The sequence below is a fragment of the Streptomyces sp. TS71-3 genome, assembly GCF_018327685.1.
GTDB lineage: Bacteria > Actinomycetota > Actinomycetes > Streptomycetales > Streptomycetaceae > Streptomyces.
In genome coordinates this window covers 4,943,896-5,001,566 of sequence record NZ_BNEL01000001.1, presented here as the reverse complement: position 1 = coordinate 5,001,566, position 57,671 = coordinate 4,943,896, and the positions used below count along the sequence as shown (strand labels likewise).

General features: G+C 73.1%; 43 protein-coding genes and 4 pseudogenes (1 of these 47 running past the window's edge). 10 read left to right on the top strand and 37 right to left on the bottom strand.

The window, feature by feature from the left end; translation table 11 throughout:
• Window positions 1-216 precede the first annotated feature (216 nt).
• A complete protein-coding gene (locus tag Sm713_RS20290) occupies window positions 217-660 on the top strand; it encodes a cell division protein SepF (RefSeq protein ID WP_212910988.1) in 444 nt (147 codons plus the stop codon).
• A gap of 113 nt (window positions 661-773) precedes the next feature.
• Here the strand turns inward: Sm713_RS20290 and Sm713_RS20285 are convergent, their stop codons facing one another.
• On the bottom strand, window positions 774-1,964 hold the full coding sequence (locus tag Sm713_RS20285; protein WP_212910987.1) for an acyl-CoA dehydrogenase family protein: 1,191 nt from the start codon (window positions 1,962-1,964) through the stop codon (window positions 774-776).
• A 256-nt stretch (window positions 1,965-2,220) separates the two neighbouring features.
• Complete coding sequence (locus Sm713_RS20280) at window positions 2,221-3,978, bottom strand: MFS transporter (protein WP_212910986.1); 1,758 nt, start codon at window positions 3,976-3,978, stop codon at window positions 2,221-2,223.
• Window positions 3,979-4,458: 480 nt separating this feature from the next.
• On the opposite strand from Sm713_RS20280, the gene Sm713_RS20275 reads away from it, so the two are divergent.
• Both Sm713_RS20275 and Sm713_RS20270 read left to right on the top strand, forming a co-directional pair.
• Entirely contained in the window at window positions 4,459-5,601 is a 1,143-nt protein-coding gene (locus Sm713_RS20275) for a glycosyltransferase family 39 protein (protein WP_374196056.1), read from the top strand.
• A gap of 251 nt (window positions 5,602-5,852) precedes the next feature.
• Window positions 5,853-6,866, top strand: a complete 1,014-nt coding sequence (locus tag Sm713_RS20270) for a phosphatase PAP2 family protein (RefSeq protein WP_212910985.1) — start codon at window positions 5,853-5,855, stop codon at window positions 6,864-6,866.
• A gap of 95 nt (window positions 6,867-6,961) precedes the next feature.
• Here the strand turns inward: Sm713_RS20270 and Sm713_RS20265 are convergent, their stop codons facing one another.
• On the bottom strand, window positions 6,962-7,177 hold the full coding sequence (locus Sm713_RS20265; RefSeq protein ID WP_212910984.1) for an I78 family peptidase inhibitor: 216 nt from the start codon (window positions 7,175-7,177) through the stop codon (window positions 6,962-6,964).
• A 569-nt stretch (window positions 7,178-7,746) separates the two neighbouring features.
• Here Sm713_RS20265 and ctaD point away from each other — a divergent pair.
• Entirely contained in the window at window positions 7,747-9,450 is a 1,704-nt protein-coding gene (gene ctaD, locus Sm713_RS20260; protein ID WP_212910983.1) for a cytochrome c oxidase subunit I, read from the top strand.
• A gap of 73 nt (window positions 9,451-9,523) precedes the next feature.
• Here ctaD and Sm713_RS20255 read toward each other — a convergent pair whose 3' ends face one another.
• The gene (locus tag Sm713_RS20255) at window positions 9,524-10,480 is read right to left on the bottom strand and encodes a hypothetical protein (RefSeq protein WP_283249785.1); all 957 of its coding nucleotides are present in this window, start codon (window positions 10,478-10,480) and stop codon (window positions 9,524-9,526) included.
• The gene (locus Sm713_RS20250) at window positions 10,477-11,745 is read right to left on the bottom strand and encodes a glycosyltransferase family 4 protein (RefSeq protein WP_212910982.1); all 1,269 of its coding nucleotides are present in this window, start codon (window positions 11,743-11,745) and stop codon (window positions 10,477-10,479) included. The genes Sm713_RS20255 and Sm713_RS20250 overlap by 4 nt, the downstream gene beginning before the upstream one ends.
• Window positions 11,746-12,243: 498 nt before the next feature.
• Here Sm713_RS20250 and Sm713_RS20245 point away from each other — a divergent pair, with 498 nt between their 5' ends.
• On the top strand, window positions 12,244-13,197 hold the full coding sequence (locus Sm713_RS20245; RefSeq protein WP_212910981.1) for a hypothetical protein: 954 nt from the start codon (window positions 12,244-12,246) through the stop codon (window positions 13,195-13,197).
• A gap of 103 nt (window positions 13,198-13,300) precedes the next feature.
• The gene (locus tag Sm713_RS20240; RefSeq protein WP_212910980.1) at window positions 13,301-13,702 is read left to right on the top strand and encodes a hypothetical protein; all 402 of its coding nucleotides are present in this window, start codon (window positions 13,301-13,303) and stop codon (window positions 13,700-13,702) included.
• 153 nt (window positions 13,703-13,855) lie between these two features.
• Here Sm713_RS20240 and Sm713_RS20235 read toward each other — a convergent pair whose 3' ends face one another.
• The gene (locus Sm713_RS20235) at window positions 13,856-14,431 is read right to left on the bottom strand and encodes a helix-turn-helix domain-containing protein (protein WP_212910979.1); all 576 of its coding nucleotides are present in this window, start codon (window positions 14,429-14,431) and stop codon (window positions 13,856-13,858) included.
• A 47-nt stretch (window positions 14,432-14,478) separates the two neighbouring features.
• Between Sm713_RS20235 and Sm713_RS20230 the strand changes: the two genes are divergently transcribed.
• Window positions 14,479-15,432, top strand: a complete 954-nt coding sequence (locus Sm713_RS20230; RefSeq protein WP_212910978.1) for a class I SAM-dependent methyltransferase — start codon at window positions 14,479-14,481, stop codon at window positions 15,430-15,432.
• Between the two features lie 248 nt (window positions 15,433-15,680).
• Here the strand turns inward: Sm713_RS20230 and der are convergent, their stop codons facing one another.
• The 15 genes and pseudogenes from der to Sm713_RS20155 form a co-directional block, all read right to left on the bottom strand.
• Window positions 15,681-17,174 (bottom strand): ribosome biogenesis GTPase Der, encoded by a 1,494-nt coding sequence (gene der, locus Sm713_RS20225; protein WP_212910977.1) that lies wholly within the window; start codon window positions 17,172-17,174, stop codon window positions 15,681-15,683.
• 69 nt (window positions 17,175-17,243) lie between these two features.
• Window positions 17,244-17,873, bottom strand: a complete 630-nt coding sequence (locus Sm713_RS20220) for a 1-acyl-sn-glycerol-3-phosphate acyltransferase (protein WP_212912145.1) — start codon at window positions 17,871-17,873, stop codon at window positions 17,244-17,246.
• Window positions 17,874-18,229: 356 nt separating this feature from the next.
• Complete coding sequence (cmk, locus tag Sm713_RS20215) at window positions 18,230-18,892, bottom strand: (d)CMP kinase (RefSeq protein ID WP_212912144.1); 663 nt, start codon at window positions 18,890-18,892, stop codon at window positions 18,230-18,232.
• A 373-nt stretch (window positions 18,893-19,265) separates the two neighbouring features.
• Entirely contained in the window at window positions 19,266-20,360 is a 1,095-nt protein-coding gene (locus tag Sm713_RS20210) for a prephenate dehydrogenase (RefSeq protein WP_212910976.1), read from the bottom strand.
• A complete protein-coding gene (gene aroH / locus Sm713_RS20205; RefSeq protein WP_212910975.1) occupies window positions 20,357-20,719 on the bottom strand; it encodes a chorismate mutase in 363 nt (120 codons plus the stop codon). The genes Sm713_RS20210 and aroH overlap by 4 nt, the downstream gene beginning before the upstream one ends.
• A 242-nt stretch (window positions 20,720-20,961) precedes the next feature.
• Window positions 20,962-22,080, bottom strand: a complete 1,119-nt coding sequence (locus Sm713_RS20200) for an ADP-ribosylglycohydrolase family protein (protein WP_212910974.1) — start codon at window positions 22,078-22,080, stop codon at window positions 20,962-20,964.
• 113 nt (window positions 22,081-22,193) lie between these two features.
• Complete coding sequence (locus tag Sm713_RS20195; protein WP_212910973.1) at window positions 22,194-23,285, bottom strand: pseudouridine synthase; 1,092 nt, start codon at window positions 23,283-23,285, stop codon at window positions 22,194-22,196.
• 11 nt (window positions 23,286-23,296) lie between these two features.
• Entirely contained in the window at window positions 23,297-23,986 is a 690-nt protein-coding gene (scpB, locus tag Sm713_RS20190) for an SMC-Scp complex subunit ScpB (RefSeq protein WP_249416407.1), read from the bottom strand.
• Entirely contained in the window at window positions 23,983-25,425 is a 1,443-nt protein-coding gene (locus Sm713_RS20185) for a segregation/condensation protein A (RefSeq protein ID WP_212910972.1), read from the bottom strand. The genes scpB and Sm713_RS20185 overlap by 4 nt, the downstream gene beginning before the upstream one ends.
• Before the next feature lie 42 nt (window positions 25,426-25,467).
• Window positions 25,468-26,151 carry a hypothetical protein gene (locus tag Sm713_RS20180; RefSeq protein WP_212910971.1) on the bottom strand — a complete coding sequence of 228 codons (684 nt, stop codon included), beginning with the start codon at window positions 26,149-26,151 and terminating at the stop codon, window positions 25,468-25,470.
• Window positions 26,136-27,284, bottom strand: a complete 1,149-nt coding sequence (locus Sm713_RS20175) for a ParA family protein (RefSeq protein ID WP_212912142.1) — start codon at window positions 27,282-27,284, stop codon at window positions 26,136-26,138. Before Sm713_RS20175 ends, Sm713_RS20180 begins: the two co-directional genes overlap by 16 nt.
• Window positions 27,285-27,754: 470 nt before the next feature.
• Window positions 27,755-28,870 (bottom strand): alanine dehydrogenase, encoded by a 1,116-nt coding sequence (gene ald, locus Sm713_RS20170; protein WP_212910970.1) that lies wholly within the window; start codon window positions 28,868-28,870, stop codon window positions 27,755-27,757.
• Window positions 28,871-29,850: 980 nt separating this feature from the next.
• Window positions 29,851-31,878, bottom strand: a pseudogene (locus Sm713_RS20165) (tetratricopeptide repeat protein); the annotation flags it as partial.
• A 265-nt stretch (window positions 31,879-32,143) separates the two neighbouring features.
• On the bottom strand, window positions 32,144-32,770 hold the full coding sequence (locus tag Sm713_RS20160) for an NUDIX hydrolase (protein WP_212910968.1): 627 nt from the start codon (window positions 32,768-32,770) through the stop codon (window positions 32,144-32,146).
• Between the two features lie 406 nt (window positions 32,771-33,176).
• Window positions 33,177-34,823, bottom strand: coding sequence for a CTP synthase (locus Sm713_RS20155; protein ID WP_374196055.1), 1,647 nt, complete (start codon window positions 34,821-34,823; stop codon window positions 33,177-33,179).
• A 498-nt stretch (window positions 34,824-35,321) separates the two neighbouring features.
• Here Sm713_RS20155 and Sm713_RS20150 point away from each other — a divergent pair, with 498 nt between their 5' ends.
• Together Sm713_RS20150 and Sm713_RS20145 are read left to right on the top strand one after the other, a co-directional pair.
• On the top strand, window positions 35,322-37,130 hold the full coding sequence (locus Sm713_RS20150) for a glycoside hydrolase family 15 protein (RefSeq protein ID WP_212910966.1): 1,809 nt from the start codon (window positions 35,322-35,324) through the stop codon (window positions 37,128-37,130).
• A gap of 150 nt (window positions 37,131-37,280) precedes the next feature.
• Window positions 37,281-38,111 carry an arylamine N-acetyltransferase gene (locus tag Sm713_RS20145; RefSeq protein WP_374196012.1) on the top strand — a complete coding sequence of 277 codons (831 nt, stop codon included), beginning with the start codon at window positions 37,281-37,283 and terminating at the stop codon, window positions 38,109-38,111.
• A gap of 91 nt (window positions 38,112-38,202) precedes the next feature.
• Here Sm713_RS20145 and Sm713_RS20140 read toward each other — a convergent pair whose 3' ends face one another.
• The 12 genes and pseudogenes from Sm713_RS20140 to Sm713_RS40525 all read right to left on the bottom strand — a co-directional run bounded on the left by Sm713_RS20140 (window position 38,203) and on the right by Sm713_RS40525 (window position 52,547).
• A complete protein-coding gene (locus Sm713_RS20140; RefSeq protein ID WP_212910965.1) occupies window positions 38,203-38,841 on the bottom strand; it encodes a response regulator transcription factor in 639 nt (212 codons plus the stop codon).
• 238 nt (window positions 38,842-39,079) lie between these two features.
• Window positions 39,080-40,411: pseudogene (locus Sm713_RS41720) on the bottom strand (ATP-binding protein); the annotation flags it as partial.
• A gap of 161 nt (window positions 40,412-40,572) precedes the next feature.
• On the bottom strand, window positions 40,573-40,929 hold the full coding sequence (locus Sm713_RS41715; RefSeq protein ID WP_374196011.1) for a hypothetical protein: 357 nt from the start codon (window positions 40,927-40,929) through the stop codon (window positions 40,573-40,575).
• A gap of 140 nt (window positions 40,930-41,069) precedes the next feature.
• Window positions 41,070-42,101, bottom strand: a pseudogene (locus Sm713_RS20125) (hypothetical protein); the annotation flags it as partial.
• 10 nt (window positions 42,102-42,111) lie between these two features.
• Window positions 42,112-42,645 (bottom strand): potassium-transporting ATPase subunit C, encoded by a 534-nt coding sequence (locus Sm713_RS20120; RefSeq protein ID WP_212910963.1) that lies wholly within the window; start codon window positions 42,643-42,645, stop codon window positions 42,112-42,114.
• A gap of 173 nt (window positions 42,646-42,818) precedes the next feature.
• The gene (gene kdpB / locus Sm713_RS20115; RefSeq protein WP_212910962.1) at window positions 42,819-44,897 is read right to left on the bottom strand and encodes a potassium-transporting ATPase subunit KdpB; all 2,079 of its coding nucleotides are present in this window, start codon (window positions 44,895-44,897) and stop codon (window positions 42,819-42,821) included.
• A 79-nt stretch (window positions 44,898-44,976) separates the two neighbouring features.
• On the bottom strand, window positions 44,977-46,668 hold the full coding sequence (gene kdpA / locus Sm713_RS20110) for a potassium-transporting ATPase subunit KdpA (protein ID WP_212910961.1): 1,692 nt from the start codon (window positions 46,666-46,668) through the stop codon (window positions 44,977-44,979).
• A 296-nt stretch (window positions 46,669-46,964) separates the two neighbouring features.
• Entirely contained in the window at window positions 46,965-48,101 is a 1,137-nt protein-coding gene (locus tag Sm713_RS20105; RefSeq protein WP_212910960.1) for a glycosyltransferase family 4 protein, read from the bottom strand.
• Between the two features lie 435 nt (window positions 48,102-48,536).
• Window positions 48,537-50,264, bottom strand: coding sequence for a DNA repair protein RecN (gene recN / locus Sm713_RS20100; protein ID WP_212912140.1), 1,728 nt, complete (start codon window positions 50,262-50,264; stop codon window positions 48,537-48,539).
• A 203-nt stretch (window positions 50,265-50,467) separates the two neighbouring features.
• Entirely contained in the window at window positions 50,468-51,373 is a 906-nt protein-coding gene (locus Sm713_RS20095; protein ID WP_212910959.1) for an NAD kinase, read from the bottom strand.
• On the bottom strand, window positions 51,370-52,203 hold the full coding sequence (locus Sm713_RS20090) for a TlyA family RNA methyltransferase (protein ID WP_212910958.1): 834 nt from the start codon (window positions 52,201-52,203) through the stop codon (window positions 51,370-51,372). The genes Sm713_RS20095 and Sm713_RS20090 overlap by 4 nt, the downstream gene beginning before the upstream one ends.
• A gap of 14 nt (window positions 52,204-52,217) precedes the next feature.
• Window positions 52,218-52,547 carry a hypothetical protein gene (locus tag Sm713_RS40525; RefSeq protein WP_374196054.1) on the bottom strand — a complete coding sequence of 110 codons (330 nt, stop codon included), beginning with the start codon at window positions 52,545-52,547 and terminating at the stop codon, window positions 52,218-52,220.
• Between the two features lie 217 nt (window positions 52,548-52,764).
• On the opposite strand from Sm713_RS40525, the gene Sm713_RS20080 reads away from it, so the two are divergent.
• Entirely contained in the window at window positions 52,765-53,112 is a 348-nt protein-coding gene (locus tag Sm713_RS20080; protein ID WP_212910956.1) for a sterol-binding protein, read from the top strand.
• A 268-nt stretch (window positions 53,113-53,380) separates the two neighbouring features.
• Here Sm713_RS20080 and Sm713_RS20075 read toward each other — a convergent pair.
• The 4 genes and pseudogenes from Sm713_RS20075 to Sm713_RS20060 all read right to left on the bottom strand — a co-directional run.
• Window positions 53,381-54,166, bottom strand: a pseudogene (locus tag Sm713_RS20075) (ABC transporter ATP-binding protein); the annotation flags it as partial.
• Window positions 54,167-54,240: 74 nt separating this feature from the next.
• Entirely contained in the window at window positions 54,241-55,281 is a 1,041-nt protein-coding gene (locus Sm713_RS20070) for an iron chelate uptake ABC transporter family permease subunit (RefSeq protein ID WP_249416640.1), read from the bottom strand.
• 73 nt (window positions 55,282-55,354) lie between these two features.
• The gene (locus Sm713_RS20065; RefSeq protein WP_212910954.1) at window positions 55,355-56,410 is read right to left on the bottom strand and encodes an iron ABC transporter permease; all 1,056 of its coding nucleotides are present in this window, start codon (window positions 56,408-56,410) and stop codon (window positions 55,355-55,357) included.
• Between the two features lie 341 nt (window positions 56,411-56,751).
• A protein-coding gene (locus Sm713_RS20060) for an HAD hydrolase-like protein (protein ID WP_212910953.1) crosses the window boundary here: on the bottom strand, window positions 56,752-57,671 show its 3' portion. Its footprint extends 121 nt past the window's final position; only the last 920 of its 1,041 coding nucleotides appear in the window; its start codon lies off the right edge, out of view; its stop codon occupies window positions 56,752-56,754.

The window sequence follows — 57,671 nt, the reverse complement described above, 5'->3', positions numbered from 1 at the left end:
GTCACCCGGACGCCGCGAAGAATATTATTTCACTCACAGTCAGCAGCCGTGCACCGCACGAGCCTTGAGTATCAAGGCGTCAGGGGGGAATGTGTGTGCACCAGTACCGTCACGAATTCCCCGCGCGGCGACTATCCCCTTGGCGCAGCATCAGCATCATGGACAACCATAGGGATGAAGCGGATCGGAGAATGACCGCGGCGAGAGGAGGCGTCCATGGGATCGGTGCGCAAGGCGAGTGCCTGGCTTGGCCTCGTCGACGACAACGATGACGAGCGTTACTACGACGGCTACGAGGAAGACGGTCCCGAGCGGGGGACCGCCGACGCCTGGGTGACCGACCCGCGGGTGCGCGTCGCGAGCGACACGGCCGAGGACCAGGGCCAGCGGATCGGCACGGTCACCCCGGACAGCTTCCGCGACGCCCGCATCATCGGCGAGATGTTCCGGGAGGGTGTCCCGGTCATCATGAACCTCACGGCGATGGAGCCCGCCGACGCCAAGCGCGTCGTGGACTTCGCGGCGGGGCTGATCTTCGGGCTGCGCGGTTCGATCGACCGGGTGGCCAGCCGCGTCTTCCTGCTGACCCCGGCCCACACCGAGATCGTCAGCGGTGCGGCCGTCGCCCGTCCCTCGGACGGGTTCTTCAACCAGAGCTGAGGCAAGGCCGCTCGCCGGTGCACCGCCCCCGGTCGCACGGCCGCATCCCCGGCCCCCCCTCCGACCGCCCGATCGCCGTCGGCCGCTCCGGTCCCGCTCGCCGGGCCGGAGGCCTACCGGAAGGCGTCGAGCCCGGTGAGCGCCTTGCCCAGCACGAGCTGATGCATCTCCACGGTGCCCTCGTACGTCAGCACCGACTCCAGGTTCGTGGCGTGCCGCATCACGGGGTACTCCAGTGAGATCCCGTTGGCGCCCAGGATCGTCCTCGCGGTCCGGCAGATCTCCAGAGCCTCGCGGGTGTTGTTGAGCTTTCCGAAGCTGACCTGCTCCGGCCTGATGCGCCCGGCGTCCATGCGGCGCCCGAGGTGGTGGGCGAGCAGGATCCCCTTGTGCAGTTCGAGCGCCATGTCGGCGAGCTTGGCCTGGGTGAGCTGGAAGCCGCCGATCGGCCGGCCGAACTGCTCCCGGCTGCGGGCGTAGTCGACGGCCGTCTCGAAGCAGGTCCGTGCGGCCCCCATCGCGCCCCAGACGATGCCGTAGCGGGCGTGGCCGAGGCAGCTCAGCGGGCCGCGCAGCCCGGTCACCCCGGGCAGCACGGCGTCGGCGGGCAGCCGGACGTCGTCGAGGACGAGCTCGCTGGTGACCGAGGCCCGCAGGGACCACTTGTGCTTGATCTCGGGCGCGGAGAAGCCCGGGGCGTCCGCAGGGACGAGGAATCCGCGCACGCCGTCGTCGGTACCCGCCCACACGACGGCGACTCCGGCGACCGAGCCGTTGGTGATCCACATCTTGCGGCCGCTGAGCACCCAGTCCGTGCCGTCGCGGCGGGCGCGGGTGCGCATGCCGGCCGGGTCGGAGCCGTGGTCCGGCTCGGTGAGGCCGAAGCAGCCGATGACCTCGCCGGCCGCCATCCGCGGCAGCCAGTGCTGCTTCTGCTCCTCGGACCCGAAGCGGTGGATCGCGTACATGGCGAGGGAGCCCTGCACGGACACCAGGGAGCGGATTCCGGAGTCGGCGGCCTCCAACTCCAGGCACGCCAGGCCGTACTGGACGGCGCTGGCGCCGGCGCAGCCGTAGCCCTCCAGCGACATGCCCAGGGCTCCGAGCGCGCCCAGTTCGCGGGCGAGTTCCCTGACCTCGGGGAGCTCCCCGGTCTCGTACCAGTCGGCGACCCGCGGCAGGACGCGGTCCGCGGCCCAGCCGCGGACGGTCTTGCGGATGTCCAGGTCCTCGCTGCTCAGCAGGTCGTCGAGCCCGAGGGGGTCCTCCGGGTCGAACGCCGGCGGGTTCGCTGTAGGGGGCATGGCTGGCTCCGCAGAAACTAGTGCCTCGGCGGGCGACGTTTGCCCGGCAAGGAGCGGCGTTCGGTGCGTGCTCTCGGCGTGCCGGCCGGAAGTCCCCGTACTGGACGTACTTGGGCTTTCGGCCGGTGCGGCGAGAGTGCGTGCCGGGCGTCGCGACGGGGCGAACGTCGCCCGCCGAGGCACTAGCACCGTTAACCTGCTGGCTCCGACCGTACGGGCCGCGCGCCGTCTCGCGCAACGCGGCCGGTTGGCCGCATCAGCGTGACGTGTCGCCGAGGGACGGCGCCCGGCGGCCGCGGCGGGGCCTTGAACCGCCCACCGCGGACCGGTCGCGCTCGGGGCCCCGGGGCGTCGGCACGGCACCGGCAACCGCAGCGGCACCGGCCCCGCCGGGGGCCACCTCCACGTCCGGCTTCCCGTCCGCCTCCGTGTCGGGCCCGCAGTCCATCACCTTGGGCAGCCGCAGCGACGCCACCGCCCCGAGCAGCAGCAGCCCCGCGCTGACCAGCAGCGTCACATGGAGCCCGTGCAGGAACGAGGTCCGGGCGGCGAACCGCAGTGCGGCCCCGGCATGGCCACCGAGCCGGCCGGAGACCTCGTACGCCTCGCCGAGCGAGTGCCCGGCGTCCCTCCGGTCGGCCCCGGACACCCCGCGCACCGCGGAGAGGCCGGGGGCGTAGGCGGCGTTCATCACGCTGCCCAGCAGCGCGATCCCCATCCCGGCCCCGAGCTGGTACGAGGTCTCGCCGATCGCGGCCGCCCCGCCCGACTGCGCGGTGGGCGCCTCGTTGAGCATCGACTCGTAGGCGCCGAACAGCGTCGTCTCCAGGCCGAAGCCGAGCAGGACGAAGCCGCCGAGCATCAGCCGCGGGTCGTCGTGCCCGCCCATCAGGGCCAGGACGAGCACGGCGGCGGCGGTGAGGCAGAAGCCGAACGCCACCATCGCGCGTGGCCCGAACCGTTGCAGCATCTTCGATCCGGCCAGGCCCGCCGCCATCGCCGCGACGGTCAGGGGCAGCAGCCGCAGCCCGGTCTGGAGGGGGGAGAGCCCGAGTACCAGTTGCAGGTACTGCGCGGCGATCAGTTCGAGGCCGACCAGGGCGAGCATCGCGAGCACGATGCAGCCGACGGACGTGGTGAACGCCGGCTTCGCGAACATCCGCAGGTCGACCAGCGGCTGCGCACGCCCGCGCTGGCGCCGTACGAACGCGACGAGCAGCGCCGCCCCGACCAGCAGCGGCACCAGCGCCTGCGGGGCGAGCAGCGAGCTGCCGCTGCCGAGCCACTTCACGCCGAGCACCACGCCGAACAGCCCGGCCGCGGCCATCAGGGCCCCGAGGACGTCCCAGGGGCCGTCGCCGTCGCCCGTCGACTCGGGCAGCAGCCAGCGGCCCACCGGGAGGCTGACGATCATCAGCGGGATGTTGACGAGGAAGACCGAGCCCCACCAGAAGTGCTCCAGCAGGAAGCCGCCGAGCAGCGGCCCGACGGCCGCGCCCACGGCGGCCACCGCGCTCCAGATGCCGATGGCGAGCGCGCGCTCGCGCCGGTCGGGGAAGACCTGGCGGAGGATGGAGAGGGTCGCGGGCATGATCATCGCGCCGCCGACACCGAGCAGCGCGCGGGCGCCGATCAGCACCTGGGCGCTGCCGGCGAAGGCCGCCACCGCCGAGGCGATGCCGAAGAGCGCGTAGCCGAGCAGCAGGATCCTTCTGCGGCCGACGCGGTCGCCGAGCGTGCCGAACAGGATCAGCAGCGAGGCGCAGACGAGGGGGTAGGCGTCGACGATCCACAGGAGCTCCATGGCTCCGGGCCTGAGGTCCTCGCTGACCGCCGGAACCGCGACGTGCAGCACGGTGGCGTCCACCGCGACGAGCAGCAGGCTGACACAGAGCACGACGAGGACGAGCCACCGGTTGGCCTCACGGCTCCCGTCCAGGCGGCCGGGGCGCTGCCGGTGGCGATGCCGGGTGGCGCCCGCGGGGTGTTCCGCGGCCGTGGTCGTCCCGGACATGTACGTACCTCCCAGATGACCCCCGCCTCCGGTGGGGCCGCCAGGTGCTGCTGCGGCCTCGGTGCGGAAGATCGGCGTTACCGGCCGTCGCCGCCGGACTGCGCGGTGGCTCCCGCGGCGATAGGCAGGTGAGCGGCCAGCGTACGCGAGATCCGGAGGAAGTCATGTGGCGCATCCCCTTCCGATTCCCTCACACGGTGTGGTGTGCGCCACTCCTGTCACCCTGGTCCCGCGCCGTCACGCCCGTCCGTATCCCGATCTCCGGCGCATGCGCATACGGTCCGCAACCCGGCCTCCGGCGCCCCTCTACCACGGCGCACGCCCCGGTCTTCCATCCCTCCGGAAGCTACCCGCGGTGCCCCCGCGCACGCCCCGTCCGGTCGACACGGACGGTGAAACACGCCTGCCCGAGCCGGGCCACCAGCAATAATCGAGCACGTGACCGAGCTTGATCATCGTCCGCCGCGGCCCTGGACGGACGTGCTGCGGCAGGCGGGGCGGCTGCCCTCACGGACGGTGGGCGCGCTGCGGCACGCCGCGCCCGCCCTGCTCGGTTATGCCGCGGTGCGCGCGCTGGGCGTCGTGCTGCTGGTGCTGTGGAGCGCGCCGGCGGGCAAGAGCGCGCACCAGCTCCTCTCGGCGCGCTGGGACTCGCTCTGGTACATGCGGGTGGCCCGCTACGGCTACGACTGGCAGGTGCGGCTGCCGGACGGCACCGTCCACTCCGACCTGGCGTTCTTCCCGCTGCTTCCGTGGCTGGAACGGCTGGGCTCGGCCGTCGGCCCGCTGTCGTACGCGGACGCCGGCCTCCTGACGTCCTGGGCGGCCTCGCTCCTCGCCGCCTGGGGGGTCTTCGCGGTGGGCGACCGGCTGTACGGGAGGCGCGCGGGGGTCTGCGCGGCGCTGCTGTGGGCGGTGCTGCCGGTGGCGGTCGTGCAGTCCATGGCGTACAGCGAGTCGCTCTTCACGGCGCTCGCGGCCTGGTCGCTGTACGCGGTGCTCACCCGGCGCTGGATCGCTGCCGGAGCGCTCGCCGCGCTGGCCGGGCTCACCCGACCGGTGGGCATGGCCGCGGCCGCGGCCGTGTGGGTGGCGGCCTGGTGTGCGGTGCGGGAGCGGCGGTGGACCTGGCGGACCGTCCTCGGGGTGCTGCTGGCCCCTTTGGGAGCCGCGGGCTACGTGCTGTGGGTGGGGCACCGCACCGGCCGGGGCGTGGCCGGCTACCTGGACGTGCAGGGGCAGTGGGGCAACGGCTTCGACGGGGGCCTCGCCTTCGCGCGGTTCACGGCCGGGCTGCTGTCCGGCTTCCCCTCGGTGTTCGCCGGGCTCGCCCTGGTCGCGGGGGTGGCGCTGCTGCTGTGGCTGTACGTGCGGGGCGTGCGCGACCGCCAACCGCTGCCGCTGCTGGTGTACTCCGGCGTCGTCGTGGCGCTCGCCCTGGGCGCGCAGAGCTACTTCGGCTCCAAGCCCCGGCTGCTGCTGCCCGCCTTCCCGCTGCTGCTGCCGCTCGCGGTGGCCCTGGCCCGGGCGCGACCGCGCAGGTCGGCGCTGGTGCTCGCGCTCGCGGCGGTGGGTTCCGCGGTGTACGGGGCGTTCTGGCTGAACGGTTCGGGGCCGCCCTGACAGCGCCCCGGCGCCTCCGGCAGGGGTGAGCGGACGGGAAAATCTGAACGAGCAAGAGGTGAACAAGTTTTGTGGGGCTGGCTCATAAAGCACCCATAAGAGGGATCCTTGCAATGGAACGAGAAGCCGTTCCTGACATTGTGAATACGCTTTAAATAAACGCCCAGTTGAGAGCAATCCCACATCACATCGTCATCACAAAGCCGTGGTTTCGAGCTGCTCCTCAGCTCACTCCCTGTAACGTCGATTTTGTGCGTACCGAACGATGCCTCACCCGTCTGGATCGGGTCTTCGCCCGGCTGGACCGTGAGCCGGAGCGGCCGGCCGGCCTAGATGTGCCGGCCATGAGCCGGCACAGGGTCGTGCTCCTGGTCTCGACCCTGGCCTTCTACCTGGCCATGGTGTGGGCCGTGGTGACCACCTCATGGCTGGTCCGCCTGGACTGGCAGGTCATGTTCTTCCGCCCCTACCAGCAGTGGCCCCAGGTGCACGCCTTCCTGGACTACTACGTCGTCCTGGGCCAGCGCGGCCCGACCGCGACGATGGTGGCGGCCTGGCTGGGCTGGCGCTCCTGGCGGCAGCACACGCTCCGCCCGCTGCTGTCGCTGGGCGCGGCGCTGCTGCTGCTCAACGCCACGGTGGGCGCGGCCAAGATCGGCATGGGCCGCCTCGGTCCGCACTACGCCACCGTGATCGGGTCGAACGAGATGTGGCGCGGCGGGGATATATTTCCTTCCGGCCACACCGCCAACGCAGTGGTGACCTGGGGCATCCTGGCGTATCTGGCGTCCACCCCGCGGGCCCGCCGCTACCTGTCCGCCACCTCCGCGGTGGTGGCCCTGGGCGTCGGCCTCACCACCGTCTACCTGGGCACGCACTGGCTGAGCGACGTCCTGCTCGGCTGGGCCGCGGGCCTGCTGGTCCTGCTGGCGCTGCCGTGGTGCGAGCCGCTGATCGCCAGGGCCGAGGCCTGGATCCTGGACCGCCGCGCCGCCTTGCTGGCCCGCCGCCGGGGCACGGTGCCCGGGCGGCCCCCGGCGGCCCCACCGGCGCTCTTCCCGCCCCAGGTCCCCGAGGCCGAGGCGGCGCCGGAGCGCGAGCCGGTCGGCACGGCACGCCCGGGGCGTCCCGCGCCCCACCTGGCGCAGAGCCCGCACGCCGCGCGCTCCGAGCGCTCTCCGGTGACCCCGGCGGGCAGCCGCCGTCCGCCGCACACGGACCACCGGCCACCGCGCTCCACGACGCGCCCCCTGACCGGGGCCTGAGCGAACGGCCCCGCGGTGCGCCGCGGGGCCGGCCTGCCTCTTCACGCCGGGGCCCGGGAACCAGCCACTTGGCTGCGTCCCGGGCCCCGGCGTCGTCAGCCCTTCCAGCTGCGGTGCACGGCGCCGTCCTTGACCTCGAAGTTCAGCCGCCCGTGGAGGTACTCCATGGTGATGACCGTCCCGGGGGCCAGCGACCTGACGGTGGACCAGCCGCGCTCGCGTGCCCGCCGCTCTGCCTCCTCGACCGGCAGGCCCACATAGGCCTGAAGGTCGTCCTCTGGTTCCGCGGGGGGCGTGGGTATGGGTGCCATGCAGGCCACCGTATGCGCCACGGACGGACCGGGAAAGCCGATCAGGCCCCCCGGAGGAGCACCCGCGTCCGGCAGGCGCGCACCGGCGCCGAGAGCCGGTCCCCGGACCGGGCAGGCGCCCCGGGATCGGGGACCGGGGGCCGGAAGCGGAGACCGGGACCGGCACCACCCGCGCTCGCCACCGACCGGCCCCTGGGGCACCCCGTAGTCGGCAACCTTCCGTCACCGGTCCCGGGGCTGTCACACTTCCGTCACAGGATCACGACGCCGGCTCCCCCGAATGTCCGTCCGCCGTTCGGGTTATTCCGGCTTCCCCGTGAATTGCGGTACGGATGGCCGGGAATAAGAACCTACCGCGCTCCCGAGGGACCGCGAAACGCCGGGGTATTTGACGCCGCGCCACCCGGCCGGTGCGCTGATACGGTCGTTTTCGGCAGTGTTTCCGAAATGCCGTGGAACGGCGGCGGTCATATTGTCCGTTCAAGCCCGCGCAGGTTCCCCTCGGTACCGTCCGGGCGCACGTCAAGCGTCAGTTTCCGGCCGGCCCGGGTCGACGGCGAGGGGCAGAGATGGACACGCGGACCAGGCAGGCCACCGCAGAGGCCGAACGGCCGGCGCAGGTCAGGCGTCCCGGCGCCATCATCGTCGACTGGCTGACCACGACCGATCACAAGAAGATCGGCCACCTCTATCTCATCACGTCGTTCGGCTTCTTCCTGAGCGCCGGCTTCATGGCCCTGGTGATGCGCGCCGAGTTGGCCCGACCGGGACTTCAGATCGTCTCGAACGACCAGTACAACCAGCTGTTCACCATGCACGGCACGATCATGCTGCTGCTGTTCGCGACTCCGACGTTCGCGGGATTCGCCAACGAGATCATGCCGCTTCAGATCGGCGCCCCCGATGTGGCCTTTCCGCGGCTGAACATGTTTTCGTACTGGCTCTTCCTCTTCGGCGGCCTGATCGTGCTCGGGGCATTCCTGCTGCCGGACGGGGCCGCGAGCTTCGGATGGTTCGCCTATGCACCGCTGAACAGCAAACTGCGCTCGCCGGGCATCGGCGGAGATATGTGGATCATGGGCCTGGCGCTCTCGGGCTTCGGCACCATTCTCGGCGCGGTGAACTTCCTGACCACGGTGATCGGCATGCGCGCGCCGGGCATGACGATGTTCCGGATGCCCATCTTCACGTGGAACGTCCTGTTCACGTCGATCCTGGTGCTGCTGGCCTTCCCGGTGCTGGCGGGCATCCTGCTGGCCCTGGAGGCCGACCGGCTCTTCGGGGCCCACGTCTTCGACGCCGCGAACGGCGGCGGGCTGCTCTGGCAGCACCTCTTCTGGTTCTTCGGCCATCCCGAGGTGTACATCATCGCGCTGCCGTTCTTCGGCATCGTGACCGAGATCCTCCCGGTCTTCAGCCGCAAGCCGCTCTTCGGCTACGTGGGCATGATCGGCGCGACCATCTCCATCACCGCTCTCTCGATCATGGTGTGGGCGCACCACATGTTCGTCACCGGCGGGGTGCTGCTGCCGTACTTCTCGCTGCTGTCGTTCCTGATCGCGGTGCCGACCGGCGTGAAGTTCTTCAACTGGACCGGCACCATGCTGCACGGCTCGCTCTCCTTCGAGACACCGATGCTGTGGTCGGTGGGCTTCCTGGTGACGTTCCTCTTCGGCGGCCTGACCGGGGTGATCCTGGCGTCGCCGCCGCTCGACTTCGAGGTCTCCGACTCGTACTTCGTGGTGGCCCACTTCCACTACGTGGTGTTCGGCACCGTCGTCTTCGCCACCTTCGCCGGGTTCTACTTCTGGTGGCCGAAGTTCACCGGCAAGATGCTCGACGAACGGCTCGGGAAGATCCACTTCTGGACGCTCTTCGTGGGCTTCCACACGACGTTCCTCGTGCAGCACTGGCTGGGCGCGGAGGGCATGCCGCGGCGCTACGCGGACTACCTGGCCGCGGACGGTTTCACGGATCTCAACATGATCTCGTCGATCGGCTCCTTCGTGCTGGGCCTGTCCAACCTGCCGTTCTTCTACAACGTCTGGCACACCAAGCGGTACGGCAGGAAGGTCGACTCGGACGACCCGTGGGGCTTCGGCCGGTCCCTGGAGTGGGCGACCTCGTGCCCGCCGCCGCGGCACAACTTCGTCAAGCTGCCGCTGGTCCGCTCGGACTCCCCGGCGTTCGACATGCACCACCCGAGGTACGCGCCCGAGCCGGTGCGCCAGGCCGCGGCGGAGCACCGGCCGGGCAGCCCCACGGAGCCCTGAGCCCGTCGGCCGGACCCGCGGTCCCCGGCGGACGCCGGGGACCCGGGATCGTCCCGCCGACCTGCCCCTCCGGTCAGCCGGAGCCCGCGCCGTCCTCGTCCGCGACGGGCTCGACGCGCACCGCGAGGTCGTTGTCCAGGGTGTAGTAGGGCCCCGCCTCGACTCGGCCGCCCGCCACTCGGACCGCGGGGAACGCGAAGATGTGCTTCTTGTCGGCGATGTCGTCGAGCAGCCGCGCGATCCGCACCCGCGGCCCCTCCTGACCCGCCGGGCGCAACCACAGGTCCCAGACGCCCGGCGGCGCGGCGTCCGCCAGCACCCGGTACGCGACGGTGCAGCGGAACCCGTTGCCGTCGACGGCGATCGGGGCGCGCAGCACGGTGCCCGAGCCGCGGCGGAGCAGCTCGGCGTGAGCGTGCTCGGTGGGCGCGACGGCGTGGAGGACTCCGTGCACGGTCAGCGTGCCACCGGCGATGTGCAGTTCGCCGGCCTCCGCGTGCGGCAGGCGCCGCCAGCTCCGTACGGCGAGGTCGCCCTGCTTGGTGGTGTAGGGGATGCGTACGGCGACGGGGTCGCCGGCGGGGTCGGGGACCCGGTCGACGAGTGCGCGCAGATCGTGGACGCCCGGTGCCAGGCGGAGCGGCGGCCCGCCGGCGCCCGGGTCCTCCAGGTAGGCGTCCCAGCGGCCTTCGGCGAGCGGATGCGCCAGCGCGAGGACGGCGCCCGGCCGCCCGTCCGCCAGCGGTACGAGCGGCAGCCGGAGTTCCTCCGCGGGGTCCTTGCCCCGGCGGCGCAGCAGCACGTGCAGGGGTCCGCCATCCGGAGCGGCGGGCGGGTGGGTGACGTGGAAGGCCAGGTCACCGGTGGAGTCGGCGGTGCAGGCGGCGCGGGGCGCCGGATGCTGCGCGGTCCTGGCGGCGCCGGCGCGGGCGCGCTCGGTGCCGGGCGTGCCCTGGGCGGCGCGGTCGCTCTCCGCCGGGCGGTGGGGGCCGTCGCGGTCGGGCGCCGGTGCCGGAGTGGGCGTGGTCATGCGGGGCGCCCCCTTCTGAGCGCGCCGCGGGCCGCGGCACCCGCCGCGTGGGCGCCGCCTGCGAGGGCGCCGCCCGCGCGGTACAGGGGCGCGCGCCAGCCGCCGCCGCGCGGCCCGCCGCCCCGTGCGACCAGCGCGGCGAAGAGCGTGCTGTAGCGCTCCGCGATCCGGGCCGGGTCGAACCGCTCGGCGGCCGTGACCGCGGCCTCGCCCATGCGCAGGCGGCGTTCGTCGTCGTTGATCAGCTCCAGCAGGCCGCGGGCGACGGCGCCGGCGTCGCCGACCCGCACCAGCCGCCCGTCGACGCCGTCGGCGATGATCTCGCCCGGCCCGTGCGGGCAGTCCGTGGAGACCACGGGCAGGCCGCAGCGCATCGCCTCCACGATCGTCATCCCGAACGACTCCAGGCTGGAGGTCACCGCGCCGATCGAGCCCTTGACCCACTCGGACTCGATGGGGTGGGCGAGCCCCATCAGGAAGACGTGGTTGTACAGGCCGAGCTGGTCGATCAGGGCCCGCAGCCGCTGCTTCTGGTCGCCGCCGCCGTAGATCCGCAGCCGCCAGTCGGGGCGCTCGGCGCGGACCGTCTCGAAGGCCCTGATCAGCAGGTCGTACCGCTTGACTGCGGTGAGCCTGCCGGCCGCCACCACCCAGCGCCCCGAGCCGTCGGCGGGCCGGACGGCGGGCGTGGGCACGGGATTGGGGATGGCCTCCAGGTGCACGCCGGGCAGCCGCATCCGGGCCCGGTAGGCGCGGGCGTCGGCCTGCGTGGTGGTGGTGAGGGCGTCCAGCCGGGGGTAGACGGCGCGGAGTTGGGCGCGCAGGACGCGCGGGTGGCTGTCGAGCGTGAGGTGCTCCTGCCCGACCCGCACCGGCCCCGGCCTGGTCCCCCGGGCCAGGTGCACGTTGAGGCCGGGCCGGGTGGCGACCACGACGTCCGCCTCGATGCCGCCCAGGTGCTCGGCGATGCGCCGGTCGGTGAGCGCGCTGTACTGCACGTGGCGGCCGTCGGTGCGCGGGAACACCCGGCTGGGCCGCTGGTATGCCGGGTGGTCCAGGTCGGAGCCGGCCGCGTCCCCCCGGGTATCGACGAGGTACCGCAGCCGGATCCCGGGAGCCGGCGGCAGGAGCGGCCAATCGCGGTGGCGGAAGACGGAGACCACCTCGACGTCGTGCTGCTCGGCCAGCGCCGCCGCCAGGTTGTAGGTGGTCCGGATCGTGCCGCCGACCCCGTAGCCGTTGTGGATGAGGAAGGAAATGTGCATGCGTCCCCGCACTCTCGCGCGCCGCGGGCGATCGTCGCGCCCGCCTGACACCGGGTCCGACCTGCGGGCGGAGAGGGGGGTTGGACGCCATCACCGTGTTGTTTCACAAGAGTTGTGCCACTGATAACCAACAGGCCATCTCGGACAGGCGGACACCGCGCGGGTTCCGCCGTCACACGTGCCCCGCCGTACGGGCCCTGGCACACGGGCCCTGCCGTATGGACCCCGACCCACCGAACGTCACACAGAGAGCTTTATAGTTTTTTCGGACTGTAACACGGCACTTCACCCATCACAGGACAAACCTCTTTCGGTCATCCTCCCCATGTCGCGGCTCCGCTCGGCCGCTGCCGAGCCGGGACCACCGGCCCGCCCGGCGGTGCCATTCCGTGCTCCGCGGGGCGTGACTCCCTCACGCGTCGCCCGTTGTCCTGTGCATGGGCGGGACCCGGGCCCGTCCGGGTCCCGCCCGCACCGACCGACTGCCGAGGAGCCACCGTGCCGCGCATGCTCGACGTCAGCGACGACGTACGCGCCGAGATCGGCGACGAAGAAGCCGACCGGCTGCTCGCCGGGGAGAACGCCCCGGGCAGCTACGACTGCACCTCGTGCCGCACCCCCGGCGACCCCGGCCGCCAGCGCACCAGCACGGTCCTGTTCGTCGGCGACGAGACGGCCGTGCTCGCCTTCGCCCACGCCGCCTGCCTGCCCTCGCAGGTCGTGCAGGTCACCGAGGAGCAGTTGCGGGGCGCGGTGCGCTCCATCGCCGCGGAGGACGCGCCCGCGCCCGGGTCGGAGCCGATGGTGCCGGACTACGGCGTTCCGGCTCAGGAGGCGCCGGGGCTGTCCGTACCGGGGCACGGAGGCATGCCGGGATACGAGTCCCTGGGCGGGCCGGAGGGCCTGCCGGGCCAGGCGCCGCCCGCGCAGGCGGTGCCGGGCGAGGAGGCGCCCGAGTACGTGGCGCCGGGTCACGTGCCGCCCGGGCAGGCGGTGCTCGGGGTCACCAGCGGGCTGGTGCTCGTCGCGGGCGAGCTGCACCCGGCGCTGGTCGTGGAGCCGACCGGGCCCATCACCCGCGCCGGCTTCCCGGGCGGCGACGACTTCCTGCCCCTGCTCATCGAGCAGGGCTTCATGCCGGTCGGCAGCGTGGACCGGATCCCGCCCCTGCGGCCCGGCTGGTCGGTGCTGCTCTCCATGGGGCAACTGCACGCCGTCCTCCAGCCGGGCCACGACGGCGTACCGGTCGCCTGGTGGCAGGCGCACCAGCCGCTCCAGGTCACCGACGGCTGGCGGATCGCGGCCGCCGAGCGGCAGCAGGTCCTGGTCTTCGCCGCACCCGTGGGCTCGATCGGCCGCCAGCCGCGCGAGGACCTGCTCCGCGAGGCGCTGGACCGCGCCGCCGCACACGGCCTGCTGGTCGCCTCCGCGATGCCCCTCAGCGGTACCTGACCACTCCCCCGAACGGCCGAGACCCGCCGCTGCCATGCCCGGCCACCTGCGAAAGCGGCATTTCGACCGCATCCGTCGGGCCCCTCACGTCGTTGGCACATACGTGCAGACCTACGACCCCGCCCGCCGCCCCCCGTACCCGAACCCGATCCCCGCGATGCGCCTCGCCCCCGAGCGCTCCGGCGGCCGTTCGGCCACGCCGATCTACGACAGGCTCTACGCCGAGTACCGCATGGCGTTCAGGACCCTGCCGGGCGACCGGAGCGGCGAGGAGGATCTCGGGTTCAAGGGCTTTGCGGCCCTGCCGGGGCCCGGCACCGAGCTCAGCGGCCCCGGGCACGGGCACCCCGAGGCCCCGGGCGGCGCGCCCTCGCCCGGGACCTACCCCCTGGACCGCGGCGGGCTCTACCAGACCGGGATCTGGCGGCCCGTCGGCCGCTCGCACGGCCCCGAGGAACTGCTGCCCGCCGTGCTCCCCACCCGGCACCGCCGCACCGAGCACTGATCCCCCACACCCCCTCACCCCGCACCACAGCCGTACCCGCCGCCCCGCACTCCCTGCACATCCCGCGGGCCGGGCGCCGTCGGGAGAAACGGAGGGCAAACCTCCGCCACCGGCCGGCCCCCTCGTCCGGGCGCGGCCCCGCCCGGGCCGGCGTCAGGACAGCGCGCGCAGATGCGTGCGCCGCCCCTCGGGGTCGAGGATGCCCAGCAGCTCCGCGGGACCGTCCAGCGCCCCGAAGGCGTGCGGGGTCATCGTGGAGAACTCCGCCGCCTGGCCGGTCTCCACCCTGATCTCCCGCTCCGCCAGCATCAGCACCACCGTCCCCGACAGGACCGTGAACCAGTCACGGCCCGGGTGGACCTTGAGGGCGTCCGCACCGCGCCGCACCGGCCTGGTCAACCGCATCTTGGCGACGATGGGACCGCCCGGCCCCGTCTGCCTGCTCAGCAGCCACGTGGTCACCCCGCGCCCCGCGTCGCGTTCCGGCCGGATCACCACGTCCTCGTCGTGCACCGACTCCACCAGCTGGTCGAGCGTCGTGCCGAGGGACCGGGCGATCACGGTGAGCTGGTCGAGCCCGATCCTCCGGTGGCCCGTCTCGATGCGGCTCACGGTGGACGGGCTCAGGAAGCAGCGGGCCGCCAGGTCGTCCAGCGACCAGCCCCGCGCCAGACGCAGTCCCCTGATCCGCTTGCGTACCAGCGCGTCGATGTCGGCGTCTTGCGTCATAGGCAAGATGCTATGCCATCAAGGCAAGAAGCTCCTAGGGTCGTTACATGGCGAACCACTCACATCACGCACATGCATCTCATTCCGGGCACGCGCCCGCGGATCACACGCACGGAACCCCGCCGGGCGCCGGTCACGCGGGGCACGACGACACCGAGAACACCGAGAACACCCGGGACACCGACGACGCGGCCCTTGCCGAGCACCTGGACCTCTCCGCCGAGGTCCTGCGCGCCCACCGGGACGAGGTGGTCGGCTGGCTGGACGAGCTGGTCGGCGACCGGCGACCGCACCGCATCCTGGACGTCGGCAGCGGCACCGGCAGCGGCACCTTCACCCTGCTGCGGCAGTTCACGGGCGCCCATGTGACCGCCGTGGACAGCTCCCCGACGATGTTGCACATCCTGCGCGAACGGGCCCGGGCGCACGGCATGGCGGACCGCGTGCACACCGTGCAGGCCGACCTGGACGAGACGTGGCCGTCCGTGGGCACGCCCGACCTCGTCTGGGCGTCGGCGTCCCTGCACCACCTCGGGGACCCCGACCGCGCGCTGGCCGAGCTGTCGTCCGTGCTGCGGCCCGGCGGACTGCTCGTGGTGACCGAGGCGGACAGCTTCCTGCCGCGCTTCCTGCCGGACGACGCGGGCCCCGGCGCTCCCGGCCTCGAAGCGCGCTGTCACGCCGCCCTGGCGGAATTCCAGGCGCAGCACGTGCCGGAGATGGGTTCCGACTGGGGTGCCCGGCTGGCCGGTGCCGGTTTCGCCATACGGGCCGAGCGGCCCTTCGTCATCGACCTGGCGCCGCCGCTGCCCGAGGCGGCCGGCCGCTTCGCGCTGGCGACGCTGGGCCGGATCCGCTCCGCCCTCGACGAGCAGCTGAGCGTCGAGGACCTGACGGCCCTCGACGCGCTCACCGACGAGAACGGGCCCGACAGCGTCCTGAACCGCCCCGACCTCACCGTTCGCACCGCACGGACGGTATGGGTGGCCACGCTCCCCTGAGGATCCCCGGCGAGGACCCCGCGCGGCCGGGAGGGCGCGGGGTCGCGAGGGCGCGGAGTCGCGGGGTCGCGAGGGCGCGGCCGTGGCATCACGTGCAGCGCCACGCACCGCCGTGCGCACGGCCACGAACCGGCGCGACGACATCCGTGGCGCGGTCGCCCGTGTCACCGCGGGCCCCGTGTCACCGCGGGCCCCGTGTCACCGCGGTTGCCCGTGTCGCCGCGGCCCCGTGTCGCCGCAGCCTCGCGTTACTTGTTCCTGCCGCGCTTCTCCCGCACCCGTACGGAGATATGGATCGGCGTGCCCTCGAAGCCGAACTCCTCGCGCAGGCGCCGCTCGATGAACCTGCGGTAGCCGTGCTCGATGAAGCCGGACGCGAAGAGCACGAACCGCGGCGGCCTGGTGCCCGCCTGGGTGCCGAAGAGGATCCGGGGCTGCTTGCCGCCGCGCACCGGGTGCGGGTGCGAGGCGACGAGCTCGCCGAGGAAGGCGTTGAGACGGCCGGTCGGCACCCGGGTCTCCCAGCCGGCGAGGGCGGTCTCGATGGCCGGCACCAGCTTCTCCATGTGCCGCCCGGTGCGCGCGGAGACATTGACCCGGGGCGCCCACGCCACCTGCGCCAGCTCGCGCTCGATCTCGCGCTCCAGGTAGTAGCGGCGCTCCTCGTCGAGGGTGTCCCACTTGTTGTAGGCGAGGACGAGCGCACGGCCCGCGTCCACCGCCATGGTGATGATGCGCTGGTCCTGCACGCTGATGGAGTCGGCCGCGTCGATGAGGACGACGGCGACCTCGGCCTTCTCCACGGCGGCGGCGGTGCGCAGCGACGCGTAGTAGTCGGCGCCCTGCTGGAGGTGGACCCGCTTGCGGATGCCCGCCGTGTCGACAAAGCGCCAGACCTTGCCGCCGAGTTCGATGATCTCGTCGACCGGATCCCGGGTGGTGCCGGCGAGCTCGTCGACGACGACCCGCTCCTCCTTGGCCACCTTGTTCAGCAGGGACGACTTGCCGACATTGGGACGGCCGATGAGCGCGACCCGGCGCGGTCCGCCGCCCTGGACGGCGAAGGTCTGCCGGGGCGCTTCGGGCAGCGCCTCCAGGACCGCGTCCAGCATGTCGCCGGTGCCGCGGCCGTGCAGGGCGGAGACGGGGTGGGGCTCGCCGAGGCCGAGGGACCAGAGCATGGCGGCGTCGGCCTCGGCGTTCGGGCCGTCCACCTTGTTGGCGCACAGCACCACGGGCTTGCCGGCCTTGCGCAGCAGCCGGACCACGGCCTCGTCCGTGTCGGTCGCGCCGACGGTGGAGTCCACGACGAACACCACCGCGTCGGCGGCCTCGATGGCGTACTCGGCCTGGGCGGCGACGGACGCGTCGATGCCGAGGACGTCCTGCTCCCAGCCGCCGGTGTCGACGACCTTGAAACGGCGCCCGGACCACTCGGCCTCGTAGGTCACGCGGTCGCGCGTGACGCCGGGGGTGTCCTCCACGACGGCCTCGCGGCGGCCGATGAAGCGGTTCACCAATGTCGACTTGCCGACATTGGGGCGGCCGACGACGGCGAGCACCGGCAGCGGGCCGTGCCCGGCCTCCTCGATGGCGCCCTCGACGTCCTCGACGTCGAAGCCCTCCTCCTGTGCGAGCTCCATGAACCGGGCGAACTCGGCGTCGCCGAGCGCGCCGTGCTCGTCGCCGCCGAGTCCGGCGCCCTGGTTCTGAGGGCCGTCGGGCTGGATCTGGTCGTTCATGAAGTCCGTACCTCGTTCTTCGTGGGGCCGGCGGGTTCGGGCCGGCACGTGCCGGCCGGTCCCACCGGCTCAGAGTGTGGCGCCTCGCCCGGTGGCGCGCCTGGCGTTCTCCAGGTGGGCACTCAGGCGTTCCTGGATGCGCACGGTCGCCGCGTCGAGCGCCTTGCGGGTGCGGCGGCCGTCCCCGTCCGGCTGGGCGTGGAAGGGGTCGCCGAAGACCAGGTCGACCTTGGCGCGCAGCGGCGGCAGGGCCGGTACCAGTCTGCTATGCGCCGCGGTGCTGCCCAGCACGGCCACCGGCACGATCGGCGCACCGCTGCGCACCGCGAAGTAGGCGAGTCCGGCGCGCAGTGACGCGAAGTCGCCCTCCCCCCGGGTGCCCTCCGGGAAGATGCCGAGCACCCCGCCGCGCTGGAGGACGCCCAGCGCATGCGTGACGGCGGTGCGGTCGGCCGCCGCGCGGTCCACCTTGAGCTGGCCGATGGAGTGCAGGAACGGGGCGAGCGGCCCGACGAACGCCTCCTTCTTGATCAGGAAGTGCACGGGCCGCGGGGCGGTGCCCATCAGCATCGGGCCGTCGATGTTGTGCGAGTGGTTGACGGCCAGTATCACGGGCCCGCTGGCCGGCACCCGCCAGGCGCCGAGCACCCGGGGCCGCCACAGCCCGTACATCACGCCGATCCCGATCCGGCGGCCCATCCGTGCCCCCAGGAACGACGGCTCGCCGTCGGCGCCGGAGCGGTCCGCCCCGCGGGCGGGGCGCCGGGAGGCGGCGGGGGCGGTGGCCGGGCGCGCCGCACCGGCGGCCGCGGCAGCCCCGTCAGCGCCTTCCGTGCCGGTGGTGCCGGTGGTGCCGGCGGCGGGCTCCGCGCCGGTGGTGTCGGTGACACTTTCCGTGCCGGTGGTCGCGGGTTCCGTGCCGGTGGAGGCCGTGCCGGTGGTCGCGGGATCAGTGACCGTGGCCGCGGCGGCGGGTTCCGTGCCGACCTCGGCGGCATCGGAGCCCGGAGCCGTCCCGGCGGGCTCCGTGCCGGTGGTGTCGGATTCGGTGCCGGTCACTTCGTGGCCCGCTTCTCCTCGACCAGGGTGACCACGCACTCGATGACCTGGAGGAGGGTGAGATCGGTGGTGTCGACCTCGACGGCGTCGGCCGCCTTGGCGAGCGGGGCCGTCTTCCTGCTGGAGTCGGCGGCGTCCCGCTTGATCAGCGCCTCGCGGGTGGTGTGCACGTCGGAGCCCTTCAGCTCCCCGCTGCGGCGCGCGGCACGGGCCTCGGGCGACGCGGTGAGGAAGACCTTGAGGTCGGCGTCGGGCAGCACCGCCGTGCCGATGTCGCGGCCCTCGACCACGATGCCGCCCTCCGCGCCCGCCGCGATCGCCCGCTGCAACCGGGTGATCCTGGCCCGCACCTCGGGCACCGCGCTCACCGCGCTGACCTCGGCGGTCACCTCGGGCGTCCGGATGGGGCCCGAGACGTCGACGCCGTCCACGCTGATGGTGGGGGCCTCGGGGTCGGTACCGGAGACGATCTCGGGCTTGTCCACGACGGCGGCGATCGCGGCCGGGTCGGAGACGTCGACGCCGTTGTTCACCATCCACCACGTCATCGCGCGGTACTGCGCCCCGGTGTCGAGGTAGGTCAGTCCCAGCTGCTGCGCCACGGCCCGGGAGGTGCTCGACTTACCGGTGCCCGCCGGGCCGTCGATGGCGACGATCACGGCCGGGACGGTCCGGGCGGCGGTTTCTGCGGTGACTGCGTTTTCCACAGGAGACGGGCACCTTCCTGATACGGGCGTGTGCGTACGGCTACCGGATCGTACGCGTACGCACCCTGGGACGACGGGGGCAGTGCGGCTGGTGCGGGCACGAGAATGCCCACACAAGGTTACTGGCTCGTCGGCGCGCCTCTTACGGGGCCGAGCGCGTACCGGGCCGGGCGCGCGACGTTCCGGCGAGCACGGGACCGTTCCGGGAAGGCCCGTCACCTCACGTCCGCAGGAGCCCGTCCCCTCACCGGGGGCCCGGCCCGTCTCGGAGGAGCCCGTCGGGTGCTGCCCCGATCCGCCCCCGGGGCCGCCGGGGGCGTGCCCGCTACTGCCGGATCGACCAGCCGCGTTCCCGCAGCGCCGCGGTGAGCACCGGCGCCGACTGCGGGACGACCATGAGCTGCATCAGGCCGGCCTGCTGCCCGGTGGCGTGCTCGATGCGGACGTCCTCGATGTTCACGCCGGCGCGGCCCGCGTCCGCGAAGATCTTGGCGAGCTGGCCCGGCTGGTCGTCGATGAGGACGACCACGCTCTCGTACACCGCGGGCGCCGCGCCGTGCTTGCCGGGCACCCGGACCTGCCCCGCGTTGCCGCGCCGGAGCACGTCCCGCACGCCGCGCTCGCCGCCGACGCGCTTGTCGTCGTCGGCGGACTGGAGGGCGCGCAGGGCCCTGACGGTCTCGTCCAGGTCGGCTGCGACGTCCGTGAGCAGGTCGGCGACCGGGCCGGGGTTGGCCGAGAGGATGTCGATCCACATCTCGGGCTCGGAGGCGGCGATCCGGGTCACGTCGCGGATGCCCTGCCCGCAGAGCCGTACCGCGGTCTCCTCGGCGTGCTCAAGGCGGGCCGCGACCAGGTTGGAGACCAGGTGCGGCATGTGCGAGACCAGGGCGACGGCGCGGTCGTGCGCGTCGGCGTCCATCACGACCGGCACGGCACGGCAGAACGCGATCACCTCCAGGGCGAGGTTCAGCACCTCCGTGTCGGTGTCCCGGTCGGGGGTGAGCACCCAGGGGCGGCCCTCGAAGAGGTCGGCCGTGCCCGCCAGCGGCCCCGACTTCTCCCGCCCGGACATGGGGTGGGTGCCGATGTACGCGGCCAGGGTGGCGGCGTCCAGGCCCAGCGCCTGGAGCTCCCGGCGGGGGCCGCCCTTGACGCTGGCCACGTCGAGGTAGCCGCGGGCGGCGCCGCGGCGCATCAGGACGGCCAGGGTGGCGGCCACGTGGGCGGGCGGCACGGCGACCACGGCGAGGTCGACCGGGCCCTCGGGCTCGGCGTCCGTGCCCGCGCCGAGGGCGGCCGCCGTGCGGGCCTGCTCGGGGTCGTGGTCGGCGAGGTGCACCTGGACGCCGCGGGCGGTCAGGGCCAGCGCCGCGGAGGTGCCGATCAGTCCGGTGCCGATGACGAGCGCGGTTCTCATTGGGCGATGTCCTTGCGGAGTGCGGCCGCCGCGCCCAGGTAGACGTGGGCCACCTCGGAGCGGGACCGCTCGGTCTCGACATGGGTGAGGACGCGCACGACGCGCGGCATGGCACCCGCGATGTCGAGCTCCTGCGCGCAGATCAGCGGGACGTCCGACAGGCCCAGCTTGCGGGCCGCCACGGCGGGGAAGTCGCTGTGCAGGTCGGGGGTGGCGGTGAACCAGATGCTGATCAGGTCGTCCGCGTGCAGCTCGTTCCGCTCCAGGATGGCAGTGATCAGCTTGCCGACCTGCTCGTCCATGTGGGCCGCGTCATCCCTGTCGAGCTGGACGGCACCCCTGACCGCTCGTACCGCCACGTCACGCTCCTCACCTGCGGAATGTCTCCCTGCCCGGCACGACACGCCGGGTACTGCCGGCACGCGCCACTCCCGGACAGGGTAGCCAGCCCCCGGATCGGGAGCCGATCATGACCGACTGCCGAGACGGCACCGGGCGCGCGGCCGCTCCGTCCCGCGCCCGGCCACCGGCCGGAAGCCCCCGTGCCGGGTCGGATGCCACCGGACCGGCGGGGCGCACCGGGCCCGCATCGGGCTCTGGCTCACTCGTCCCAGAGCGCGCCCAGTGCCAGCAGCTCGGCGCGGTGCTCGATGCGGTCCGCCCAGGCCGCCGGCCACACCGCGGCGCCGTGGTGGGCGCCCGCGAAGGCACCGGCCAGGCAGGCGAGGGAGTCGGAGTCGCCGCGGGTGCAGGCAGCACGGCGCAGCGCGGTGACGGGCTCGTCGGGGAACTGGAGGAAGCACAGCAGGGCGGTGGCGAGCGCCTCCTCCGCGATCCAGCCGTCCCCGGTCGCCAGGCACGGGTCCTCCTCGGGCGATACGGCCGCCGGCCCGCGCAGGGCGCGCTCCAGCCGATCGAGCACCGCGACGCAGTCGTCCCAGCCGCGCGCGGCGAACGCCTCGGGGCCGGGGTCCTCGGCCCGCCGCCACAGGTCGCCGAGCCAGCGCTCGTGGTAGCGGTCGCGGCCTGCGTTCGCGTAGTCGCGCAGCAGGTCCACGAGGTCCGCGGGGTCGGCGCCCCGCGCCAGCAGCCGCACCGCGTACGCCGTCAGGTCGGAGGCCGCGAGCGCCGTGGGGTGGCCGTGGGTGAGGGCGGACTGCAACTGCGCGGCCCCGGCCCGCTGCTCGTCGTCCAGCCCGGGGACCAGCCCGAGCGGGGCGACGCGCATGTTGGCGCCGCAGCCCTTGGAGTGCACCTGGCCGGCCTCCTGCCAGGCCCTGCCGGGGTCCTCGAGGAGCGCGCAGGCGGCGAGGCAGGTGTTGCCGGGGGCGCGGTCGTTCTCCGGGGAGCGGTACCAGGCGATGAACTCCGCGCGCACCGGGCCCGCCATCCGCGCCGGTTCGAGCGGCCCCTGGGCCAGGGCGGTGCGCAGGCCCGCGCCCAGGGCGAGCGTCATCTGGGTGTCGTCCGTGATCAGGGCGGGCTCCGGCAGCTCCATGTCCCGCCAGGGGCCGTGCGCGGCGAGGATCGACGGCACGTCCCGGAACTCGGTCGGGTAGCCGAGCGCGTCCCCGAGGGCCAGGCCCAGCAGGGCTCCGGTCGCGGCGCGCTTGCCGGTCCCGGCGCCGGGCTCGCCCTCCGTCCCCCGCACCGGCCCGCCGGCCGGCGGGCGGCCGGTCCCGCTGCCGGGCCGGGGGGTACGTGCGGTGGCGTCGGTCATCGGGCGGACCCTCCCGGACGGTGCAGGCGGCTCGGACGGTTCTCGGGCGGGTCCCGGACGGGTCCGGGACCTGGGCGGGCGCGGGCGGACGGGGCCGGCACGCGCCCGTGCGGCTACAGCTCCACCTCGCGCATCAGCATCCCCACCTCGGTGTTCGACAACCGCCGCAGCCAGCCCGACTTCTGGTCGCCGAGGGTGATGGGGCCGAAGGCCGTCCGCACCAGCTTGTCCACGGGGAAGCCCGCCTCGGAGAGCATCCGGCGCACGATGTGCTTGCGCCCCTCGTGCAGGACCACCTCGACGAGGTAGTTCTTGCCGGTCTGCTCGACCACCCGGAAGTGGTCGGCGCGCGCGTACCCGTCGTCGAGCTGGACGCCGTCCTTGAGGCGCTTGCCGAGGTCCCGCGGAATGGGGCCCTGGATCGCTGCCAGGTAGGTCTTGCGCACGCCGTACCGCGGGTGGGTGAGGCGGTGGGCCAGCTCGCCGTGGTTGGTGAGCAGGATGACGCCCTCGGTCTCGGTGTCGAGCCGGCCGACGTGGAAGAGCCGGGTCTCGCGGTTGGTGACGTAGTCGCCGAGGCACTGCCGCCCCTCGGGGTCCTCCATGGTGGAGACCACGCCCGCGGGCTTGTTCAGCGAGAAGAACTGGTACGACTGCGTGGCGACGGTGAGCCCGTCGACCCTGATCTCGTCCTTCACCGGGTCGACGCGCAGGCCCTGCTCCACGACGATCCGGCCGTTGACCTCGACACGGGCTTGCTCGATCAGCTCCTCGCAGGCGCGCCGTGAGCCGTATCCGGCGCGGGCCAGCACCTTCTGGAGCCGCTCGCCCTCCTGGTCGCTCTGCGCGCCCTGGGCGGGGGCCCGCCTGGTGGCCGCCTTCTCGGCGTACCGGTCGCGGTTGCGCTGTTCGAGCTGGGCCTCGTACTCGCGGGAGCGGGCCGGCGTGCTGCCGCGCCCGCGGCCCTTGCCCGCACCGGGCTGGCCGGTACCGGGCTTGGACTTGCCCGCGCCTGACCTCTGCCCGCCCGTCCCGGCGCCGCCCGTCCCTCCTGTTCCGGGGCGGTCGTACCGGCGTTCCTCGGGGCGTGGGGTGCCCGAGCGCGGCTGCCTGCCGCGGCCTCCGGCCGCCCCGCGGTTGTCCTGCCGGCCGCCGTCACGGCCGCCGCTGCGGCCCCCGCCGCCGTTCCTGCCACTGCTTCGCATCACGGTTCCGTCTAGTCGTCTGCATCGTGTGTGTCGTCGGTGTCCGGAGCATCCGGATCGAACGACGGCACGCCTTCCTGGGTGTCGGCCTCGATGGCCTCCGCCTCCGGGAGGAAGGGTGCGAGCTCCGGGAGCTCGTCCAGGCCGCGCAGGCCCATGCGCTCCAGAAAGTAGTTCGTCGTCCTGTACAGGATCGCACCTGTTTCGGGTTCCGTGCCCGCCTCCTCGATGAGGCCCCTCTGGAGCAGCGTGCGCATGACGCCGTCGCAGTTCACCCCGCGCACCGCGGAGACCCGGGATCGGCTGACGGGCTGGCGGTAGGCGACCACGGCGAGGGTCTCCAGGGCGGCCTGGGTGAGCCGGGCCTGCTGGCCGTCCAGGACGAACCCCTCGACGGCGGCCGCGTACTCGGGCCGGGTGTAGAACCGCCAGCCACCGGCCACGAGCCGCAGCTCGAAGCCGCGGCCCTGCACCGTGTACTCGTCGGCGAGTTCCTGCAGCGCGTCCGCGATCCCCCGCCGCGGCCGCTGGAGGATCTTCGCCAGGTGCTCCTCGGTGGCGGGCTCGTCGACGACCATGAGGACGGCCTCCAGGGCCGGCTTGAGGTCGAGTTCCGCCACGGCGGCCAGGCCCGCGGGGGGCGCGTCGGCGTCCTCGCCGCTGGTGGCCCCGGCCCGTCCGGTGTCCGTACGCGTGCTCATGCGGTGTCCTCGCCGTTCTCGTCCGCGTTGCCGTCGTCGCCGCCGCCGTCATTGGCGTCGTCGCCGTTCCCGGCCGTCCCGCCCTTGCCCCCGCCCTTGCCCCCGGCCTTGTCCTCCGGGAGGTCGGGCGCCCTGTCGAACTCGTCGGTGACCTGCGGCCGGACGTCGCCTTCACCGCCCGTCCAGCGCACGATCAGCTCGCCCAGCGCCTCGTCCTGGTCGAGCCCCACGGCCTTCTCACGGTAGAGCTCCAGCAGCGCGAGGAAGCGGGCGACCACGGTGAGGGTGTCCGGGGCGTCCGCCACGAGGTCGCGGAAGCTCGCCTCGCCCTCCTTGCGCAGCCGCGCCACGACCACCTCGGCCTGCTCGACGACGCTCACCAGCGGGGCGTGGATGTGGTCGACGTAGACCTGCGGCACGGGCTTGGGCTGCATCGCCTTCACGGCGAGCTTGGCGAAGCCCTCGGGGCCGATGCTGATGACGACGTCGGGCAGCAGCTCGGCGTGGTGGGGTTCGAGGCCGACGGTGCGCGGGTGGCGGCTGGCCTCGGCGTCCATCCGGCCGGTGAAGATGTCCGCGATCTGCTTGTACGCGCGGTACTGCAGCAGCCTCGCGAACAGCAGGTCCCGCGCCTCCAGCAGCGCGAGGTCGGCCTCGTCCTCGACCTCGGCGGCGGGCAGCAGCCGGGCCGCCTTGAGGTCCAGCAGGGTGGCGGCGACCACCAGGAACTCGGTGGTCTCGTCGAGGTTCCAGTCCGGCCCCATGGCCCTGATGTGCGCCATGAACTCGTCGGTGACCTTCGACAGCGCCACCTCGGTGACGTCCATCTTGTGCTTGGAGATGAGCTGCAGCAGCAGGTCGAACGGGCCCTCGAAGTTCACCAGCCGGACCTTGAAGACGCCGTCGTCGGCAGCCTCCTGGGGGCTCTCGCCGGGGACGGGGACGGCCGTGGCGGCGGGCTCCGGAGCCGCAGGGGGCCCTTGCACGGCGTCGGGCTCGGGTACCGGAGCGGTGTCGGGACCGGGCTGCTCGGGCACGCTCGGGAGGCTGTCCCCGGGCTCCCGCAACGAGCCCTCCCCGGAATCCCTCAGCGGGCTGTCCCCGGCGTATCCCGGCGGGCCGTCCTCGATGGACCGCAACGGGCCGTCCCCGGAGTCCGGTTGCGGACCGGCGCCGGGCTCTGGGCCGAACCCGGGCCCGGGCGCGGCGACAGGCTCCTGCTCGGGCGCATCGGGCTCCTGCTCGCCCTCGGGCGCGCCGACCGGCTCCTGGGGCTCATCGGGCCCGTCGGGCTCGTGGTTGTCCAGCTCGTGGCCGTCCGGCGCGTGGGCGGGAGCGCGCGGCACCGGTGCGGCCCCGGGCCCCCTGCCCAGCATCCGCCTCGCCCTGCCGGGGCGTCCCGCGCCGGAAGGCGGCGACTCTGCATCGTCCGAGCTCATCAACGTTCCAGTAGGCGGAGGGCGGGCCCCACAGGGTACCGCCTACCGCCCCCGCAGCCGCCGCACGAGAATGCTCGCGTCCCCGCGCGACTCCAGGTCGGCGAGGACCACGGCGACGGCCTCCCGCACGATCCGCCCGCGGTCCACCGCGAGACCGTGCTCACCGCGCAGCACCAGTCGCGCGTGTTCGAGGTCCATCAGCTCCTCGGCCGACACGTAGACCGTGATCTTCTCGTCGTGCCGCTCGCGCCCGCTCGGCCTGCGTCCGGCCGTGCGGCCGCGCCCCCGGGCCTGCTCCTGTGCCGCCGGGTTCGCCGTACGCCCCTGCTGTCCGGCCCCCCGGGCGGCCCCGGGCGGGCCGTCCTGCGTCTCGCGGCGCGCACGCCGCCCCTCGGCCCCCTCGTCCTCTGCGGGCCGCTCCGCGAGGCGCCTGCGCGACTCCCCCGCGCCCTGGTCGGGCTCAGCCGTGCCGTGCTCGGCGTCCTCGGCGTCGTCGTTCCCCGCGTTCCCGCCCTCCGGGGCGGCCCCGTCCTGCTCGGTGTCCGTGTGCTGTGCCCCGTCGCGCGACCCGCCGTCCTTGGCCGCGGTCTCGTCGCTCTCGCCCGCGGGTGGCGGCACGCGTGGTTCGCCGTTGGCCTGACGCCTCGGGGATGACGCCTGGAGCGCCATTCCCCCGGTGGTACGGAACAGTTCGTCGGCCCCCGGCAGACTCACTCGGCGTGACACCGGGCGAGCACCTCCCTGGCGAGCTGGCGATACGCGGCGGCGCCGACGGAGTTGGAGGCGTAGGTGGTGATCGGCTCGCCGGCGACCGTGGTCTCGGGGAAGCGCACGGTACGGCCGATGACCGTGTGGTACACGTGGTCGTCGAAGGCCTCGACGACCCGCGCGAGCACCTCGCGGCTGTGCACCGTACGGGAGTCGTACATGGTGGCGAGGATGCCGTCGAGTTCGAGCTCCGGGTTCAGCCGCTCCTGGACCTTCTCGATGGTCTCGGTGAGCAGCGCCACACCGCGCAGCGCGAAGAACTCGCACTCCAGGGGCACGATCACCTTGTGGGCGGCCGTCAGAGCGTTCACGGTCAGCAGGCCGAGGGACGGCTGGCAGTCGATGACGATGAAGTCGTAGTCGGCCATCAGCGGCTTCAGGGCGCGCTGGAGGGTCGACTCGCGGGCCACCTCGGACACCAGCTGCACTTCCGCCGCCGACAGGTCGATGTTGCTCGGCAGCAGGTCCATGTTCGGCACGGCGGTCTTCAGGAGCACCTCGTCGGCGGCCATGCCGCGCTCCATGAGGAGGTTGTAGACCGTGAGGTCGAGCTCCATCGGATTGACGCCGAGGCCGACCGAGAGCGCGCCCTGCGGATCGAAGTCGACGAGCAGGACACGCCGTCCGTACTCGGCCAGCGCGGCACCCAGGTTGATGGTCGACGTGGTCTTGCCGACGCCGCCCTTCTGGTTGCACATCGCGATGATCTTGGCCGGGCCGTGGTCGGTCAGCGGGCCGGGGATCGGGAAGTACGGCAGCGGCCGACCCGTCGGGCCGACTCGTTCGCGACGCTGGCGGGCCGCGTCCGGCGCGAGCGTCGCCGCGTACTCCGGATCCGGCTCGTACTCGGCGTCGGGGTCGTAGAAGTGCCCTTCGGGCAGGTCATCGTAGTCGGCGAAGTGGCCGCGGTTGTCACCACTCCGGTCGCCGGCCATGGCGTTCACGTGATGGCCATCCATGCTCTGGTGTGCTGTCTGTGCCTGCGGCGGGGTCGCCTGAGGACTCTGGTGGGCTGCGAAGGTGCGTACCGCAACGGAGCTTACGGAGCCGACAGCATCAAATCCCGCGAGGCGCTGGGCCCCCACAGGCATTCCTGGTTGCCCACCCCCGGGAGAAAATGTCGACTCGTTCACAAGTCGTCTTACCTCCTTGGTGACCAGGAAATTTCTCTATAGGTCAGCGTGGCACCATGCCGACGGTTGGCGACTCTATGGCGTGTCACCGGTCCGCAGCAACACAATCCGCTGGACCGGCGCGGATGTGTCGGCAACCGAACACCCCTCTGTCAAGGGCGCACAGCAGGCGTTCACCGGCCTTCACGGGTGTGCGAATCGGTTAAAGGGTTACGTTCGAGGCGAGTTGAGCACGCCCAGAGCGAACATCATCGGAATGATCGCGCAGTGGCGCGCCACACATCCGAACGACCGCCGCCGGATCCCCGGGACGGGATCCGGCGGCGTGGGCGTGTTGACGCGGGACGTTGACGCCCGCGGCGTGGCGCGGCGGCGATCCGGGGCGGCCGAGGAGCGCGGCTGGGACCCGGAGCCGAGGAGCGCGTGCGTCAGGCGAGCAGCTCGGCGAGTTCGACGTGCGCCAGGCCGTGCGCCTCCGCGACCTCCTTGTGGACGACCTCGCCCTCGTGGGTGTTGAGCCCCCTGGCCAGGGCGGGGTTGCGGCGCAGCGCCTCGGCCCAGCCGTTGTTCGCGAGCTCCACCACGTACGGGAGCGTGGCGTTCGTCAGGGCGTAGGTCGAGGTGTTCGGAACGGCGCCGGGCATGTTCGCGACGCAGTACAGCAGCGACTCGTGCACCGGGAAGGTCGGGTCGGCGTGCGTGGTGGGCCGGGAGTCCTCGAAGCAGCCACCCTGGTCGATCGCGATGTCGACAAGGACACTTCCCGGCTTCATCCGCGAGACCAGCTCGTTGCTGACCAGTTTCGGCGCCTTGGCGCCCGGGATGAGCACGGCCCCGATGACGAGGTCGGCGGCGAGGCAGGCCTTCTCCAGTTCGAGGGCGTTGGAGACCACGGTCTGGATCCTGGTGCCGAAGATCCGGTCGGCCTCCTTGAGCTTGTGGATGTCCTTGTCCAGCAGCGTCACGTGGAAGCCCATGCCGACGGCGATCTGCGCGGCGTTCCACCCGGAGACGCCGCCGCCGATGACGACGGCCCGGCCGGCCAGGACACCCGGCACGCCGCCGGGGAGCACGCCGCGACCGCCGCCCGGGCGCATCAGGTGGTAGGCGCCGACCTGGGGCGCGAGCCGGCCGGCCACCTCGGACATCGGCGCGAGCAGCGGCAGCGACCGGTCCGGCAGCTCCACCGTCTCGTAGGCGATGGCGGTGGTGCCGGAGTCGAGCAGGGCGTCCGTGCACTCCTTGGACGCGGCCAGGTGCAGGTAGGTGAAGAGCGTCTGGTCCTTGCGGAGCCGGTGGTACTCCTCCGCGATCGGCTCCTTGACCTTGAGCAGCAGGTCGGCGGCGGCCCAGACCTCGTCGGCGGTGTCCACGATCCGGGCGCCCGCGGCGATGTACTCGTCGTCCGTGATCGAGGAGCCCGCACCGGCGTTCCGCTCGATGAGGACCTGGTGGCCGTTGCGGACCAGTTCATGAGCGCCGGCGGGGGTGAGGGCCACGCGGAACTCGTTGTTCTTGACCTCGCGGGGGATGCCGACCTTCATCGTCGATCACGGTCCTTGACTCGGGGGCTCTTGGAACGAATACAACACACCGGGGCATATCGGTGCATCACGGAAGACGCCGCTGTCACCACGGCAGAGCCAGTCTAATGAAGGATTTCCCCGTGTCTATCCTTTCAATACATCAACGCGCTCGCGATGTGCTCCTGATTTCTTAGGTTGAGCATGGCATGTCAGGGCCGACGCTGCTCCTCCGGGTCCCGCTCGCCCGTGGCAGGCCCGGGTACGTGCGGGGTGTCCGGGCGGACGGCGCGTCCGGCGGCGGAGGCGCGGTCGGATTGGGCCGGCGGGGCGACGGCACCGGGCACCCCGGGGGTCCCGGCGGCTTCCGCTTCCGCGTCGTCCGGGGTGGCGGAGGCGGCCGCGCCGGGGGCGCGGGGGGCTTCTGTGCCGGCGGGGGGTTCGGGGATTGCGTGGGTCCCGTGGGTCCCGTGGGTTCCACGGGCTCCGTCGCTCTCCGGGTCCGACATGTCGGGGGTGGCTGGTGACGGCTGCGTGTCGGGGGTGGCCCGCATCCCGGGGGTGGCCGGCACGTCCGGTGAGGGGGGTGCGTCGGGTGCGGCCGGGACGGAGGGCGCCGTCTCGGGGGTCCGGGGGTCGGAGGCTCGCGGCTCGGGAGCTTCCGGTTCGGACCGGTCGGAGGGCTCGGGAGCTTCCGGTTCGAACCTGTCGGAGCGTTCCGGAGTTCTCAGCTCGGACCTGTCGGAGGGTTCAGGAGCTTTCAGCTCTGACCCGTCGGAGGGCTCCGAAGCGCCCGGTCCCGACCCGCGGGAGGGCTCCGAAGCTTCCGGCCCGTCCGCACCGGGGGCGTACCCGGCGAGCGGTTCGGGATCCTCGTCGGGCGCCGCCGGGGCCTGCGTGGCACCCTGTCCTGCCTGCTCCGGCATGTCGCGGGGATCTGCCAGGTCCGGCGTGTCGTCCTGCGCGGTCCCGGGCGAGAGCTCCGCCGCGTCCAGGACGTCGGCGGCGCCGGAGAGCTCCCGGCCGAGCATGCGCTCGGCGGCCTGCCGGTGGAGGCCGGCCGCAGCCGGGTCGCCGAGGCGCGCGAAGGTGTCGGCCAGCCGGAGCTGGAGCGCCGCCTGCAACCGCTCGTCGCGCGCCTGGCGTGCCCACTCCACGGCCTCGCGGCAGGTGCGCAGTGACTCCTCGTACTGGCCCGCATGCTCCTGCACCCGCGCCAGCTCGCTCATCGCGCGTGCCTGCCCGGCCAGGTCGCCCGCGTTGCGGTGACCGGCCACGGCCGCGCGCCAGCTCCGCAACGCCTCCGGGTACCGTCCGCCGAGGCTCTGCGCGGCCGCCAGACGGCCGTAGAGCCGGGCCGCGTCTGAGCGCTCGTCGCGGGCCAGCCGCCGGGCCAGGGCGCGGGCGAACCAGTCGGCGGCCCGCTGCCAGTCCCCCAGCTCCTGGTGGGCGCCGCCGAGGGACTCCATGGCGCGCCCGGTGGCGTACGGGTCGTCGGCCAGGCGCCCGGCCTCCAGCGCGGCCCGGTAGCGGGCGAGCGCGGCCGGGGTCCGGCCGGTGCGGGCGTCCAGGTCGGCGATGTTCAGCAGCGCCGCGGCCTGCTCGCGGTGCAGGCCGCGGCGCTCGGCGACGCTCAGGACGAGCTCGTGGATGCCGTACAGCTCGCCGGCGGCCTCCTCCGTGCCGCGGTGCGCGACGAGTGCCCTCACCAGGGCCGCCATCAGCCGGCGCGCCAGGGTGTCGAGGCCGCCGTCGGCGACCGCGGCCTCGGCGGCGGCGAGCAGCGCGGGCTGCCGGATCTCCAGCCAGCGCCGGGCGGCGGTGGCACTGGGGAAGCGCAGGGCGGCGGGCAGTTCGGAAGCCTTCTTGCGGGCGGCGGAGCCCGCGGGCTCGGCGGCGGCGCGGCAGGACCCCAGGAGGCGTACGGTCCGCTCCAGCAGGCGGGCCCGGGCGAGCTGGAGTTCGGCGGGGCGGTCGTGGGCCTCGGCGAGGCGGTGGAGCAGGGGCAGCAGGCAGTCGGGGGCCACGTACTGCGGAAGCGGGGAGTCCAGCCGCCGCAGCAGGCCGCGGGCGGCCAGGTCGTCCAGGGCGGTGTGGGCGTCGGGGACCGAGCAGCCGGCGAGGGCGGACGCGGTGTGCGGGTCGGCGAGCCCGGCCGGGGTGACGCTGAGCAGCCGCAGCACGCGTGCCATGGGCCCCGGCAGGTCGGCGTGGACCAGGGAGAAGATCCGGCGGAGCGCGGAGCCGTCGGGGCCGGCGGGCTCGGCGGCCAGCCGGCGGGCGAGGTCGGCGACGGCGGCCCCGGGGCGGGCGGCGAGCCAGCCGCCGGCGAGGACGAGGGCCGCGGGCAGCCGGCCGCACTCCTCGACGAGCAGATCGGCGGCCTGCGGGTCGCAGGTGATGCGCACCGAGCCGGTGAAGCGGCTCAGCAGGCGCACGGCGGAGGGCGCCTCGAGGCCGCCGATCGTGCAGGGGCGTACGTCGGGGATGCCGGTCAGCGGGCCCTCGGAGACGGCGACGACCAGGCTGTCAGGGGCGTCGGGCAGCAGCAGGTCGACCTGCTCGGCGTCGGCGGCGCCGTCCAGCAGGAGCAGCACCCGGCGGGTGGCGAGGGCGTCGCGCAGCTCGCCGGTGAGGTCGTCCTCGTCGGCGCCGGGCGCGGCGGGCAGGTCGAGGGCGCCGAGCAGGTCGCGTGCGACGCCCGCGAGCGGCGCCGGGCGGCCGTCCGCTCCGGTCAGCCGGGCTCGCAGGATGCCGTCGGGGTAACGGTCCGCTACCTGGCGCACGAACTCCTCGGCGAGCGCGGTGCGGCCGGAGCCGGGCCGGCCCACGACGAGCAGGACACGGGCGCGCGGTGCCTTGCGGCCGGCCAGGGTGTTCAGGCCGGTGCCCTCGGCGTCGGCGCGGAGGTCTCTCAACTCCTGTACGCGGCCCAGGAACTGACGCCCCGTCCCCTCCCCCGGGGGCCCTGGGCGCTGGCCCTGCCCCGGCACCTCGATACCGCTGGTGTCCACCGTCTGATGTGACACGGGCCACGCTCCCGTCGAACTGCGCGCACTCGCCCGCCGGGACGCCCGCCGGGGCACGTCAGAGCCTAGTTCACTCTCTGCGACGAGTTGTGCGGCGCGCGGCGATCGCATCCCCTGTTCGGATCAGGGGATGGTCGCACCGGGGCACGGCGGAATCACCGGTGCACGGTGGGGGCACGGCCGCGACACGCGGACGGGCCCCGTCCGCCGGCCGGCCGTTCGCTGCGGCTCTCAGTCCTGCGCCGTGCTCGGTCCGCTGCCGTGCTCAGTCCTCGAAGGGCCGCGCCGGCCACGGCGCCAGGGCGGGCCGCAGCGCGTCGAGCCCGTCGCCCTGCCGGGCCGCGACCAGCGAAAGGACGCCGACCACCAGGCAGTTGTTGTGCAGGTCGCCGGCGAGGATGCCGCGCACCAGCTCGTCGACGGGCACGCGCGCGTGCTCCATGTCGGCTTCCTCGTCCTCCACGGCGAACCGCTCGCCCTTGGCCTCGGACAGATCCCGGGCGAGGAAGATCCGCACGGACTCGTCGCAGCCGCCGGGGGTGGTGTACACGTCGGTCAGCACCCGCCAGTCCTCCGCCTTGACATGCGCCTCCTCGTAGAGTTCGCGCTGCGCGGCGTGCAGGGGGTTCTCACCGGGCACGTCCAGCAGGCCGGCGGGGATCTCCCAGAGCTTCTGCCGCACGGGGTGGCGGTACTGGCGGATGAGCAGGACGCGGTCCTCGTCGTCGAGGGCGAGGATGCCGACCGAGCCCGGATGGACCTGGTAGTCGCGGCGCGCAACGGAACCGTCGGGCATGACGACCTCGTCGACGCGCACCGAGGTCTTGTTACCCCTGAAGGGCGTCTGACTGGTCCTGATCTGCCATTCCTCGGGGGTGTCCTTGATCGTCATTTGCCCTGTCCTCCCACACGCGCGCAATCAGAAACCAGGGCAGCCCCCGCAAAAGGCGTACCCCCGCCACGGTATCGCCCGCGGCGACCTGTCCCCGCCAAGACGTGCAGTCGGCCGCCCGGCGGCCCCCAACCCCGAATTCGCCTGCGGCGGGCCATCGGCCCCGACGAGCCACTTCCGGTCCCAGCCCGACCACCGGCCGGTGGAACTTGATCGCGCGGTTCCCCGCGCCCCTATCGGGACCTCGCCTTCACCGGGCGACAACCCGAGCCCCGTCAGGGGCGCGGGGAACTGCGCAAAAAAAACCACGACGCACCCGCACCGAACCGCGCGCCCCCGAGGGAACCCGCCCCCCGCCGGGGCGGAAGCCGCCCGCGCCAGGAACCCGGGGCGCCCGGGATCCGGCCTACTCGGCGCCCTGGCGCCGCACCGCCGCCGCGATCAGCCCCGCGAAGAGCGGATGCGGCCGAGTGGGCCGGGAGCGCAGCTCAGGATGGCTCTGGGTGGCCACCAGGTAGGGATGGGCGTCGCGCGGATACTCGACGTACTCGACGAGCTTGCCGTCCGGCGAGGTGCCGGAGAAGTGCAGACCGGCCTTCTTCTCCAGCTCGGCCCGGTAGGCGTTGTTGACCTCGTACCGGTGCCGGTGCCGCTCCTCGACGTACTCCTTGCCGTCGTAGACCTCGCGCACCACGGACCCCTCGGCGAGCTTGGCCGGATACATGCCGAGGCGCATGGTCCCGCCCATGTCCCCGTCGCCCGCGACGATGTCGAGCTGCTCGGCCATGGTGGAGATCACCGGGTGGGGCGTCGCGGAGTCGAACTCGGTGGAGTTGGCGTCCGAGATGTCCGCGAGGTGCCGGGCGGCCTCGATCACGATGCACTGGAGGCCGAGGCAGAGCCCGAGCAGCGGAATGCGCCGCTCGCGCGCGTACTGGATCGCACCGACCTTGCCGCTCACGCCGCGGTCGCCGAAGCCGCCCGGGACGCAGACGGCGTCGACGTCACCCAGCTGCTGCTCGGCTCCGGCCGGGGTCCGGCAGTCGTCGGAGGCCACCCACTTGATCTTGACGCGCGCCTTGTTGGCGAAGCCGCCGGCGCGCAGGGCCTCGGTGACCGAGAGGTAGGCGTCCGGGAGGTCGATGTACTTGCCGACCAGGGCGACGGTGACCTCGTGGTCGGGGTTGTGGACGCGGTCCAGCAGGTCGTCCCAGACCGTCCAGTCCACGTCGCGGAAGGGCAGGTCGAGTTTGCGGACGACATAGGCGTCCAGGCCCTCGGTGTGCAGCACCTTGGGGATGTCGTAGATCGACTTGGCGTCGATGGCGGCGACCACGGCGGCCTCGTCCACGTCGCACATGAGGGAGATCTTCCGCTTGATCGCGGTGGGGACCTCGCGGTCGGCGCGCAGCACGATCGCGTCGGGCTGGATGCCGATGTTGCGCAGCGCGGCGACGGAGTGCTGGGTGGGCTTGGTCTTCAGCTCGCCGGAGGGCCCGATGTAGGGCAGCAGGGAGATGTGCACGACGAAGACGTTGTCCCTGCCGACCTCGTGCCGCACCTGGCGGACGGTCTCCAGGAACGGCAGGGACTCGATGTCGCCGACGGTGCCGCCCACCTCCGTGATCACGACGTCCACGTCTTCGGTCGCCATGCGCCGGATGCGGTGCTTGATCTCGTTGGTGATGTGCGGGATGACCTGGACCGTGTCCCCGAGGTACTCGCCGCGCCGCTCCTTGGCGATCACCTGGGAGTAGACCTGGCCCGTCGTGACGTTGGCGGAGCCGTCCAAGTCGACGTCGAGGAAGCGCTCGTAGTGCCCGATGTCCAGGTCGGTCTCGGCGCCGTCGTTGGTGACGAACACCTCGCCGTGCTGGAAGGGGTTCATGGTGCCCGGGTCGACGTTCAGATACGGGTCGAGCTTCTGCATCGTCACCCTGAGCCCGCGGGCTTTGAGCAGGGCGCCCAGACTGGAGGCGGTGAGGCCTTTGCCGAGGGAGGATGCGACACCCCCGGTGACGAAGATGTGCTTGGTCGTCGAGGAGGGCGGCAAACGGTTCGGCATGGCCAAGACGGGGCTCCCGTGTCACGGTCTGAGGGGCTGGCGGCGGCCTGGGGCGGAGAAAAAGGCGCTCAGAGCTGCTGCTGAGTGCCTTCGCTCGGCCGTGCCTTCGCTGCGGCTCGGGGGTCACGCACCGTCGCGGTATCGTCGGCACTCTTGCCAGCCATACCGATGATGAGCCCACCGGTCCACGGGCTACCAGGGTATCAGCGCCGTACAGGGGTTGCTTCCGGCCACACTCCGCAAGGGATCGGACACGCCTTGGCTCGCTCCCTCAATCGGGGGTATCAGGATCTCAAGTGAGGTGCACGGATCACCGACGAGCGTCGTATCCTGCTCGGACACTTGCTGCAGAGCCGCCGGCAGAGGGCACCACACTCGCCCGTGTCCCGGTATGGAAGCCCGTCGGCAGGTCTTTTTATATTTGATGCTTTGACCGCAGAGCGAACGCCTCCTGGGATAGGGGGCGACGTGTCCGTTTGACTGGAGATGTACGTGGCCGGGCGCATCGAGGACTACGCACTCATCGGAGACATGCAGACCGCCGCCCTGGTCTGCCGGGACGGCACGGTCGACTGGCTGTGCCTGCCCCGCTTCGATTCGCACGCGATCTTCGCGGGCCTCCTCGGCACCGAAGATCACGGGTTCTGGCGGCTGGGCCCGGCCCATGCCGCCGGCGCCGAACCCCCCGCGGCCTCACGCCGCGGCTACCGGGGCGACTCCCTGGTCCTGGAGTCCGAGTGGGACACCCCGCGCGGCACGGTCCGGGTGACCGACTTCATGCCCCCGCGTGACGGCGCGCCCCAGCTCATCCGCCTGGTCGAGGGCGTCAGCGGCAGAGTGCCGATGCGCTCCGCGCTGCGGATGCGCTTCTCCTACGGGCGGATCGTCCCCTGGGTGCACCGGGTCGCGGGCCGCACGGTCGCCGTGGCCGGCCCCGACTCGGTCTGGCTGGATACGGACGCGGACACCTATGGCAAGAACCTGACGACGTACTCCGACTTCACCGTCGGCCCCGGCGACCGCGTCGCCTTCACCATCTCCTGGCAGCCTTCGCACAAGTCGGAGCCGCCGCTTCCGGACACGGAGCAGTCGCTGGAGGCCACCGAGGACTTCTGGCGGGACTGGGTCGGCCAGTGCACCTACCACGGCCCCTACCGGGAGGCCGTGGTCCGCTCCCTGATCACGCTCAAGGCCCTCACCTACGCCCCGACCGGCGGCATCGTCGCCGCCCCCACCACCTCGCTGCCCGAGGAGATCGGCGGCGTGCGGAACTGGGACTACCGCTACACCTGGCTGCGGGACGCCGCGATCACCCTCTCCTCCCTGCTGCGCACCGGCTACCGCGAGGAGGCCCGCGCCTGGCGCGAGTGGCTGCTCCGCGCCGTCGCGGGCGACCCGGAGAACCTCCAGATCATGTACGGCATCGCGGGCGAACGCGAGCTGGGCGAGGCCGAGCTGGACTGGCTGCCCGGCTACGAGCAGTCCCGCCCGGTCCGGGTCGGCAACAGCGCCGCGCAGCAGCTCCAGCTGGACGTCTACGGCGAGGTCACCGAGGCCCTGCACCTGGCCCATATGACGGGCCTGGCGCGCAGTGACTACGCCTCGCTGCTCCAGCTCAAGCTGATCCGCTACCTGGAGGACCACTGGGACGAGCCCGACGAGGGCATCTGGGAGGTGCGCGGCCCGCGCCGGCACTTCGTGCACTCCAAGGTGATGGCCTGGGTCGCCGTGGACCGCACGATCAAGCTCATCGAGTCCGGTGACGCGGACGGCCCGCTGGAGCGGTGGCGCCGGCTCCGCGACGACATCCACCGCGACGTGTGCGAGCGCGGCTACGACAAGGGTCGCAACACCTTCACACAGTCCTACGGCTCCAAGGAGCTGGACGCCTCCCTGCTGCTGATCCCGCAGATGGGCTTCCTGCCGCCCGACGACAAGCGCGTGATCGGCACGATCGAGGCCATCCAGCGGGAGTTGGCCACGCCCGACGGGTTCATCCTGCGCTACCCGACGACGGGCGGCGACATCGGCGTCGACGGCCTGGAGGGCGACGAGGGCGCGTTCCTCGCCTGCTCGTTCTGGCTCGCCGACGACCTCGCGATGATCGGCCGGGTCGGCGAGGCCCGCAAGCTCTTCGAGAAGCTGCTCTCGCTCCGCAACGACCTCGGGCTCCTCGCGGAGGAGTGGGACCCGCGTCTGAAGCGCCAGATCGGCAACTTCCCGCAGGCGTTCAGCCATGTGCCCCTGATCGACACGGCCCTGCGGCTGACGGCGGCGGGGGCCTACGGGGGCTGACCGCCGGGGCTCGGGCCTCCGTCACAGGACGAGTCCGGCCCGCCCCGAGCGCTGATCTCCGGATCCCGCCCGAGCGACGTGCTCGGGCGGGATCCCGGCGTCACGGCGGCTGCTCGCCGGACGCCGGGGCCGGGCCCGTACGCTGCCGGCGTGACCACCACACCATCCGAGGAGCCGGGCCTCCCCGGTCCGTACGCCGCGCGGCTGGGCCTGACCGGAGCACCGGGTGCCGACCTCGACGGGCTGCGCGCCATGCAGCGGGCCCACATCCGGGCCATCCCGTTCGAGAACCTCGACCCGGTGCGCGGCGTGGTGCCGTCCCTGGAACCGGCCGACATCGAGGCGAAGCTCGTACGCGGCGGGCGCGGCGGGTACTGCCACGAGCACGACATCCTCTTCTCGCACATGCTCACCCGGGTCGGCTTCGGCGTGACGGAGCTCGGTGCCCGTGTCGTGCGCGGCGCCGCGGATCCGGCGGCGCGCCCGCGCACGCACATGGCGCTGCTCGTCGACGTGCCCGGCGAACGGACCCCCTACCTGGCGGACGTCGGCTTCGGCGAGCGGTTCGGGCTGCTCGAACCGGTACCGCTCGTGGTGGACCGGGAGTTCGAGGGAGCGGGCCGGCGCCACCGCCTGGTGCACGCGCCCCACCGCGGGCCCCTGCCGCTGTGGGTGCTCCAGGCGTGGGAGGACGGCGCGTGGCGGGGGCAGTACGCCTTCACGCTCGACCCCTTCGAGAGGTCCGACTTCGCGGCGGCCAACTGGTTCGTCGCCACGAACCCCCGATCTCCTTTCGCGCGGCGCCCGTACGTGCAGCGCAGCTTCCCCGACGGCGGCCACCTGTCCCTGGTCGACCACCTGCTCACCCGCACCGACCTGAACGGCGCCCGGACCGAGCGCGAGATCCCTGAGGGAGGGCTGGTGCCCGTGCTCACCGGCGAATTCGGCCTCACCCTGCCGGCGGACTTCGCGCTGGCCTGACGCACCGCGCTCGCCGCGATCACGGCTCAGGAGGACCCCCCGAGCCCACCGTGTCGGCGGGGTCGAGCCGGTAGCCGACGGACGGGTCGGTCTACAGGAAGCGGCCGTGCTGGTCGTGCAGCTTCCTGCGGATGCGGTACGCGTAGACCTTCAGGTAGTGCAGGTCGTTGGCGTAGGCCGGGCCCCACACGTTCTCCATGATCGTGCGGCGGGTGCACACCTTGCCGACGTGGCGGGCCAGGTACGCGAGGAAGTCGAACTCCTTGGGTGTCAGGTCCAACCACTCGCCGTGGAAGGTCGCCTCGTAGTGCTGGAGGTCGAGGGTGAGGCCGCCGACCCGCAGTTCGCTCTGGTCGCCGCCGGTGTCGGCGCCGTGGTGGCGCAGCGCGACGCGCAGCCGGGCGTCGAGTTCGCGCATGCCGAAGGGTTTGGTCATGTAGTCGTCGGCGCCGCCGTCGAGCGCCTCGATCTTGCGGTCCTCGGAGTCGTCCGCCGACAGGATGATGATGGGCGTGTCGGTCCATCCGCGGATCCGGGTGCAGACCTCCATGCCGTCCAGATCGGGCAGGCCCAGGTCCAGGACGATGACGTCCGGGGAGTCCAGCGCGACCGCCGCCGCACCCTGGCCGCTGGTCTCCACGGTGTCCACGTCGTGCCCGAGCGCCCGCAGCCCGACCTTGCAGGCGTTGAGCAGGGCGATGTCGTCGTCGATGATCAGGATGGCGGCCATGTCGACGGCTTTCGGCTCGGCGGTCCGGATGTGGGGTGGATCCCGGCGGCCTGAGCGGTGTGCCGCCCGGCGGGAGGTCCTCGTACCCGGTCTCGTGCCGGGTTTCCTCGGGCGATCCCGCGGTGGGACGGGGTGGCGTGGGGCCCGGCCCCGCGCTCCCGATGCCGCTCAGTTGCGTGGCGACAGGCAGGGTGAAGCAGAAGCGGGCGCCGCCCCCGGGCGCGTCCTCGACCCAGATGCGCTGCCGGTGGGCGTCGATGAAGGTCTTCGCTATGGCCAGGCCCAGGCCGGTGCCGGTGTCGCCGCGCCGGCGGACGAACAGCCCGAAGATCTCGCTGCGCAGGTCGGGGCTCACGCCGGGCCCGGCGTCGGTGACCGACACGGTGATCACCGCCGGGTCGGCGTGCTCGGCGGCGATGGTGATCGGGCTGCCCTTGGGCGCGTACCGCAGGGCGTTCTGCACCAGGTTGCTCAGCACGCGGACGATCAGCACCACGTCGACGTCGACGACGGGGAGGTCGTCGGGCAGGTCGAGGACGAACGGCTGGTCGCGCGGGGCGGCCGGCGGGTCCGCGAGGACGGTGTCGACGAGGTCGCGCAGGTCGGTGATGCCGGACCGGGGCCGCAGCACCCCGGCCTGCACGCGGCTCATGTCGAGCACGCCCGTGACCAGCGCGGCGAGCCGGTCGGCCTGGGTGTCGATCAGGCCGGCGAGTTCGCGCCGCGCCTCGGGGTCGAGACCGTCGCCCAGCTGCGGGTCGGTGAGGGTCGACGAGGCGGCCTTGATGGACGACAGCGGGGCCCGCAGGTCGTGCGAGACGGCGGCGACGAGCGCGCGGGCGAGGCGGTCCATCTCCTGGGTGAGTTCGGTGCGCAGGGCCTGTTCGCGCAGCTGGGCGCGCTCGACGGCGAGGGCGATCTGGTTGGCGAACAGCAGCAGCGGCTCCCGTTGCAGATCGCTGATCGTGACCCCGGAGAGCGTCAGCATGCCGACCGGCCGGCCCGAGGCGACGAGGGCGAACCGGAGTAGTTCGATGCGCTGCGGCCGCCCGCTTCTCAGGCCGGCGAGCTGGGCGGGGGCGCTCTGGAGCCGCTGCCCGTCCCCGTCGGTCACGGGGGCGCCGGCGGCGGCGACGATCTCCAGCCGGCCGTCGCGGGGCAGCAGCAGGGCGACCTGGCGGGCGTCGAAGACGTCCCGCAGCGTGGTCGCGATGATCGTCAGCAGCTCCTTGAGCGGCTTGTCCTCGACCAGCAGCGTGGACAGCTCGAACAGCTGGCGGATCTGCATGCCGCGCTCGCGTGCCTTGGCCCGCGCCGTGTCCAAGCCGGCCACGACGTGGGCGACGGGCAGCATGACCACGGCGTACACGGCCAGCGCCACCCAGTTCTGGCTCTCGCCCACGTCGAGGGTCAGGTACGGCGGTATGAAGAAGAAGTCGTAGACGAGGAACCCGATCCCGACGCTGAACACACCGACCGTGAAGCCGCCGATCACGACGCCGACCGCCACCGGCACGACGAGCACCAGCGCGGTGGTGGCGATGCTCACCTCGCCGCGGAACGGGAGCATGGCCACCGTGAGCGCGGCGGTGCTGGCCAGGGCCGCGAGCGACCCGAGGGTGCCACGCCGGACGGCGGTGTTCGTCTCCTGCTCCTTCCGTCGCGCGGTGCCGCGCGCCATTGACCTCCCCAGGATCGCACCGCCCCGTTCGGCGGTCCATGTCCCGTTCCTCACGCCGGCGGGCCGGCATCGGCCGGTGGAGCGACGATGTGCACGTCGATGCCGGCACGGTGGGCCGACCGGCTCAGCCGCCGCACGGTCGAGCCCCCGCCGAGGACCTCCTGCCAGTAGCCGCGCCGGCTGGGGCCGACCACGACCTCCGTGATCCGCCGGCGCTTGGCGAAGTCCAGGAGCGCCGCGGCCGGGTCGTCGCCCTCCAGGTCCGCCCAGTGCGCGCCGAGGTCGCCGGCGAGCTCCCGCAGTCTCGCCACCCGGGTGTCGTGCCCCCCGGCCTCCGCGGACTGGACGTGGGCCACGTGCAGGTCGGCCTCCAGCCGGGCGGCGAGCCACGCCGCGCGCCGGAGCACGGCGTCGGCTCCGGGCGCCGGCGTGACGCCGACGAGCACCCGCTCGGCGCTCTCCACCGCTGCGCCGGGGCGGGCGCGCTCGCCGAGCTCCCCGAGGGCGTCCCTGGTCTCGTCGGCCAGGAAGCGCGGGTGAGTTCGCGCAGCGCGGTGAGGGTCTCGGTCCGGAAGAACCCGTCCAGTGCCCGGCGGGCCCGTCCGGGCGAGTAGACGCTGCCGTACGACATCCGGTGGCGCAGCTGCTCGGGCGAGAAGTCGACCAGCTCGATCCGGTCGGCGCAGCGGATGACCGCGTCGGGCACGCGCTCGGGCATCCGGACGCCGCTGATCCGCTCGACGGTGCCGGCCAGGCTCTCGACGTGCTGGATGTTGATCGTGCTGATCACGTCGATGCCGGCGGCGAGCAGTTCGAGCACGTCCTGCCAGCGCTTCTCGTTGCGCCCCGAGCCGGGGACGTTGCTGTGGACGAGTTCGTCGACGAGCGCGAGACGGGGCCGCCGGGCGAGCACGGCCTCCACGTCCATCTCCTCGAGCAGGGCACCGCGGTGTTCGACGATCCTGCGTGGCAGCACCGCCAGGTCGGCGGCCCTGGCCTCGGTCCCGGGCCGCCCGTGCAGCTCGACGACCGCGATGACCACGTCGGATCCGCGCCGGCTCAGGCGCCGGCCCTCGTCGAGCAGCGCGTACGTCTTGCCGACGCCCGGGGCGGGGCCCAGGTAGATCGTGAACCGCCCCGTGGTCTCCCCCGGGTCGAACGCGTGCCGGGCCGCGGCCGCCACGTTCGCGGCGGCCTGGACGAGCGTCGGCCCGCGGGGGCCCGCCTCGTCCGGGGGACGCACCTGGTCGGGGTGCCGGCCCGGCGGGAGCAGGTCGAGCCGGTACCGGGGGTTCCAGGCGACCAGCCGGCCGGACCGCAGGGCGGCCCGGCCGCTGACCGCACAGGTCGCCCCGGTGCGCAGGTCGCCGACGAGGGCGACGCCGAGGAAGAGCAGATCGATCTTGCCCGTGCCGTCGACGAGGGTGCAGCAGTACGTCTCGCTGCGCCCGACCCTGATCGTGCGGGTGGCCCCGATGACACCGGAGACGTCGAACGCCAGCCCGGCCCGGATCCGGGCGATCTCGGCGGCCACGCTCTCGCTGGACGAGCCGCCGGTGCTGTCGGTCCTTCCGCTCATGTCCGTGGCTTCAGTCGAGTTCCGCGAGGGCTTCGTTGAGCTTCAGCACGTTGACGTGCTCGGCGCCGAGGAAGCCCCACTGCGGACCCTCCACATGATCGGCGACCAGGTCGTGCACGCGGTCGGCGGGCAGGTGGCGGGCCTTCGCGACGGCGTCCACCTGGGCGTAGGGCCCGGCCGGGCTGACGTTGGGGTCGATCCCGCTGCCGGAGGCGGTGACCAGGTCCGCGGTGGGCTTGATGCCCTGCTTCTCCAGGGCGGCCACCCGCTTCTGGTAGGTCTTCACCAGCTCCTGGGACCGGGGACCGAGGTTGGATCCCCCGGTCGCGGTCGGGTCGTCACCGTCCGGGCGGCCCTGGAACCACTTCGTGCCGTTCCACTGCTGGCCGACCAGGACCGAGCCGTGCTCCCCGAGCGAGCCACCGGCCTTGTCGTGGAACAGCGCCTGCCCGATGCCGCTCCCGGCCAGCGGGTAGGCCAGCCCCAGCAGGACGAAGAAGATGAGCGAGACGACCAGGCCGCGCCACAAATTACCCCACAGCATGACAACTCCGTATGGTCTTCCTCCGACGCCGCGGGCCGCGGGTGTCGGGCGGTGCGATTCTCGTGATGGTGCGCATGCGGGTCCCGGCAGGGATGCGGGTCCCAGTAGGCATGCGCGTCCCAGCAGGCATGCGGTCCCCAGCAGGCATGCAAGCCCCAGCGGGCATGCGGGTCTCAGTAGGCATGCAGCGCCGTGAGGATCAGGTCGATGAGCTTGATCCCGACGAACGGGATGACCAGCCCCCCGACGCCGTAGATCAGTACGTTGCGGCGCAGGATCGCCGTCGCGCTGGTCAGCTTGAACCGCACACCGCGCAGGGCGAGCGGGATCAGGAAGACGATGACGAGCGCGTTGAAGATCACCGCGGACAGCACCGCCGAGGTGGGACTGTGCAGGGCCATGATGTTGTACGCGTCCATCTCCGGGAACTTGCTCACGAAGAGCGCCGGGATGATGGCGAAGTACTTGGCGACGTCGTTGGCGATGGAGAACGTCGTCAGGGCGCCGCGGGTGATCAGGAGCTGCTTGCCGATCTCGGCGATCTCGATCAGCTTGGTCGGGTTGGAGTCGAGGTCGACCATGTTGCCGGCCTCTTTGGCCGCCGTGGTGCCGGTGTTCATGGCCACGCCGACGTCGGCCTGCGCGAGGGCGGGAGCGTCGTTGGTGCCGTCACCGGTCATCGCGACGAGCTTGCCGCCGTCCTGCTCAGCCTTGATCAGCTCCATCTTCCTGTCCGGGGTCGCCTCGGCCAGGTAGTCGTCGACGCCTGCCTCCTGCGCGATGGCGGCAGCGGTGAGCGGGTTGTCGCCCGTGATCATCACGGTGCGGATGCCCATGGCGCGCAGTTCGGCGAACCGCTCGGCGGTCCCCTCCTTGACGACGTCCTTGAGCTCGATCACGCCCAGCACGCGGGACTGGTCGGCGACGACCAGCGGCGTGGAGCCGGCCTTGGCGAACCGCTCGACGATCGGGTCGAGGTCGGCGGGCAGCGACCCGCCCTGCTCGGTCACCCAGCGCTTGACGGCGTCCGCCGCGCCCTTGCGTATCTGCCGGCCCTCGGTGTCGAGACCGGACATCCGGGTGGTGGCGCTGAACGGGACGAACACGTGCTCCGGCCCCAGGTCGCGTTCACGCAGGCCGTGGCGCTCCTTGGCGAGGACCACGATCGAGCGCCCCTCCGGGGTCTCGTCGGCGAGCGAGGCGAGCTGCGCCGCGGCGGCCAGTTCGTCCTCTGTGCACTGACCGACCGGGCGGAACCGCGCGGCCTGCCGGTTTCCCAGGGTGATGGTGCCGGTCTTGTCCAGCAGCAGGGTCTGCACGTCACCGGCGGCCTCGACCGCCCGGCCGCTCATCGCCAGCACGTTGCGCTGCACCAGCCGGTCCATGCCGGCGATGCCGATCGCGGACGGCAGGGCGCCGATCGTGGTCGGGATCAGGCAGACCAGCAGCGCGATGAGGGTGACCACCTCGACGTGCGCCCCGAAGAAGCTCGCCATCGGCTGCAACGTGACCACGACCGGGATGAAGATGATCGTGAGCGCCGCGAGCAGGATCGCCAGCGCGATCTCGTTGGGGGTCTTCTGCCGCTTGGCGCCCTCGACCAGGCGGATCATCTGGTCCAGGAACGTCCTGCCCGGCTCGGCGGTGATGCGCACGACGATGCGGTCCGACAGAACGCGGGTGCCGCCGGTGACCGCGGAACGGTCGCCGCCGGACTCGCGCACCACCGGCGCGGACTCGCCCGTGATCGCCGACTCGTCGACGGACGCGACACCCTCGACGATCTCGCCGTCGGAGGGGATGACGTCGCCGGACTCGCAGACCACGACGTCCCCGGCGTTCAGGTCCGCGGCGGCGATCCGCCGCTCGGTGCCGTCCGAAGCCAGCAGGCGGGCGTCGGTCTCGGTGCGGGTGCGGCGCAGGGTGTCGGCCTGCGCCTTGCCGCGGCCCTCGGCCATCCCCTCGGCGAAGTTGGCGAACAGCACCGTCAGCGCCAGCCAGACGGTCACCAGCCAGGCGAACACGCTGGGGTGCGCGATCGACGAGATGAGGGTGACGACGGTGCCGAGCAGCACCACGAACATGACCGGGTTCTTGATCTGCACGCGCGGGTAGAGTTTGCGCAGCGAATCCGCCGCCGCCTGCCGCAGGATCTGCTGGTCGAACAGGTTGCGCCGGTTCACCACCCCGCGGGGGCCCTGCGGCGCACCCGGCCCGGCATCGGCCGCGTCGAGGACACGAACGTCCGACATCACAGCTTTCCTTTCCCTACGCGCAGCGAGCGCGCCGGCGCGAGGTGTATGCGTTTCGCACTCATCGGCTTCGTGTCCATCAGAAGAAGTGGCCGTGGCTGACCTGCTCGACCAGCGGACCCAGCGCGAGCGACGGGAAGAACGTCAGCGCACCCACGATCAGGATCACGAAGGTCAGCAGGACGGCGAACATGGGCTTGTCGGTGCGGAAGGTCCCGAGACCGGCCGCCACCGGCTTCTTCGCGGCGAGGCCGCCGGCCAGCGCGAGCACCGGGATGATCATCCCGAACCTGCCCAGCAGCAGACCGATGGTGCCGGTGATGTTGTAGAAGGGGGTGTTCGCGCTGAGTCCGCCGAACCCGGAACCGTTGTTGTTGGTCTGCGAGGTGTAGGCGTAGAGGATCTCGGAGAACCCGTGCGGTCCGCCGTTGAGCGGGCCGGCCCGGCCGGCACCGACGGCGGCCGCCACGGAGGTCAGCACCAGCACCGTGATGGGCATGACGAGGACCCCCAGAGTGGCGAGCTTCACCTCTCTGCCCTGGATCTTCTTGCCCAGGAACTCCGGTGTCCGTCCGACCATCAACCCGCCGATGAACACGGTGAGCACCGAGAACAGCAGGATCCCGTAGAGGCCGGTGCCCACGCCGCCGGGGCTGACCTCGCCGAGCATCATGCCGGTGGGCATCGCGAACCCGCCGATGGGCGTGTAGGAGTCCGCCGCCGAGTCCACCGAGCCCGTCGACGTCTGCGTCGAGGTCACGTTGTACAGCGCGGAGGACGGCACCCCGAACCGGGTCTCCTTGCCCTCCATGTTGCCGGCGCCCGTGTCGCTGATGCTGACCTGGGACATCGCGGGGGTGCTCTGGTGCTCGGCGACCGTCGACATGGTCAGCCAGCCGGCGAATATCACGGTCATCACCGCGAGGATCGCGACGCCCTGGCGGACGTTGAAGACCATCTTGCCGAACACGTAGGTGAACGCGACCGGGATGCACAGGATCAGCAGCACCGAGAGCAGGTTGGTCAGGCCGCTCGGGTTCTCCAGCGGGTTGGCGCCGTTGGCGTTGAAGAATCCGCCGCCGTTCGTGCCGAGCTGCTTGATGACCTCCTGGGAGGCCATCGGGCCGCGGCCCAAGACCTGGCTGATCCCGTTCATCTCGTTGTGGATCGAGACGGCGCCGGACAGCGTCTCGACCGCGCCCTGCCCCATGAAGACGATCGCGGCCACGAACGAGATGGGCAGCAGGATGTAGATCGTGCTGCGGACCAGGTCCACCCAGAAGTTGCCGATCGTGGTCGATCCTTTGCGGGCGAACCCGCGCACCATCGCGACGGCCACGGCCATACCGACCGCTGCGGACAGGAAGTTCTGCACCGCGAGCGAGCCCATCTGCGACAGATATGACATCGTCGACTCGCCTGAATACGACTGCCAGTTCGTGTTCGTCACGAACGACACCGAGGTGTTCCACGCGGTGTCCGAGCGCACCGCACCGAAATGCTGCGGGTTGAACGGCAGGGATCCCTGCAGCCGGAATATTCCGTAGGTGATCAGCAGCGCGAAAGCGGTGAAACCTATCGTCGAGGCGGCGTACCGCTGCCACGTCTGCTCCGATTCCGGCGACACGCGCAGCGAGCGGTAGATCGGCCGCTCGATCCATGCGAGCCAGCGGGCCCGCCCTTCGTACACGTACACCATGTACTGGCCCAGGAACCGCCAGCACAGTGCCAGAACGACGACGAAGGCAACGATCGTCCATGCAAACGCCATCAGAACCACTCCGCCTTGAACAGCGCCAGACCGAGATAGAGGAACACCACGATCGACACACCGAGCAGCAATCCGTCAGTGATGCTCATATGCGCTCCAGCCCCTTTATCAGGCCGAGCATCGCGAGCACGAACGCGATGATTCCGAGAATTACGTAGAGGTCGCCCATGCACGAGAGCATGCATCCGGTACCGGTGACCACGAGGTGGAGCCACCGGGCGCGGTAGAAAAGCGGTGAACGCGGACCGGCCGGCGGCGGAGCGATCCGCCTGCTCGCGCCGGCGGCACGCGCGGGATCAGCCCCAGGCTCCCGAGGGGGCGGGCGGGTGGATCAACTCGTCGTAGACGCTGAGGACCTGCGCCACCGTCTCGTCCTCCGTGGGCCAGCTCGCCGCCCGGGCCTCGCCGCGGTCCCGCAGGACCTTCCTGCGCGCGGGGTCGGCGAGCAGCCGCGTCACCGCGGCGGCGAGGGCGCCCGCGTCGCCGTGCGGGACGATCTCGGCCGCGTCGCCGACGAGTTCGGCGATGTCGCCGCTGTCCGGCGCGACCAGCGGCACGCGCGCGTGCAGGGCCTCCTGGGCCAGCACGGAACAGGGCCGGGCGCAGGGCGGCAGCAGGGCGAGGTCCGCGGCGGCGAGCAGGTCCCGCGCGTCCTCGCGCGTGCCCAGCAGCGTCACCGGCAGGTCCTCGTCGTCGATGCGGCGTTGCAGGGCCGCCCGCAGCGTCCCCTCCCCGGCGACGGCGAGCAGCGGGGCCGGGTCGAGCCGGCGCCAGGCGCGCGCCGCGTCCAGCAGGGGGCCGTAGCCGCGGTACGGCTCCAGCGCGCCGATGGTGACCAGCAACGGGCGGTCGACGGCGCCCAGTTCCGCGCGCGCCTTGTGGTCGGGGCCGACGGCTCCGACCGGTTGGCCGCGGCGGGCGCCGGCCAGGGCCACGGCGGCGAGCCGGGCGTCCCGGGCACCGCTGGCGCGGGCCCGGTCGACCAGGTCGGCCGAGGCTCCGAGCACCACCGAGGCGGCCCGGGCCGCCCGGCGCTCCAGGACCCGCAGCAGGCGCTCCCGCGCCCCCTCGGCGTGGGCGCCCGCGTGCAGGCTGAGCACGAGCGGGGTGCGGCGGCCACCGAGGGCGAGTGCGGCGCGCAGGCCGGTGCTGACGCCGTGGGCGTGCACCACGTCCACGCCCGTGCAGGCGGTGCGCAGGGCCGCCACGCTCGCGGGGTCGCTGCGGGCCGGGACGGAGATGTGCTGGGCGCCCACGGCGGTGTAGCGGTGGATGAGTTCCGTCTCGGTGGGGGCGCAGACGGTGACCCGTACGCCCCGTGCGACCAGCCCCGCGGCCAGGGAGCGCACATGGCTGCTGACGCCCGCGCTTCTGCCGCTGAGCACCAGCACGGCGCGCAGCGGCGGCGTGCCGTGCGGTGCGTGGCTGCTCACGGGGCAGGCTCCTGGGTCGGCTGCGGGCGGGCGCGAAGGAAGTTACAGCAAGGCGAACCGCACCACGGCATGCTGCAGGGAGGTCTGCGCCGGCCGTGCCATCGCCCCCGGGCGTTGCGGCATCGCTTCTCCACCGCCCCCTCCGACATCGGCCCCGCACCCTGTGCGTTCACCCACACGAGTGAGACGCCCCCGTGGTCGCCTGAGATTCACCGGGTGAGGACCGCATCTCACATGAGAATGCGTGCGATCAATACAAATATATATGGAATTACAGCAGCGGGAAACGCAACCCGCCGCGGTGCGAGGGCGTTTCGGGCCGGCGCCGGAGCGGCCCCTCATGCACCGGAGCGGTCCCGCGTACGCTCACCCGCGTCCGCCCGCCGGGCGCCGGCTCCGGGCCGCACGGGCCGCCCGGCGCACCCGGCCCCGCCGTCAGGCGTCCGCACGGGCCGCGGCCAGCAGTTCCTCCGCGTGGGCGCGGGCCGTCTCCGAGTTCTCCTGGCCCGCCAGCATCCGCGACAGCTCGCGGACGCGGTCCTCGCCCTCCAGCACCTTGACGCCGGACCTGGTCACCGAGCCGTCGTTCGTCTTCTCCACCAGGAGCTGGCGGTCGGCGAAGGCGGCCACCTGCGGAAGGTGGGTGACGACCACGACCTGGGCGGACTTGGCGAGTTTGGCGAGCCGGCGGCCGATCTCGACCGCGGCCTTGCCGCCGACGCCGGCGTCCACCTCGTCGAAGAGGTAGGTGGGCACCGGGTCCGTCCCCGCGAAGACCACCTCCACCGCGAGCATCACCCGGGACAGCTCGCCGCCCGAGGCGCCCTTGGCGATCGGCCGCGGCGGCGCGCCGGGGTGCGGTGCGAGCAGCAGCTCGACCTCGTCGACGCCGTGCGGACCGTAGGCGACCGCCCGGCCGCCCACCTCGACGCCGTCGGGGTCGTCGGTCTGCCTCAGGTCGATGGTCACCCGGGCGTGGGGCATGGCCAGCGAGGACAGCTCCTCGGTCACGGCCGTGCCGAACCGGGCAGCGGCCTCGACGCGGGCGTCCGTCAGCGCCTGGGCGAACTCGCCCAGCTCGGCGCGGAGCGCGTCGCGTTCCGCCGTCAGCTCGCCGATGCGGTCGTCGTCGGAGTCGAGCTCGGTCAGCCGGGCGGCCCCCTTGGCGGCCCAGTCGAGCACCGCGCCGACGCCCTCGCCGTCGCTGCCGTACTTCCGGACGAGCTGGGTGAGCGCGGCCCGCCGCTCCTCGACGGCCGCGAGCCGCAGCGGGTCGGCGTCCAGGTCGTCGGCGTAGCCGGCCAGTTCGCCGGAGACGTCGCCGAGCAGGATGACGATCTCGCCGAGCCGGTCGGAGAGCTGGGACAGCGCGGGATCGTGCGCGCGTACGGCCTCCAGCGCCCGGTGCGCGCCGCCGACCAGGGTCGTGGCGTCCACGCCCTCGGGGTCCTCGGGGTTGCCGGCCAGGGCGGCGTGCGCGGCGCCCGCGGCGGAGGCCAGGGCCTCGGCGTGGCCGAGCCGTTCGGCCTCGGCGGCCAGCTCGGTGTCCTCGCCGGCCCGGGGCTCGACGGCGGCGACCTCGTCCAGGCCGAAGCGGAGCATGTCGGCTTCCTGGGCACGTTCCCGCGCGCGCGTGGTGATCTCCTCCAGCTCCGCGCTCACCGCCCGCAGCCTGCGGTACGCGGCGCTGTACTTGGCGAGCGGCACGCTGACCGCGTCGCCCGCGTACCGGTCGAGCGCCTGGCGCTGCCGGGAGAGCTTCAGCAGGCCCTGCTGGTCGGTCTGGCCGTGTACCGCCACGAGCTCGTCGGCGAGTTCGGACAGCACGCCGACGGGGACGCTGCGGCCGCCGAGGTGGGCCCGGGAGCGCCCCTCTGCGGAGACGGTACGGCTGATGAGCAGCGCGCCGTCGTCCAGCTCCGCCCCGGCCTCGCCGGCCCGGGCCGCGGCCGGTGCGTCGGCGGGCACGCCGACGCGTCCCTCGACCACCGCGGACTTGGCGCCGATCCGTACCAGCGCCGGATCCGCACGCCCGCCCAGCAGCAGGCTCAGGCTGGTGACGACCATGGTCTTGCCCGCGCCGGTCTCGCCGGTGACGGCGGTGAACCCGGGCGACAGCTCGACCACGGCGTCCTCGATGACTCCGAGCGACCGTATGCGCATCTCCTCCAACACGCACACGACCTTACGAGGTCGGGGCCCGGCTGTGCGACGGGCCCCGCGACCGATCCGTGAAGACGCAGGTGGCGAGGGGGCCGCGGGGACGGCTGTCACCCGCGGGGGTGGGCACATCTCCGGTACGACCAGCCTCGTTCGCGGGGTCCGCCGCGCCCGCCGGGGCCCGGGCCGCTCCGGCCCGCAGCAGGTCAGGCCGGCTTGCCGCGCCACCCCGACACCGGCAGCGCGAACTTGGCGACGAGGCGGTCGGTGAACGACGCCTGGTGCAGCCGGGCCAGCCGGACCGGGACCGCGCCGCGCCGGACCTCGACCCGGGCGCCGGCCGGCAGCCCGATCGTGCGGCGGCCGTCGCACCAGAGCACGCCGTGCGGCGTGTGCGGCTGCACTTCGACCGCGAGCACCGATGTCGGCGAGGTCACCAGCGGCTTCGCGAACAGCGCGTGCGCGCTGATCGGCACCATGAGGAGCGCCTCCACCTCCGGCCACACCACGGGCCCGCCCGAGGAGAACGCGTAGGCGGTGGACCCGGTGGGCGTGGCGCACACGATGCCGTCGCAGCCGAATCCGGTGACGGGCCGGCCGTCCACCTCCAGCACGACCTCCAGCATCCGCTCGGGCGACACCTTCTGGACGGCGGCCTCGTTGAGCGCCCAGTCGGTGTGCACGATGTCGCCGTTGCTGTGCACCGCGACGTCGACGGTCATCCGCTCCTCGACGTCATAGCTCCTGGTCACCACGCGGTCGACGACCTTGTCCAGGTCGTCGCGCTCGGCCTCCGCGAGGAAGCCGACCCGGCCGAGGTTGACGCCGAGCATCGGCACCCCGGAGGCCCGCGCGAACTCGGCGCCGCGCAGCAGCGTGCCGTCGCCGCCGAGCACGATCAGCAGCTCGCAGCCCTCCAGCGCCTCGGGGGCTGCCTCGGCGACCAACTCGACGGAGGACGGCAGGGGCAGGTCGAACGCCTCCGACTCCAGCACCCGCACGGTCAGCCCGCAGCGCAGCAGCCCCTGGACGACCAGTTCGGCGCTGCGCACCGCGGCGGGCCGCCCGGTGTGGGCCAGGAGGAAAACGGTACGAGCTCGGGTCTCGGTCAACGGGGCCCCTCCGCCACTGCACGGTCGACGTCGGCCGGGTCCAGGACGGGTGCACCGGCGCGCAGCCACAGAAAATACTCGACATTTCCGGAAGGGCCGGGCAACGGGCTCGCCGTGACGCCCTCGACGCCGAGGCCGAGTCCTTCCGCCTGCCGCGCCACCCCGCACACGGCCTCCGCACGCAGCTGGGCACTGCGCACCACACCGCCGCTGCCGAGGCGCTCCCTGCCGACCTCGAACTGCGGCTTGACCATCAGCACCAGGTCGGCGTCCGGCACCGCGCACCGCACGAGGGCGGGCAGCACCAGACCGAGCGGGATGAACGACAGGTCCCCGACGACCACGTCCACGAGCCGTCCGCCGGTGTCCCCATCGTCCCCGAGGTCCTCGGGGGTCAGCTCGCGCACGTTGGTGCGGTCCTTGACGGTGACGCGCTCGTCGCTCCGGAGCGACCAGGCGAGCTGCCCGTACCCCACGTCCACGGCGACGACGTGCGCGGCGCCCGCGCGCAGCAGCACGTCGGTGAACCCGCCGGTCGAGGCCCCCGCGTCCAGCGCGCGCCGGCCCTCGACCCGCAGCCCGCGCGGCACGAACACCGACAGGGCGCCCGCGAGCTTGTGCCCGCCGCGGGAGACGTAGTCGGGGTCGTCCGCGTCCTTGGCGATCTCGATGGCGGCGCTGGTGGCCACCTGGGTGGCGGACTTGTGCGCGGTACTGCCGCCGACACTCACGCGTCCGGCGGCGATGAGCTGCCCCGCGTGCTCGCGCGAGCGGGCGAGCTTGCGGCGGACCAGCTCGGAGTCGAGGCGGCGGCGTGCCACTCCTGCCACGTTCGGTTCAGCTCCTATCGTCGGATCTCGCCATCTCTGGGCGGGGGCGGCGGGCCCGGGCGCGTGTCCAGCTCCGTCAGCGCGTCACGCAACCCCCGGTGCACATCCTCGTACACCTCCAGGTGTCCATCGATCGCAAGGTGGTCGGCGTCGGCCAGTCGCTCCAGGAGGGCATCGACGTCGGGATGCCCGGTCGGCGCCCGGTCCACACCGAGGGGCGCGGGGGCGGCGGGGTCGGTCTCGGGCGCCGGCTCGTGCTCCCCGCGGGGCCCCGGTGCGTCGGCCGTGCCGTGCGGGGCGGGTCCGGGGGTGGTGGGGGCCGCCGCGGGGCGCGGTCCCGCCAGGGGGCCCGGGGCGGCCGGGGGTCCGGGGTGCGGCACGGTGCCGGGGCGGGGCACGGTGCCGGATGGCGGTGCCGGGCGCGGGGGCGGGAAGGGCCTGGGCGCCTGCTGGGGTGCCGGGGTCGCGGCCGCGGGCCGTTCCTCCGGAAGCTCCTGGCCTGCCGTCGAGTCGCTCATGGTCCCGACGCTATCGCGTGCGACTGGGGTACGGTCGGTCACAATGGCGACAATTCAGCAGTGCCGTACCGCGCTCGACACACTCGCGGAGCGTCTGGCGTCCGCGGGCGGCGAGGTGCGCGGCGCCACCGCCGTGCAGCGCTCGGTGAGCTGCCACATCACGGACCTCGACACCACCTTCTCGGGCGCCCTCACCGACGGCCGGATCGAGGTGCAGGGCGCACGTCCCGGGCCGCCGCGGGAGCGTGCGGAGATCCGCCTGGCGATGACCGGCGACGACCTGGTGGCGCTGGTCGCCGGCGAGCTGAGCTTCCCGAGGGCGTGGGCCACCGGGCGGATCCATCTTGAGGCCGGCGTCCGCGACCTGCTGCGGTTGCGCAGCCTGATCTGAGCCTCGGTCACGTCCTGCCGGCGGGGCCGGGCCGGGCGGAGCGGGAGCCGGCGGGGGCCGGGTCGGGATCGGAGCCGGAGCCGGAGTCGGAGCCGGAGCTCGTGCCGGAGCCGGCGGGGTGCGGCCCGCCCGGCCCCTTGGTGACCGGACTCGGTTCCGCGGAGGCCGTTCGGCTCGGCTCCGCGGATGCCGTTCGGCTCGGCTCCGCGGAAGCCGTTCCGCTCGGCTCCGCGGAAGCCGTTCCGGGCTTGTCCGCGTCCCGGGCGTCCCGCGGCCTGCGTGCCGCCGGCACGACCAGCGGGGTGCCCGTCTCGGGGTCGTCGATGACCTGGCAGGCGAGGCCGAAGACGTCCCGGACGAGTTGCGCGGTCACGATGTCGGACGGCGCGCCCTCCGCGATGACCCGCCCCTCCCGCAGCGCGATGAGGTGGGTGGCGTACCGGGCGGCGTGGTTGAGGTCGTGCAGCACCGCCACCAGCGTTCTGCCCTGTTCCTCGTGCAGGTCGGCGCAGAGGTCGAGGACGTCGATCTGGTGCTGGATGTCCAGGTAGGTGGTGGGCTCGTCGAGCAGCAGCAGCGGAGTCTGCTGGGCGAGCGCCATGGCGATCCAGACGCGCTGGCGCTGCCCGCCGGAGAGCTCGTCCACGTAGCGGTCGGCGAGATCGTCGACCCTGGTCGACTCCATGGCCTCGCGCACGACGCGCTCGTCCTCGGACGACCACTGCCGCAGCAGCCCCTGGTGCGGGTAGCGGCCGCGTGCCACCAGGTCGCCGACCGTGATGCCGTCCGGCGCGACGGAGGTCTGCGGCAGCAGCCCGAGGGTCCGTGCGACCTTCTTCGCGGGCATCGACTGGATGACCTGCCCGTCGAGCAGCACGCGCCCCTGGGAGGGCCTGAGCATCCGTGAGAGCGCCCGCAGCAGTGTGGACTTGCCGCAGGCGTTGGGGCCCACGATCACCGTGAAGGAGTGGTCGGGTATCTCGACGGAGAGGTTCTCGGCGATGACGCGCTTGTCGTAGCCGAGGGTCACATCGTCGGTGATGAGCCGGTTCACGGGGACACGCTCCTGACGGCGATCGGTGGACGGCGGCACGGCGGCGGCCGCGGGGCGGCCGGGGCTCCCCCGGCTCATATGCGGCCCGCCCTGCGTTCGGTGACCAGCAGCCACAGCAGGTAGACGCCGCCCAGCACGCCGGTGACGGCGCCGACCGGCAACTGGTCGGCGCCGAAGACCCGCTGGGATCCCCAGTCGGCGACGACGAGCAGGGCGGCGCCCATGACGAGGGCAGGCAGCAGGTTCGGCCCGGGCGACCGGGTGAGCCGCCGGGCGAGCTGGGGGGCGGTGAGGGCGACGAAGCCGACCGGTCCGGCCGCCGCGGTGGCGGAGGCGGTGAGCAGGACGGCGGCCAGCATCAGCAGCAGCCGGGTGCGCTCGACGCGGACGCCCAGCGCCGCCGCGGCGTCGTCGCCCATCTCCAGCATCCGCAGCGGCCGGGCGTTCAGCAGCGCGAGGGGCACGAGGACGGCGCACAGCGCCAGCAGCGGCCACACCTGCTCCCAGCCCCGGCCGCCGAGCGACCCCGTCATCCAGACGACGGCCCGCGCCGCGTCCACGAGGTCGGCCTTGGTCAGCAGATAGCCGTTGACGGCGGTGAGCACCGCGGCGACGCCGATGCCGACCAGGACGAAGCGGTAGCCGTGCACGCCGCGCCGCCAGGCCAGCACGTAGATGAGCACGCCGGTCGCCAGGCCGCCGACGAGGGACCCGAGCGCGACGTCGACGGCGCTTCCCGAGAACAGCACGATCACCACCAGCGCCCCGGCCGTGGAGCCCTGCCCGAGGCCCAGCACGTCGGGGCTGCCCAGCGGGTTGCGGGAGACCGCCTGGAAGAGCGCTCCGGAGAGCCCCAGCGCGCCGCCCACCAGCAGCCCGACCAGCACCCGCGGCAGCCGCAGCTCGTGGATGACGAACTCCTGCGCGGGGTTGCCGCCTCCCGCGAGCGCGCGCAGCACGTCCGGTACGGGGATGGGGAAGTCGCCGGTGCCGATGAGGACGACGCTCGCGGCCAGCGCGGCGGCGGCCAGCAGCAGAACGACGGCCAGCGCGCGGACGTCGAAGCGCACGGACAGCCCGCCGCCGCGCACCCACCGGCTCCGGGTGGCTCTCACCGCCCCGGCACGGGTGGAGCGCTCGGGCGCCGAACGCGCGGGTGCGGTACGGGTGGCTTTCACGGTCGACCCCTCACAGTTGCGCCATCCTCCGCCGTCGAACGAGGTAGACGAAGACGGGCCCGCCGACGACCGCCGTGACGATGCCGACCTGGAGTTCCGCGGGCCGTGCCACCAGCCGCCCAATGACGTCGGAGCCCAGCAGCAGCACGGGTGCCAGGACGGTCGCGTACGGCAGGATCCAGCGCAGGTCCGGCCCCGTGAAGGAGCGCACGGCGTGCGGCACCATCAGCCCCACGAAGGCGATCGGCCCGCAGGCGGCGGTGGCCGCCCCGCACAGCAGCGTCGCCGCCAGCATGGACAGCGCGCGGGTGCGGGTGAGGTGGGCGCCGAGCGCGCGGGCCGTGTCGTCACCCATGGCCACGGCGTTCAACGGCCGGGCCAGGCCGAGCGCGAGGACGGTGCCGACCACGAGGAACGGCAGGACCTGGGTGATGGTGGCGGAGTTCGCGGAGGCCAGCGAGCCGACGGTCCAGAACCGCATCTTGCCGAGCGCCGCGTCATCCATGATCATCACGGCTTGCAGATAGCCGTAGAGCGCGGCGTTGACGGCGGTGCCCGCCAGCGCGAGCCGTACCGGGGTGGCGCTCCGGCTGCCGCCGAGCGCGTAGACGAGCACGCCGACCCCGGCGGCCCCCACGAACGCGAACCACACGTATCCGTTGAGGGAGCCGATCCCGAAGAACGTGAGGCCGGTGACGACGGCCGCGGCGGCGCCGGTGTTGATACCGAGCAGTCCGGGGTCGGCCAGCGGATTGCGGGTCAGCGCCTGGAGGACCGCGCCGGACAGGCCGAGCGCCGCCCCGGCGAGCAGTCCGAGGACGGTGCGCCACAACCGCTCGCCGACCACCACGTCCGTGTAGCTGCCGGAGTTCTGGAACAGCCCGTGCCAGACCTGCGTCAGGGACAGCGGATTCGCCCCGATCGCCAGACTGGCGCCGGCCACCAGCGCCAGCACGGCGACGGAGACGAGGAGGCCGATGCCGCGCACGGCTCGCCTCCCGCGGCGCGCGGGGGCGACTTCCGGCTGCTCCTCTGGGCGCTCCTCTGGGGGACTCTCGACCAACACGAAGGTTAGGTTAGCCTAACCGACTTTCGTGTTCGACTCCGCGTCCTTCGCCGCCTCGTCCCCGCCTGCTCGTCCCTGCCCTGCTCGTCTCTGCCCTGCTTGTTCCTGCCCTGCTTGTTCCTGCCCTGCTTGTTCCTGCCCGGCTTGTTCCTGCCCGGCTTGTGGCTGCCCTGCTTATGGCTGCCACTCTGTCCTTCCTTCCCGTCCCTACCCCGCTGCTCCACCCCCCTCTCCGCGCGCTCTCGGGTCCTTACCGCGGCCCTGGCCGCTTCTCCACGGCCCTCCGCTGCCTTCCGCCGCCTTTCCTGCCCTGGGCTCCTCTCCCCTGCTCACAGCGCCGTTCACAGCCCGAGCCGGGCCACCGCCTTCCCGCCGTCCAGACGGCAGCCGTCCTCCCCCGCGGCCGTCCAGGCGGCCGCGCAGAGGGCGCGCAGGCCGTCCAGCGGGGTGCCCTCGCCCTGGAGGTCGAGGTGCTGCCGGCCTGCCGAGGCCCGCCAACCCCCGCACCGGAACACCGCCTTCCCGCCGTCGTCCTCCTGGCCGACCTCGGGATGACCGGTCAGGACTCCGCGCAGGTCCGCGGCCACGTAGACGGGCCGGTGGTGGGGCGGTGCGGCCAGCAGCTGGGCCGGGTCGGTGACACCGGTCAGGACGAGCAGGGAGTCCACGTCGCCGTGGAAGGCGCCCTCGATGTCGGTGTCCAGCCGGTCGCCGATGACGAGGGGGCGCTGTGCTCCGGTGCGCAGGATGGTCTCCCGGTGCATCGGCGGCAGCGGCTTGCCGGCCACCTGGGGCTCGCCGCCGGTGACGATCCTGACGACCTCCACGGCCGCGCCGTTGCCCGGGGCGATGCCGCGGCCGCTCGGGATCGTCCGGTCGGTGTTGGACGCGAACCACGGCACCCCGCGCTGCACGGCGTAGCAGGCCTCCGCGAACCGCCCCCACGCCAGGTCCGGGCCGCCGTACCCCTGCACGACCGCGGCCGGGTCGTCGTCCGCGGACTCCACGGGCACCAGGCCGCGCTCCCGCAGGGCGACCCGCAGGCCCTCCCCGCCCACCACCAACACGCGTGCGCCCTGTGGCACCTGATCGCTGATCAACCGGGCCACGGCCTGTGCCGAGGTGATGACGTCGGATCCCTGCGCGGGCACGCCCAGCTCGGTGAGGTGCGCGGCCACGGTGTCGGGCGTCCGCAGGGCGTTGTTGGTCACGTAGGCGAGGTGCATGCCCGCGTCGCGCGCCGCGGTCAGGGAGCGCACGG

What these genes read in the sequence shown, in the direction of transcription:
- Sm713_RS20265 (WP_212910984.1), bottom strand. Translation starts at nt 7,177, where the DNA reads ATGGCACCCATACCCACGCCCCCCGCGGAACCAGAGGACGACCTTCAG.
- der (WP_212910977.1), bottom strand. Translation starts at nt 17,174, where the DNA reads ATGAACGACCAGATCCAGCCCGACGGCCCTCAGAACCAGGGCGCCGGA.
- kdpB (WP_212910962.1), bottom strand. Translation starts at nt 44,897, where the DNA reads ATGTCGGACGTTCGTGTCCTCGACGCGGCCGATGCCGGGCCGGGTGCG.
- Sm713_RS20195 (WP_212910973.1), bottom strand. Translation starts at nt 23,285, where the DNA reads ATGCGAAGCAGTGGCAGGAACGGCGGCGGGGGCCGCAGCGGCGGCCGT.
- Sm713_RS20140 (WP_212910965.1), bottom strand. Translation starts at nt 38,841, where the DNA reads ATGGCCGCCATCCTGATCATCGACGACGACATCGCCCTGCTCAACGCC.
- Sm713_RS20175 (WP_212912142.1), bottom strand. Translation starts at nt 27,284, where the DNA reads ATGCCTGTGGGGGCCCAGCGCCTCGCGGGATTTGATGCTGTCGGCTCC.
- Sm713_RS20255 (WP_283249785.1), bottom strand. Translation starts at nt 10,480, where the DNA reads ATGACCACGCCCACTCCGGCACCGGCGCCCGACCGCGACGGCCCCCAC.
- Sm713_RS20185 (WP_212910972.1), bottom strand. Translation starts at nt 25,425, where the DNA reads ATGAGCTCGGACGATGCAGAGTCGCCGCCTTCCGGCGCGGGACGCCCC.
- Sm713_RS20150 (WP_212910966.1), top strand. Translation starts at nt 35,322, where the DNA reads ATGTACGTGGCCGGGCGCATCGAGGACTACGCACTCATCGGAGACATG.
- Sm713_RS20080 (WP_212910956.1), top strand. Translation starts at nt 52,765, where the DNA reads ATGGCGACAATTCAGCAGTGCCGTACCGCGCTCGACACACTCGCGGAG.
- Sm713_RS20230 (WP_212910978.1), top strand. Translation starts at nt 14,479, where the DNA reads ATGGCGAACCACTCACATCACGCACATGCATCTCATTCCGGGCACGCG.
- Sm713_RS20290 (WP_212910988.1), top strand. Translation starts at nt 217, where the DNA reads ATGGGATCGGTGCGCAAGGCGAGTGCCTGGCTTGGCCTCGTCGACGAC.
- Sm713_RS20220 (WP_212912145.1), bottom strand. Translation starts at nt 17,873, where the DNA reads ATGGGCCGCCGGATCGGGATCGGCGTGATGTACGGGCTGTGGCGGCCC.
- recN (WP_212912140.1), bottom strand. Translation starts at nt 50,264, where the DNA reads ATGCGCATACGGTCGCTCGGAGTCATCGAGGACGCCGTGGTCGAGCTG.
- Sm713_RS20120 (WP_212910963.1), bottom strand. Translation starts at nt 42,645, where the DNA reads ATGCTGTGGGGTAATTTGTGGCGCGGCCTGGTCGTCTCGCTCATCTTC.
- Sm713_RS20285 (WP_212910987.1), bottom strand. Translation starts at nt 1,964, where the DNA reads ATGCCCCCTACAGCGAACCCGCCGGCGTTCGACCCGGAGGACCCCCTC.
- Sm713_RS20250 (WP_212910982.1), bottom strand. Translation starts at nt 11,745, where the DNA reads ATGCACATTTCCTTCCTCATCCACAACGGCTACGGGGTCGGCGGCACG.
- Sm713_RS20160 (WP_212910968.1), bottom strand. Translation starts at nt 32,770, where the DNA reads ATGACGATCAAGGACACCCCCGAGGAATGGCAGATCAGGACCAGTCAG.
- Sm713_RS20280 (WP_212910986.1), bottom strand. Translation starts at nt 3,978, where the DNA reads ATGTCCGGGACGACCACGGCCGCGGAACACCCCGCGGGCGCCACCCGG.
- Sm713_RS20235 (WP_212910979.1), bottom strand. Translation starts at nt 14,431, where the DNA reads ATGACGCAAGACGCCGACATCGACGCGCTGGTACGCAAGCGGATCAGG.
- Sm713_RS20200 (WP_212910974.1), bottom strand. Translation starts at nt 22,080, where the DNA reads ATGACCGACGCCACCGCACGTACCCCCCGGCCCGGCAGCGGGACCGGC.
- ald (WP_212910970.1), bottom strand. Translation starts at nt 28,870, where the DNA reads ATGAAGGTCGGCATCCCCCGCGAGGTCAAGAACAACGAGTTCCGCGTG.
- ctaD (WP_212910983.1), top strand. Translation starts at nt 7,747, where the DNA reads ATGGACACGCGGACCAGGCAGGCCACCGCAGAGGCCGAACGGCCGGCG.
- Sm713_RS20210 (WP_212910976.1), bottom strand. Translation starts at nt 20,360, where the DNA reads ATGAGAACCGCGCTCGTCATCGGCACCGGACTGATCGGCACCTCCGCG.
- kdpA (WP_212910961.1), bottom strand. Translation starts at nt 46,668, where the DNA reads ATGGCGTTTGCATGGACGATCGTTGCCTTCGTCGTCGTTCTGGCACTG.
- scpB (WP_249416407.1), bottom strand. Translation starts at nt 23,986, where the DNA reads ATGAGCACGCGTACGGACACCGGACGGGCCGGGGCCACCAGCGGCGAG.